General features: G+C 28.7%; 55 protein-coding genes, 3 pseudogenes and 1 riboswitch. Of the genes and pseudogenes, 50 read left to right on the forward strand and 8 right to left on the reverse strand.

The features are described from left to right. The 18 genes and pseudogenes from GXK56_RS18145 to GXK56_RS18230 form a co-directional block, all read left to right on the forward strand. Window positions 1–302 (forward strand): annotated as a pseudogene (locus GXK56_RS18145) (heme ABC transporter ATP-binding protein); the annotation flags it as partial. Continuing rightward, a complete protein-coding gene (locus GXK56_RS18150) occupies window positions 295–1,452 on the forward strand; it encodes an ABC transporter permease (protein WP_160690007.1) in 1,158 nt (385 codons plus the stop codon). The pseudogene GXK56_RS18145 and the gene GXK56_RS18150, both read left to right, overlap by 8 nt. A gap of 1 nt (window position 1,453) precedes the next feature. Beyond that, window positions 1,454–2,410 carry an ABC transporter permease gene (locus GXK56_RS18155; RefSeq protein WP_160690009.1) on the forward strand — a complete coding sequence of 319 codons (957 nt, stop codon included), beginning with the start codon at window positions 1,454–1,456 and terminating at the stop codon, window positions 2,408–2,410. 94 nt (window positions 2,411–2,504) lie between these two features. After that, on the forward strand, window positions 2,505–3,161 hold the full coding sequence (gene fsa / locus GXK56_RS18160; protein WP_160690011.1) for a fructose-6-phosphate aldolase: 657 nt from the start codon (window positions 2,505–2,507) through the stop codon (window positions 3,159–3,161). A 98-nt stretch (window positions 3,162–3,259) separates the two neighbouring features. Continuing rightward, entirely contained in the window at window positions 3,260–3,910 is a 651-nt protein-coding gene (gene deoC, locus GXK56_RS18165; RefSeq protein ID WP_160690013.1) for a deoxyribose-phosphate aldolase, read from the forward strand. A gap of 77 nt (window positions 3,911–3,987) precedes the next feature. Continuing rightward, window positions 3,988–5,979 carry a transketolase gene (gene tkt / locus GXK56_RS18170; RefSeq protein ID WP_160690015.1) on the forward strand — a complete coding sequence of 664 codons (1,992 nt, stop codon included), beginning with the start codon at window positions 3,988–3,990 and terminating at the stop codon, window positions 5,977–5,979. 337 nt (window positions 5,980–6,316) lie between these two features. Beyond that, window positions 6,317–7,102, forward strand: a complete 786-nt coding sequence (gene udp / locus GXK56_RS18175) for a uridine phosphorylase (RefSeq protein ID WP_160690017.1) — start codon at window positions 6,317–6,319, stop codon at window positions 7,100–7,102. Between the two features lie 27 nt (window positions 7,103–7,129). Then, complete coding sequence (locus GXK56_RS18180; protein ID WP_160690019.1) at window positions 7,130–7,810, forward strand: YitT family protein; 681 nt, start codon at window positions 7,130–7,132, stop codon at window positions 7,808–7,810. A gap of 359 nt (window positions 7,811–8,169) precedes the next feature. Next, a complete protein-coding gene (locus GXK56_RS18185) occupies window positions 8,170–8,955 on the forward strand; it encodes a TatD family hydrolase (protein ID WP_160690021.1) in 786 nt (261 codons plus the stop codon). 293 nt (window positions 8,956–9,248) lie between these two features. Beyond that, a complete protein-coding gene (locus GXK56_RS18190) occupies window positions 9,249–10,304 on the forward strand; it encodes a 3D domain-containing protein (RefSeq protein ID WP_160690023.1) in 1,056 nt (351 codons plus the stop codon). 311 nt (window positions 10,305–10,615) lie between these two features. Next, entirely contained in the window at window positions 10,616–11,173 is a 558-nt protein-coding gene (gene rnmV, locus GXK56_RS18195; protein ID WP_160690025.1) for a ribonuclease M5, read from the forward strand. After that, window positions 11,174–12,025, forward strand: coding sequence for a 16S rRNA (adenine(1518)-N(6)/adenine(1519)-N(6))-dimethyltransferase RsmA (gene rsmA, locus GXK56_RS18200; RefSeq protein WP_160690027.1), 852 nt, complete (start codon window positions 11,174–11,176; stop codon window positions 12,023–12,025). It abuts the gene before it with no gap. A gap of 197 nt (window positions 12,026–12,222) precedes the next feature. Next, window positions 12,223–13,989 carry a hypothetical protein gene (locus GXK56_RS18205; protein ID WP_160690029.1) on the forward strand — a complete coding sequence of 589 codons (1,767 nt, stop codon included), beginning with the start codon at window positions 12,223–12,225 and terminating at the stop codon, window positions 13,987–13,989. A 15-nt stretch (window positions 13,990–14,004) separates the two neighbouring features. Further along, entirely contained in the window at window positions 14,005–14,571 is a 567-nt protein-coding gene (locus GXK56_RS18210) for a hypothetical protein (protein WP_160690031.1), read from the forward strand. 146 nt (window positions 14,572–14,717) lie between these two features. After that, window positions 14,718–15,488, forward strand: a complete 771-nt coding sequence (locus tag GXK56_RS18215; protein WP_160690033.1) for a prolipoprotein diacylglyceryl transferase — start codon at window positions 14,718–14,720, stop codon at window positions 15,486–15,488. Next, window positions 15,478–16,314, forward strand: a complete 837-nt coding sequence (locus tag GXK56_RS18220; protein WP_160690035.1) for a hypothetical protein — start codon at window positions 15,478–15,480, stop codon at window positions 16,312–16,314. The genes GXK56_RS18215 and GXK56_RS18220 overlap by 11 nt, the downstream gene beginning before the upstream one ends. Before the next feature lie 21 nt (window positions 16,315–16,335). After that, window positions 16,336–17,172, forward strand: coding sequence for an Mrp/NBP35 family ATP-binding protein (locus tag GXK56_RS18225; protein ID WP_160690037.1), 837 nt, complete (start codon window positions 16,336–16,338; stop codon window positions 17,170–17,172). A 196-nt stretch (window positions 17,173–17,368) separates the two neighbouring features. Continuing rightward, the gene (locus GXK56_RS18230; protein WP_160690039.1) at window positions 17,369–17,560 is read left to right on the forward strand and encodes a ferredoxin; all 192 of its coding nucleotides are present in this window, start codon (window positions 17,369–17,371) and stop codon (window positions 17,558–17,560) included. Window positions 17,561–17,626: 66 nt separating this feature from the next. Here the strand turns inward: GXK56_RS18230 and thiT are convergent, their stop codons facing one another. The 3 genes from thiT to GXK56_RS18245 all read right to left on the reverse strand — a co-directional run bounded on the left by thiT (window position 17,627) and on the right by GXK56_RS18245 (window position 19,686). Continuing rightward, window positions 17,627–18,310 (reverse strand): energy-coupled thiamine transporter ThiT, encoded by a 684-nt coding sequence (thiT, locus tag GXK56_RS18235; RefSeq protein WP_160690041.1) that lies wholly within the window; start codon window positions 18,308–18,310, stop codon window positions 17,627–17,629. A gap of 58 nt (window positions 18,311–18,368) precedes the next feature. Then, window positions 18,369–18,469: riboswitch (TPP riboswitch) on the reverse strand. Between the two features lie 21 nt (window positions 18,470–18,490). Continuing rightward, window positions 18,491–18,694, reverse strand: coding sequence for a hypothetical protein (locus tag GXK56_RS18240; RefSeq protein ID WP_160690043.1), 204 nt, complete (start codon window positions 18,692–18,694; stop codon window positions 18,491–18,493). 143 nt (window positions 18,695–18,837) lie between these two features. After that, window positions 18,838–19,686, reverse strand: coding sequence for a DegV family protein (locus tag GXK56_RS18245; RefSeq protein ID WP_160690045.1), 849 nt, complete (start codon window positions 19,684–19,686; stop codon window positions 18,838–18,840). Window positions 19,687–20,122: 436 nt separating this feature from the next. On the opposite strand from GXK56_RS18245, the gene GXK56_RS18250 reads away from it, so the two are divergent. The 8 genes from GXK56_RS18250 (at window position 20,123) to GXK56_RS18285 (ending at window position 29,179) form a co-directional block, all read left to right on the forward strand. Continuing rightward, complete coding sequence (locus GXK56_RS18250; protein WP_160690047.1) at window positions 20,123–22,231, forward strand: anaerobic ribonucleoside triphosphate reductase; 2,109 nt, start codon at window positions 20,123–20,125, stop codon at window positions 22,229–22,231. A gap of 485 nt (window positions 22,232–22,716) precedes the next feature. Next, window positions 22,717–23,883, forward strand: a complete 1,167-nt coding sequence (gene nifV / locus GXK56_RS18255) for a homocitrate synthase (RefSeq protein WP_160690049.1) — start codon at window positions 22,717–22,719, stop codon at window positions 23,881–23,883. An 18-nt stretch (window positions 23,884–23,901) separates the two neighbouring features. Next, a complete protein-coding gene (locus GXK56_RS18260; protein ID WP_160690051.1) occupies window positions 23,902–25,824 on the forward strand; it encodes an aconitate hydratase in 1,923 nt (640 codons plus the stop codon). 150 nt (window positions 25,825–25,974) lie between these two features. Continuing rightward, complete coding sequence (locus GXK56_RS18265) at window positions 25,975–26,343, forward strand: nucleotidyltransferase domain-containing protein (protein WP_160690053.1); 369 nt, start codon at window positions 25,975–25,977, stop codon at window positions 26,341–26,343. Then, window positions 26,336–26,758 carry a HepT-like ribonuclease domain-containing protein gene (locus GXK56_RS18270; RefSeq protein WP_160690055.1) on the forward strand — a complete coding sequence of 141 codons (423 nt, stop codon included), beginning with the start codon at window positions 26,336–26,338 and terminating at the stop codon, window positions 26,756–26,758. The genes GXK56_RS18265 and GXK56_RS18270 overlap by 8 nt, the downstream gene beginning before the upstream one ends. 50 nt (window positions 26,759–26,808) lie before the next feature. Beyond that, complete coding sequence (gene nrdG, locus GXK56_RS18275; protein ID WP_160690057.1) at window positions 26,809–27,318, forward strand: anaerobic ribonucleoside-triphosphate reductase activating protein; 510 nt, start codon at window positions 26,809–26,811, stop codon at window positions 27,316–27,318. 20 nt (window positions 27,319–27,338) lie between these two features. Then, window positions 27,339–28,214, forward strand: a complete 876-nt coding sequence (locus GXK56_RS18280) for an aldose 1-epimerase family protein (protein ID WP_160690059.1) — start codon at window positions 27,339–27,341, stop codon at window positions 28,212–28,214. A gap of 353 nt (window positions 28,215–28,567) precedes the next feature. Next, on the forward strand, window positions 28,568–29,179 hold the full coding sequence (locus tag GXK56_RS18285) for a DNA-3-methyladenine glycosylase (RefSeq protein ID WP_160690060.1): 612 nt from the start codon (window positions 28,568–28,570) through the stop codon (window positions 29,177–29,179). A 98-nt stretch (window positions 29,180–29,277) separates the two neighbouring features. Here GXK56_RS18285 and GXK56_RS18290 read toward each other — a convergent pair whose 3' ends face one another. Continuing rightward, the gene (locus tag GXK56_RS18290) at window positions 29,278–30,363 is read right to left on the reverse strand and encodes an HD-GYP domain-containing protein (RefSeq protein ID WP_160690062.1); all 1,086 of its coding nucleotides are present in this window, start codon (window positions 30,361–30,363) and stop codon (window positions 29,278–29,280) included. A gap of 374 nt (window positions 30,364–30,737) precedes the next feature. Between GXK56_RS18290 and serC the strand changes: the two genes are divergently transcribed. From serC to GXK56_RS18370, 16 genes are all read left to right on the forward strand, one after another. After that, on the forward strand, window positions 30,738–31,820 hold the full coding sequence (gene serC / locus GXK56_RS18295; protein ID WP_160690064.1) for a 3-phosphoserine/phosphohydroxythreonine transaminase: 1,083 nt from the start codon (window positions 30,738–30,740) through the stop codon (window positions 31,818–31,820). 538 nt (window positions 31,821–32,358) lie between these two features. Beyond that, window positions 32,359–33,549, forward strand: a complete 1,191-nt coding sequence (locus GXK56_RS18300) for an ATP-binding protein (RefSeq protein WP_160690066.1) — start codon at window positions 32,359–32,361, stop codon at window positions 33,547–33,549. 1 nt (window position 33,550) lies between these two features. After that, window positions 33,551–34,357 carry a hypothetical protein gene (locus GXK56_RS18305; protein WP_160690068.1) on the forward strand — a complete coding sequence of 269 codons (807 nt, stop codon included), beginning with the start codon at window positions 33,551–33,553 and terminating at the stop codon, window positions 34,355–34,357. Window positions 34,358–34,388: 31 nt separating this feature from the next. Beyond that, complete coding sequence (locus GXK56_RS18310) at window positions 34,389–35,300, forward strand: hypothetical protein (protein WP_160690070.1); 912 nt, start codon at window positions 34,389–34,391, stop codon at window positions 35,298–35,300. A 147-nt stretch (window positions 35,301–35,447) separates the two neighbouring features. Continuing rightward, window positions 35,448–35,945, forward strand: a complete 498-nt coding sequence (locus tag GXK56_RS18315; RefSeq protein ID WP_160690072.1) for a hypothetical protein — start codon at window positions 35,448–35,450, stop codon at window positions 35,943–35,945. Between the two features lie 327 nt (window positions 35,946–36,272). Then, window positions 36,273–36,830 (forward strand): recombinase family protein, encoded by a 558-nt coding sequence (locus tag GXK56_RS18320; protein ID WP_160690074.1) that lies wholly within the window; start codon window positions 36,273–36,275, stop codon window positions 36,828–36,830. A gap of 208 nt (window positions 36,831–37,038) precedes the next feature. Continuing rightward, entirely contained in the window at window positions 37,039–38,010 is a 972-nt protein-coding gene (locus GXK56_RS18325) for a WYL domain-containing protein (RefSeq protein ID WP_160690076.1), read from the forward strand. Between the two features lie 26 nt (window positions 38,011–38,036). After that, the gene (locus GXK56_RS18330; protein ID WP_160690078.1) at window positions 38,037–39,455 is read left to right on the forward strand and encodes a hypothetical protein; all 1,419 of its coding nucleotides are present in this window, start codon (window positions 38,037–38,039) and stop codon (window positions 39,453–39,455) included. Between the two features lie 23 nt (window positions 39,456–39,478). Further along, window positions 39,479–40,258: a hypothetical protein gene (locus GXK56_RS18335; RefSeq protein WP_160690080.1), complete on the forward strand. Its 780-nt coding sequence runs from the start codon at window positions 39,479–39,481 to the stop codon at window positions 40,256–40,258. Window positions 40,259–40,285: 27 nt separating this feature from the next. Next, window positions 40,286–42,100 (forward strand): ferredoxin, encoded by a 1,815-nt coding sequence (locus GXK56_RS18340; protein WP_160690082.1) that lies wholly within the window; start codon window positions 40,286–40,288, stop codon window positions 42,098–42,100. A 126-nt stretch (window positions 42,101–42,226) separates the two neighbouring features. Beyond that, a complete protein-coding gene (locus GXK56_RS18345) occupies window positions 42,227–43,162 on the forward strand; it encodes a lambda-exonuclease family protein (protein WP_160690084.1) in 936 nt (311 codons plus the stop codon). Window positions 43,163–43,223: 61 nt separating this feature from the next. Continuing rightward, on the forward strand, window positions 43,224–43,535 hold the full coding sequence (locus tag GXK56_RS18350; RefSeq protein WP_160690086.1) for a DUF960 family protein: 312 nt from the start codon (window positions 43,224–43,226) through the stop codon (window positions 43,533–43,535). A 13-nt stretch (window positions 43,536–43,548) separates the two neighbouring features. Then, window positions 43,549–44,139 (forward strand): hypothetical protein, encoded by a 591-nt coding sequence (locus GXK56_RS18355; protein WP_160690088.1) that lies wholly within the window; start codon window positions 43,549–43,551, stop codon window positions 44,137–44,139. A 334-nt stretch (window positions 44,140–44,473) separates the two neighbouring features. Further along, on the forward strand, window positions 44,474–45,349 hold the full coding sequence (locus GXK56_RS18360; protein ID WP_243156178.1) for a hypothetical protein: 876 nt from the start codon (window positions 44,474–44,476) through the stop codon (window positions 45,347–45,349). 161 nt (window positions 45,350–45,510) lie between these two features. Beyond that, a complete protein-coding gene (locus GXK56_RS18365) occupies window positions 45,511–45,963 on the forward strand; it encodes a JAB domain-containing protein (protein WP_160690090.1) in 453 nt (150 codons plus the stop codon). A gap of 102 nt (window positions 45,964–46,065) precedes the next feature. Beyond that, window positions 46,066–46,239, forward strand: coding sequence for a hypothetical protein (locus GXK56_RS18370; protein WP_160690092.1), 174 nt, complete (start codon window positions 46,066–46,068; stop codon window positions 46,237–46,239). On the opposite strand, the gene GXK56_RS18375 is transcribed toward GXK56_RS18370, so the two are convergent. Then, window positions 46,236–46,568, reverse strand: a complete 333-nt coding sequence (locus GXK56_RS18375) for a helix-turn-helix transcriptional regulator (RefSeq protein WP_160690094.1) — start codon at window positions 46,566–46,568, stop codon at window positions 46,236–46,238. The two genes, GXK56_RS18370 and GXK56_RS18375, sit on opposite strands and share 4 nt — an antisense overlap. Before the next feature lie 344 nt (window positions 46,569–46,912). Here GXK56_RS18375 and GXK56_RS18380 point away from each other — a divergent pair, with 344 nt between their 5' ends. The 4 genes from GXK56_RS18380 to GXK56_RS28595 all read left to right on the forward strand — a co-directional run bounded on the left by GXK56_RS18380 (window position 46,913) and on the right by GXK56_RS28595 (window position 50,150). Beyond that, window positions 46,913–48,622 carry a DUF5050 domain-containing protein gene (locus tag GXK56_RS18380; protein ID WP_160690096.1) on the forward strand — a complete coding sequence of 570 codons (1,710 nt, stop codon included), beginning with the start codon at window positions 46,913–46,915 and terminating at the stop codon, window positions 48,620–48,622. Continuing rightward, window positions 48,619–49,044 carry a DUF2085 domain-containing protein gene (locus tag GXK56_RS18385; RefSeq protein WP_160690098.1) on the forward strand — a complete coding sequence of 142 codons (426 nt, stop codon included), beginning with the start codon at window positions 48,619–48,621 and terminating at the stop codon, window positions 49,042–49,044. Before GXK56_RS18380 ends, GXK56_RS18385 begins: the two co-directional genes overlap by 4 nt. A 46-nt stretch (window positions 49,045–49,090) precedes the next feature. Further along, window positions 49,091–49,924 carry a hypothetical protein gene (locus tag GXK56_RS18390; RefSeq protein WP_160690100.1) on the forward strand — a complete coding sequence of 278 codons (834 nt, stop codon included), beginning with the start codon at window positions 49,091–49,093 and terminating at the stop codon, window positions 49,922–49,924. Between the two features lie 100 nt (window positions 49,925–50,024). Beyond that, a complete protein-coding gene (locus tag GXK56_RS28595) occupies window positions 50,025–50,150 on the forward strand; it encodes a hypothetical protein (protein WP_279283139.1) in 126 nt (41 codons plus the stop codon). A gap of 199 nt (window positions 50,151–50,349) precedes the next feature. Here GXK56_RS28595 and GXK56_RS28270 read toward each other — a convergent pair. The 3 genes and pseudogenes from GXK56_RS28270 to GXK56_RS18410 all read right to left on the reverse strand — a co-directional run. Next, window positions 50,350–51,543: pseudogene (locus GXK56_RS28270) on the reverse strand (IS1182 family transposase); the annotation flags it as partial. Window positions 51,544–51,689: 146 nt separating this feature from the next. Next, entirely contained in the window at window positions 51,690–52,958 is a 1,269-nt protein-coding gene (locus GXK56_RS18405) for an IS4 family transposase (protein WP_160690106.1), read from the reverse strand. 125 nt (window positions 52,959–53,083) lie between these two features. Continuing rightward, window positions 53,084–53,227 (reverse strand): annotated as a pseudogene (locus GXK56_RS18410) (IS5/IS1182 family transposase); the annotation flags it as partial. Between the two features lie 173 nt (window positions 53,228–53,400). Here GXK56_RS18410 and GXK56_RS18415 point away from each other — a divergent pair. From GXK56_RS18415 to GXK56_RS18430, 4 genes are all read left to right on the forward strand, one after another. Beyond that, window positions 53,401–54,732: a hypothetical protein gene (locus GXK56_RS18415; protein ID WP_160690110.1), complete on the forward strand. Its 1,332-nt coding sequence runs from the start codon at window positions 53,401–53,403 to the stop codon at window positions 54,730–54,732. A 182-nt stretch (window positions 54,733–54,914) separates the two neighbouring features. After that, window positions 54,915–56,336 carry a phage/plasmid primase, P4 family gene (locus GXK56_RS18420; RefSeq protein ID WP_160690112.1) on the forward strand — a complete coding sequence of 474 codons (1,422 nt, stop codon included), beginning with the start codon at window positions 54,915–54,917 and terminating at the stop codon, window positions 56,334–56,336. A gap of 72 nt (window positions 56,337–56,408) precedes the next feature. Beyond that, window positions 56,409–57,344, forward strand: a complete 936-nt coding sequence (locus GXK56_RS18425; RefSeq protein WP_160690114.1) for a site-specific integrase — start codon at window positions 56,409–56,411, stop codon at window positions 57,342–57,344. 78 nt (window positions 57,345–57,422) lie between these two features. After that, a complete protein-coding gene (locus GXK56_RS18430; protein WP_160690116.1) occupies window positions 57,423–57,614 on the forward strand; it encodes a helix-turn-helix domain-containing protein in 192 nt (63 codons plus the stop codon). The last annotated feature ends 57 nt before the right edge of the window (window positions 57,615–57,671 follow it).

A 57,671-nucleotide genomic window follows, 5' to 3' on the forward strand; every position in this document is an offset into this window, starting at 1 on the left:
AAGCCATAATTGGTCGTGAAGTTGAGCTTAAGCCAGAACTTCTAATTGCAGTTCAGCCAACAAGAGGTCTTGATGTTGGATCAATTGAATATATTCATAAGAGACTTGTAGAACAAAGAGATCAAGGAAAAGCTGTACTACTTGTATCATTAGAACTTAGCGAAGTTATGAATTTATCTGATAGAATTGCAATTATAAATAATGGAGAATTAATTGGAATAGTAAATGCTTCAGAAACAAATGAAAATGAAATCGGCCTTATGATGGCTGGAGTTCAAAAAGGAGGAGAATCGCATGAATAAGAAAGAAGCTTTGAATTCTATACTTGCAGTTGTCCTTGGATTAATTGCAGGAGCGATTTTAATGTTTGCTATAGGCAGTAATGCGGTAGAAGGATATTCTTATCTTTTTAGAGGAGCGCTTGTAAACTTTAAAAGATTTGGAGACACATTAGCAACAGCAACACCTTTAATCCTTACAGGACTATCAGTAGGCTTTGCATTTAAAACAGGATTATTTAATATAGGTACACCAGGACAAATGCTTTTTGGAGGCTTTTGTGCTTCAGTTTTAGGCTTAACATATGCAGATACTATGTCAAGACCTATATTATTAGTAGTTATGATAGTAGCAGGAGGTTTAGCAGGTGCTCTTTGGGCTTTTGTACCAGGATTATTAAAGGCTAAATTTAACGTTAATGAAGTTGTTTCATCTATTATGATGAACTGGATTTGTTACTGGATTGTTTATTATGCAGTTCCAGCATATTTTAAAGGTTCAAGTGAAACTGAATCAAAAAGTATTTCAGCAGCAGCATCACTAAAAACAAAATGGATGACAGATTTATTTAATGGTTCTTACATTAATTTAGGATTGCTTGTAGCAATTGCAGCTGTGATTATTATTTGGTTTATTTTAAACAAAACTGTTTTAGGATATGAATTAAAAGCAGTTGGATTTAATAAAAGCGCTGCAGAATATGCAGGTATGTCAGTAAATAGAAATATAGTTTTTTCAATGATGATAGCAGGATGCCTTTCTGGTCTTGCAGGTGTAGCCCAATATGTAGGTAATGCATCTAACATACAAATAGGTGTAATGCCATCTCAAGGATTTGATGGTATAGCAGTATCTTTACTTGGTGCAAATAATCCAGTTGGAATATTAATATCAGCTTTATTCTTTGGTGTATTATATTCAGGAAAAGGATTTATGAATGCTAACACAAGTATTCCACCAGAAATAGCAGATACAATAATAGCTACTATTATTTATTTTGCAGCAATAAGTGCAGCAGTTCCAATGATAGTAAATGCTGTAAAGCATAAGAAAGCTATGGCAAAAGCTAAAGCAGCTCAAAATTCAGGTACTGATACGGTGCATGAAGTAAAAGCAGAAAATATAGAAAAAGCAAATGATAATACAGATATAAATGACAAGGAGGAGAAATAATATGTGGGATATAGTAGTTCAAATTTTTCCATATGCCGTAGCATATACAATTCCTCTACTTATGACTGCATTAGGAGCACTATATTGTGAACGTAGTGGTGTAATTAACATAGGTCTTGATGGATTTATGATAGTTGGTTCTTTTGCAGGAGCTTTAACAATAACTAAACTACAACAAAGCATGGGGCCTGGAAATAATATGGCTATCTGGATAGGCTTATTAGTAGCTGCAATAGTTGGTGCCGTATTTTCATTATTACATGCGTTTGCAAGTATTAACTTAAAGGCAGATCAAACAATAAGTGGTACTGCAATTAATATGATGGCTGGAGCATTAACAGTGTTTCTAGCAAGAACTATTACAGGTAGTGGACGTATAAGAATTACAAATGGATTTTACCAAATGGATATTCCAGGGCTTTCACAAATCCCTATACTTGGTGATTTACTGTTTAAAAAGACATATATAACTACATGGGTTTCATTAGCAATATTAATATTAAGTTCATTTTTAATCTATAAAACAAGATTTGGATTAAGATTGAGAGCTTGTGGTGAACATCCTCAAGCAGCAGATGCAGCTGGTATTAATGTTTACCGCATGCGTTATATAGGCGTATTATTATCAGGAGCATTATCATCCTTTGCTGGAGCAGTAATACTTGTAACTTTCTCAGGAGAATTTAATGGAAGCGTTGCAGGTCTCGGGTTCTTAGCATTAGCAGGATTGATTTTTGGACAATGGAAACCACTTGGAATTCTAGGAGCTACAGCCTTCTTTGGATTTGCAACAACAATTGCAAATGTATCACAAGTTATTCCACAATTAGGTTCAATTCCATTAGTAGTATTAAAGGTGTTCCCTTATGTAGCTACTTTACTTGCTCTTGTATTCTTCTCTAAATCATCTAGAGCACCAAAGGCTGAAGGTGAACCATTTGATTCTGGAAAGAGATAATTAACTCAATTATGAGTTAAGAGTTAGGGAAAAAACTCTTACAGAGTTTGAAAAATATAATTAATTAGGTTAAAGGGATAGGAGTGTTTATAAAATGAGATTTTTTTTAGATACAGCAAATGTAGATCATATTAGAGAAGCAAATGAAATGGGAGTAATTTGTGGAGTAACAACAAATCCATCATTAGTAGCAAAAGAAGGAAGAGACTTTAATGAAGTAATCAAAGAAATAACTTCAATAGTAGATGGACCAATCAGTGGAGAAGTTGTAGCAGAAGATGCAGCTGGAATGATAAAAGAAGGAAGAGAAATTGCAGCAATTCATAAGAATATGATTGTAAAAATTCCAATGACAGCAGAAGGATTAAAAGCAACAAAGGTTTTATCAAGTGAAGGAATAAAAACAAACGTAACTTTAATATTCTCAGCAACACAAGCATTACTTGCAGCAAATGCAGGAGCAACATATGTAAGCCCATTCTTAGGAAGAGTAGATGATATATCAATGATAGGAATGGATTTAGTTAGAGATATAGCAGAAATATTTGCAGTACATGGAATAGAAACAGAAATAATAGCAGCAAGCGTAAGAAATCCAATTCACGTAATAGAAGCAGCTAAAGCTGGTGCAGATATAGCAACAATACCATATGCTTTAGTAATGCAAATGTTAAAACACCCATTAACTGATCAAGGACTTGAAAAATTCAAGGCAGACTGGGCAGCAGCTTTTGGATCGGTTAACAGTTAAAAATTCATAGTTAAAGAGGAAAAGTCTGCGGGCTTTTCTTAACATTTTATGTAATAATAGTTAACAAAAATGTATCTTAGGAAATAAGGAGAGATAAAATGGATATAGCTAAATATATAGACCATACAATATTGAAGGCTGAAGCTACAGCAGAGGATGTAAAAAAACTTTGCAGTGAGGCTAGAGAATATAAATTTGCTTCTGTTTGTGTAAATGGATGTTATGCAAAATTAGTAAGCACTGAGCTTGCAGGGACTGATGTGAAAACTTGTGTAGTTGTTGGGTTCCCTCTTGGAGCTATGACTAAGGAAGCTAAGGCATTTGAAACAACTCAAGCTATTGAAAATGGTGCAACTGAAATTGATATGGTTATTAATGTTGGTGCATTAAAAGAAAGGAATTATGAACTTCTTAAAGAAGATATAGAGGCAGTAGTAAATGCTGCAAAAGGAAAAGCATTAGTTAAAGTAATTATTGAAGCATGCTTATTAACTGATGAAGAAAAAGTTAAAGCATGTGAAATATCAAAAGAAGCAAAAGCAGATTTTGTTAAGACTTCAACAGGATTTTCTACTGGTGGAGCTACAAAAGAAGATATTGCTCTTATGAGAAAAATTGTAGGACTAGAAATCGGTGTAAAAGCATCAGGTGGAGTTAGAGATTTTAAAACAGCTATGGATATGATAAATGCTGGAGCAAGCAGAATAGGTGCAAGTGCAAGTATCTCAATAGTTAGCGAAAGTAAATAAATTTTTATGTTATAGAGTCGAAATAGTTATAAAAATTAGACTACTATAATTGAAGGAAAATGGAGAGAGGTAAAAAGATGAGTAGAGAATTAGATAAATTATCTATTAATGCAATAAGAGTACTTTCAGCAGATGCTATTGAAAAATCAAAATCTGGACATCCAGGGTTACCTTTAGGGGCAGCTACAATGGCGTTTACATTATGGTCAAAAATGAATCATAATGGAAAAAATCCAGAATGGGATAACAGAGACAGATTTGTTTTATCAGCAGGACATGGTTCAATGCTTGAATATTCATTATTACACTTATTTGGATATGGTGTAACTGTTGAAGATATTAAAAACTTCAGACAAGTAGGAAGTTTAACACCAGGACATCCTGAATATGGCCACACTAAAGGTGTTGAAATAACAACAGGACCACTTGGACAAGGTATTTGTAATGCAGTAGGTTTTGCTATGGCAGAAGCTCACCTTGCTGAAAAATTCAACAAACCAGAATACAGCGTAGTTGACCACTATACATATGCTATAGTTGGAGATGGATGTTTAATGGAAGGAATTTCAGGAGAAGCATCATCACTTGCTGGAACTTTAGGACTTGGAAAATTAGTTGTATTATACGATTCAAATAATATTTCAATTGAAGGACATACTGATATAGCATTTAGAGAAGATGTAGCTAAGAGATACGAAGCTTATGGATGGCAAGTATTAAAGGTTGCAGATGGAAATGATATAGATGGAATCGAAAAAGCAATAGCAGAAGCTAAAGCAGAAACTAAAAAACCATCAATTATAATAGTTAAAAACCAAATTGGATTTGGTTGTCCAGCAAAACAAGGAAAAGCATCAGCTCATGGTGAACCTTTAGGAGCAGACAATGTAACTGCAATGAAGGAAAACTTAGGTTGGAAGACTGAACCTGCTTTCTATGTACCAGATGAAGTTTACACAAACATGAACGAACATATAGCCAAAGGTGAAAAGACTGAAGCTGCTTGGAATGAATTATTCAAAGCATATGCAAAAGCTTACCCAGAATTAGCAGCAGAATACACTAAATGGATGAGCGGTGAATTAGATAAAGAAGCATTATTAAATAATGAAGAACTTTGGAGCTTTGACAAAGAAATGGCTACAAGAGAATCTTCAGGAATAATGATAAACAGATTAGCTAAGCTTATTCCAAACTTTATTGGAGGATCAGCAGATTTAGCTCCATCTAATAAGACTCATATGAATGACAGAGGGGATTTTTCAGCTGAAGATAGAAGTGGATCTAACCTTCACTTTGGAGTTAGAGAACATGCTATGGCAGCTATCGTTAATGGTATGTATGCTCATGGTGGACTAAAAGTATTCTGTGCAACTTTCTTCGTATTCAGTGATTATATGAAGGGTGCAATGAGATTATCAGCTCTTATGAACTTACCAGTAGCTTATGTTTTAACACATGACAGTATTGGAGTAGGAGAAGATGGTCCAACTCACCAACCAATAGAACAATTAGCAGCACTTAGAAGTATGCCAAACATGACAGTATTCAGACCAGCAGATTCAAAAGAAACTGCAGCAGCTTGGTACTATGCTGTAACTAATGGAAAAACTCCAACATCATTAGTATTAACAAGACAAAAGTTACCACTATATGATGGATGTCCTAAGAGAGCTTTAAAGGGTGGATATATCCTTAAAGATTCGAAAAAGGAAACTCCAGATGTACTACTTATGGCATCAGGTTCAGAAGTAGAATTAATCTACAAAGCAGCTGATGAACTTGCAGCAAAAGAAATAGATGCAAGAGTTATAAGTATGCCAGCCTTTGAATTATTTGATGCTCAAGATGAAGCATACAAGGAATCAGTAATGCCAAAAGCAGTTAGAGCAAGAGTTGCAGTAGAAGCATTAACAAGCTTTGGATGGCATAAATATGTAGGACTTGATGGATCAGTTGTATCTTTAGATACTTTTGGAGCGTCAGGAAATGCAGATGCATTATTTAAACAATTTGGATTTACTGTTGAAAATGTTATAAATACAGTTGAAAAGGTACTAGGTAAATAGTTATATAATGTAGTATTACTAATAGAGATAAATCACAAATAAACTTATATTTTAATGTAGATTAACAAACAATAATAAGTATAAAGATAAAACTTGACAGGAAATAATAGACATGATATTCTCTAGGGGTAGACAAGAATACAAGTTAATAGACAAGATGAGAAATCACATTATAAATTTGAGAATACAATCATACATAGTTGTATTCTCAAATTTAATTTATTAATAATTTAATAAACTATTATATTATGAATGATTTGTTGGATTAGATTATAGCGTAAAGATTTTTTGAAAATTAATTATAACTCATTAATATAAAATAAATGGAGGTATTATTATGGTAGATTATACAGAAGGTTCAGGAAAACAATATCACATTAATGTTGGAAAAGGTGAAGTAGGAAAATACGTTATACTTCCAGGAGATCCAAAAAGATGTGAAAAGATAGCAGCACATTTCGAAAATGCTCAATTAATTGCAGATAGCAGAGAATATGTTACTTATACTGGATATTTAGATGGAGTTAAAGTTAGTGTTACTTCCACAGGAATAGGTGGACCATCAGCAGCAATAGCATTAGAAGAATTGGTGAAATGTGGAGCTGATACTTTTGTAAGAGTTGGTACTTGTGGTGGAATGGATCTAAACGTTAAAGGCGGAGATATAGTTGTAGCTACAGGGGCAATCAGAATGGAAGGTACTAGTAAGGAATATGCTCCAATTGAATTTCCAGCAGTTGCAAATCTTGAGGTTGCAAATTCATTAGTGCAATCAGCAAAGGAATTAAATAAAACGTATCATGCAGGAGTTGTTCAGTGTAAAGATTCATTCTATGGGCAACATTCTCCAGAAACAAAGCCAGTTAGTTATGAATTAATGGATAAATGGAATGCATGGATGAGATGCGGATGTCTTGCATCTGAAATGGAATCAGCTGCATTATTTGTAGTAGGAAGTTATTTGAGAGTAAGAGTTGGTTCTGTATTTTTGGTAATTGCTAATCAAGAACGTGAACGTGCAGGAATGGAAAATATACAAGTTCATGATACAGAGTTAGCTATAGAAGTTGCAGTTCAAGCAATTAGAAATTTAATCAAAGATGATAAGGAAAAAAACAAATAATTTTAAAGGTGGTAAAGCATTATAATAATGAATAATACAATAAATAAGGTTAAGAACAAAACATATGAAAATTACTTCACTAGGATATTAGTAGCATTTGCTGGAGTAATTTTAATAGGGATTGGATTAGCATTTAATTCATCAGCAATGTTAGGAAATGATCCTATTGCGGTTTTCTATGATGGAATTCGTAATTTACTTGGATTTCCTAGAGAAAGTCTTGGAATGGTAAATAATATAATAAATTATACTATTGTAGGAATAATGCTTTTATTAGGACGTCAGTATGTAAAGATAGGAACCTTTATATATACCTTACCAATGGGAAGTATTATTACAATGGGGTTTAAAATATATGAACTTCTTGGAATTCCTAATACCTTAAATGGAAGAATACTCACTGCATTTTGTGGTTGTATAATGTTATTTGCAGGAATTGGAATTTTTATATCGGCGAATATCGGAATGGACCCATGCACAGGTATTGTTATGATGGTAAAGGACAAAATAAAACGAGAATATAAAGTATGTAAGATAATTTGTGATATCTGTATGCTTTCATTAGGGTTTGTGTTTGGAGGCAAAATAGGGGCTGTAACAGTTATTTCAGCTTTTGTTGGAGGACCAATGATACAAAAGGTATCAGAAATATTTGAGAAAAGAGTAATTAATAGGATTACGTTAAGGGAATCAGCAGTTGGTAATTAAAAAAGAATAAAATAATATTTTTAGTAAAATGCAGGCTATATAAAAACAGAGTTATTTCTAATTTTATATAGCCTGTTATTAATCTATAAACAATTAATGTTAAAATTCATAAAACGTCCATATCTTTAACAATAAAAAAATAAAATTTCTGATTGTGTAAGTTTGAACTAAATTACATGGAGGTTATATAGTTAGAAGAGATTTTTTAGTATTTTAATGGGAACAGAATGTCAAGGTATTGAAATAATCATAAATATAAATAATAATTATAAGTATATATGCTCAAATAAATTCATGGATAGGTTATAGGCTGCCTTTTTAAACCTAAATATTTATAACGAGATAGGATGGAAATCGAAATGCAGGAAAAATATAAAATAATAGATAGTCATGCTCATTATGATGATGATGCTTTTAATGAAGATAGAGATGCGGTTTTAAATCAAATCAGAGAAAATGGAGTAGTTCAGGTCTTAAACTGTGCAGCATCATATAATAGTTTAAAAACTACAGATAAATTAACAAAAGATTACGATTTTATAGTTGGAGCCTTGGGAATACACCCTGAGAATGCCGATGAAATGAAAGAAGATACAATAGAAGAAATAAAAAATTATATTAATAATAATAACAAGATTGTAGCAATTGGTGAAATTGGTTTAGATTACTACTGGAAGGAGAATCCTCCAAGGGAAATTCAACAGGAAGTGTTTAGAAAGCAAATGAATTTAGCAAAAGAATTGAATTTTCCAGTTATTATTCATGATAGAGAGGCACATCAAGATACCTTGGAAATATTAAAAGAGTTTCCAACTGTAACTGGAGTTGTACATTGTTTTTCAGGAAGCATAGAATTTGCAAAAGAATGTATAAAGTTAGGATATTACATAGGTTTTACAGGTGTTGTAACATTTAAAAATGCTAAGAAACTAGTAGAAGTAGCGAGGGAAATACCACTGGAAAAAATTCTTGTAGAAACAGATTGTCCATACATGGCTCCAGAGCCAAACAGAGGAAAAAGGAATAAATCAGATTATATTGAATATATAATAAACCAAATTGCTCAAATCAGGGAAATTGACCCATATGAAGCGAATTTGGCTTTTAATCAAAATTTTAATAGGTTGATTAAAAAGGAAAAATAAGGTAAAATATAACTTGTACTTGTTTAAACAATAAGCATTATACTTGACTGTAAATACATTAAAACATACACAGTTATTATGAAATTAAATGAAATCTCTAACAATTTAATATCGTTTTATTTCTAACTTTGTAATGAGGCAGGGTTAAAATCGCTATCATTTTTATATTATTATAATTCATGCACAAAGTGCATTATCACTAAGCTTCATTATAATGCAAGAGGTCGCAAATTTGACAAGTCCGAGTTATTAATATATAATCAAGGAACACTCTTGCCAAAGGAGGGAAATTAATGATAGAAAAATTGAAACAACTAGTTAAGGAAAGTTTTTCTAACGGTCCGACGAAGGCAATAATCATCAAAGGAGCAATTACAATGACAGTTGTAGTTGTTACTGCAGTGACAATAATGAGTATGAGGAAAACACTTATAATAAGTATAGACGGTAAAGAAGAGACTTTTGTCACTTACAAGGGGACTGTTAAAGATGTGTTGCAGGAAAAAGGCATAGTATTAGCAGCTAAGGATAAGGTGCAACCATCATTGGAATCCAAAGTATCTGAGAAAGAAACTATTAAATTAAAGACAGCTATTCCAGTAGAAGTTAAAGCAAATGGAATACAAGTACAAGTACTAACAGCAGAGGATACTATTGAAAATATGTTAGATGCAGAAGAAGAAACATTAAAAGAACAAGGAATTGAATTTGACAAAGAAGTGGATGAAGTATCACCTTCATTAGACTCTAGTATAGATGGTGATATAAATGTGCAACTTGTTAAAGTGCAAAGTAAAGACCTTGTTGAGAAACAACCTATTAACTTTGATACAATAGTTGAAAAAAGTGAAGAATTGGACAGCAGTGTTCAAAAGGTAAAGAGTGAAGGCGTTAATGGGGAAAAAGAAATTACTTATCAAGTATTATATAAAGATGGAGTAGAAGTTTCTCGTAATGTAAAAAGCACTAAAACTATTGTAGAACCACAAAATAAAGTTGTGTTAAAAGGAACTGGTCACGTTTACGCAAGTAGAGGTGGAGGAAACATAACGTACAAGAAAAAAATTAGCAGTAGTGCAACAGCTTATACTAGCCATTCGACTACGGCTACAGGCAGAAGACCTGTTAGAAGTGAAGATGGTTTGAGTACGATTGCAGTTGATCCATCTGTAATTCCACTGGGGAGTAAAGTTTATGTGGATGGATATGGCTATGCAGTTGCATCAGACACTGGTGGCGCCATAAAAGGCAACAGGATTGATGTATATTTTAATTCGTCAAGTGAATGCGATAGATGGGGAAGAAGATCAGTTAATGTGTTAGTGGTAGCTTATCCAGGAGAATGGTAGATTATTTTAAGAGATAACAATTGTTATCTCTATTTTTTTCTTTAAATTATAGGAATTTTATCTTATTATTAAAGAAGCTGTTAATTCAGTTATGAGTTAAGAGTTACACATATAAAAAGAGCAGCCATGCACTTCTAAAAGGAGTGGCTATGCCAAAATGCGGAACTTTTCTGCAATACGGAACTTAAAATTAGTTAAGAGTTAATGAAGAAATCCTCAGGATTTATGAAATATTATGAGATATAAAGTATAATATATGTAGAATTAATTTAGATGATTACGAATAGTCATAAATGAAAGGAAGTATAATATTGATAAAAGAAGTTATCGTTGTTGAAGGCAGAGACGATGTGGATGCAGTAAAGAAAGCAGTAGATGCAGAAATAATTGCTGTCGGAGGATTTGGAATAAATGCAAAGGTGATTGCTAGAATACAGGAAGCTCAAAAGAGAAAGGGCGTAATTGTTTTAACTGATCCAGATTTTGCAGGTGAAAAGATAAGAAGAATAATCTCTAAGAGAGTTAAAGGTATAAAGCATGCATATATATCAAAAGAAGATGGGCTTAAAAATGGAGATATAGGAGTTGAAAATGCAACTCCAGAAGTTATTATTAAAGCTCTTGAAATGGCCAAAATAACTCAAGAGGAAAAACAGGAATTTTTCAGTATGCAGGATATGTTTTATTTTAAACTTACAGGAGATAGCACTTCAAAGGTTAGAAGAGGTATGCTTGGGAAAATATTGGGGATTGGATATGGAAATGCAGCTCAGATGGTTTTAAGATTAAATAATTATGGAATAACAAAAGAAGAATTTGCAAGTGCTATTGAAGAAATAGAAAAACAATTGGAAGAGGGTAATAAATAGATGGATTTAAAGGATATAAAAACTCAGGAACTGGTTAGGAAGTATAATTTTAAATTTTCGAAAAGCTTAGGCCAAAACTTTTTAGTTGATGATTCGGTACTTAATGATATTGTTAATGGTGCAGAAGTAAATTCAGAAGATTTTGTTATAGAAATTGGACCTGGGGTAGGTACATTAACTGCGCAGCTTTTAATGAAAGCTAAAAGGGTGACAGCAATTGAATTAGATAATGATTTAATCCCCATTCTTCAAGAGGAATTAGGTTCAAATCAAAATTTTGATTTAATACATAAGGATGCACTTAAAGTAGATTTTAATGAACTTATAGGAGATGAGAAAAGTGTTAAGCTTGTAGCTAATCTGCCTTATTATGTTACAACGCCTATAATTTTAAAATTATTAAAAGATGGGTATAATTTTAAATCATTGACAATTATGATACAAAAGGAAGTTGCAGAAAGAATTGATGCTGAACCTAATTGTAAAGAATATGGTGCTTTATCTGTTTTAGTACAATATTATTGCAATACAAGCATAATCAGAAGAGTACCTCCAACATGTTTTATTCCTAGACCAAAGGTTGATTCAATAGTAATAAAATTAGATAGATTAAAGGAACCAAGAGTTAAGGTTAAGGATGTAAGTCTTATGTTTGAATTAGTTAGGGCTGGTTTTAATATGAGAAGAAAGACTTTATGGAATGCTGCAAAGACTTTAAAAGTAGATAAAACAAAATTAGAAGAAGCTTTTGAAAAGTCAGGAATAGATCCTAAGAGAAGAGCTGAAACCTTAACCTTGGAGGAATTTGGAGTATTATCAGACTGTATTTATGATGTAAGATATGGAAACTGATTATAGCTATAAGATTCATTTTTACACTTACGTTAATAAAAAGAGAATATTTGAGCAATATTAATTTATAAGAAAAGGGTATTTCAAAATATGAAAATAATTTTGAAATACCTTTTTCTTATAAATAATAGAAAATCATAATTAGAAATTGCCAGCATATACTATATGGAATAAATATATGTGGAGGGAATATAGGGGTGGCACATAGTAAATTGTATAGAAATTTTATAATATTACAAGAAGATGAAAGAGGATATTCTCATTCTAGTGATAAAGTATTATCTGGATATGCTAAAGTTGAAGCCAAAGGTGATAAGTGTAAGATTTCATTTTATGCTCAAAACCTTAAACAAGAAGATAATTATTCAATGGTACTTATTTGCTGTAAAAGAGATTTGAAGCAATTGATTGACCTAGGTCCTTTGTCCATAGACGGAGTAGGAAAGGGAGATACCGGAAAAGAATACTATGTTAACAACATAGCTGGACTTGGTATATCCTATGACAAAATATCTGGTGCAGCTATCTGCAAAGCAGGTGATAATGGACCTGAGTTTGTAATGCATGGATTTATGAATGGAGAAGATTCTACTGATAACTGGAGAAAATATAAGATGGTTAAAGTAGATTCAAAAAAATACATTAATAAATCAGAGGTGGAATCTAAGAAAAAAGAAATTTATAGTTCTGATGAGGGCAAGAGAGATGTAATTTCAAATGACAACAGTTTAAAATCTAAAATAACGGAAACACCTAAGTCAGAAATTATAGCAGATGGAAGTAAAAAAGAGGTAAGCAACCTAGAATCTAAAGAGAACATAGCTGTAGAGGGTTCTGATGGGGATAGTTTTAATTTAGAACATAAACAGCAAAATAGGGTTCCAGAAGAGCAAGAAAACACATCTGAAGTTATAAATGTTTCTGATGATAGACACAAGTGTAAGGAAGATAAAAAATGTGATAAGCATCATGAATGTGAAGAAGACAAGCATGATAAGTGCGAAAAAGCAGAAAGTATAGAGGAGTCTATAATTAAATTAGGCAAGAAATTAGATTCTTATCATGGAGTCATTGATTTTAAAATTAATAATATACATGAAGATGTAACAATTTATGGATTTATAAAAGATAAAAATGATTGTGACTGCAAGTGGAAAAAATTTAAGGTAGAAACAATTAAGTGTAGATTTGAAGAAGAAAGAGAAAATGATGATTTCAATTATGTCCCATTTAATTCAAGAAAAATAGAAGAAAATTTTAAACTTGATGGGTTAAATAGAATGGATAGATTAGATATTATTGATTTTGATGAATATGAAAATGAAATTAAACAAATGGGAAAAGTCAATGGACCACAAGCAGGAAATGGAATGATGAATGAGGCAAAAGAAACTCCAAATCAAATGAATATGGCAAAAGGTAATCAAATGAACAATGAAACTATTATGCCGACAACAACAGAGAATATGGTGCAGCCTAAAAAAACTCCGATTGAGCAAACTACTCAAAATCAAGTTGAGCAGCCTACTGCTCCAACACAACAGTTTAACATATCTGGAGAAATAGGCTTATATTTTGAGAAGATTGCAGAAGATTTTGAACCATATGAGAGTTGTTTATCAGACATAAATTATTGCAAGTTATATAAGATTAATGTATATAGCATAGACCAATTATCCGATGATTCTAACTATAACAAATACACTTTGGCATATTATCCAATGCTTAATTATTATCCTTATATTAGCAAAGAAGGACATTATTTGTTAGGCTACAAATGCAATAAAAATGGTGAATTGAAGTATATCGTTTATGCAATACCAGGTGATAAAGAAAAAAGCTGTCAGCCATATGGAGGAAGAACCGGATTTGTAACTTGGACTACTGACAAGAAAAATGGTAAGGGATATTGGCTAATGTTCTATGATTTTAAAAATTCATCAATTGTAATACCAACAAAATAGGACAATAAAATTATTATGAATAAAAAACAATTAATAGTTACATCAATATTATTATCACTAATGTTAATATTAGCCATAACACAAAGATTTTTTAAACAGGAATTTGAACAAGTGGTACTTATGGATCAAGGAATTAGTGATTTTAAAGAATATAAGTTTGAAGAAGGAAAGTATACCATATCCTTACCGAGTGCATGGATTATAGACGAAAAGAAAAGTGAAGGACAGTATGTAAGTTATAAATTAAATTTTAAAGATAAGAATAATAAACTTAGTGGCTTTATGGAATTAATAAATACTAAAACAGAATTAGGAGTGTTTGCAGAGACAGATTTAAATAATCAGTACTTGGAATATTATAATTCTCAAATAATGCCTTTTAAGAATCCGAATAATTCAGGGATACTAGTGCAATATGATACATCAATAAAAAACGGATATAATTATAAAAATGAGTGCTATTACTTAAATTTAGAAGAAGGAAAAACTATAAAGGTATTATTTAATATTAAGGAGAATTCTTATAAGGAAAATATGAAGAGTATATTTAACACTATTATATCTAGTATTAAGATTTCCTAGGAACATAAAATATTAAATAAGCAGGTGTTAAAGGCAGAATAAATAAGATTTGCTAATAATAAGGATAAGTATTATAATTTTAAGTGTCAAGGAGAAGCGAGACATTAGCTTCTCCTTGATACTTATTTGGCGTTTGGAGGAAATTTATGAAGATTATTTTATTTGAGATATTTGGAATTCAAGTAAAGAGTTATGGACTGATGATTGCAATTGGTATAATTGTTGCTGCTGCATTATTTATAAATAAAGGAAAAAAGAAGGGCTTTGATGAGGACTCGTTATTGAATTTGATTATTTTTGCAGTAATAGGAGGCGTTCTTGGAGGAAAGGGATTATTTATAATAACTGAATTTAAGGATATCTTAAAGGATCCAAGTATATTGACTAATTTTGGATATGGCTTTGTTGTTTATGGTGCTATAGGCGGTGGAGCATTAGCTATGTATTTATATTGTAGAAGAAAAAAGTGGAGTTTAATTGAAATGGTAGATATGACAGTGCCAGGACTTGCTATAGCCCAAGGGTTTGGAAGAATTGGATGTTTTTTGGCAGGCTGTTGTTATGGAGCAGAAACTTCTTTGCCTTTTGGAGTTGAATTCCCTGAAAATTCCCTTGCACCATCAGGAGTACATTTACATCCAACACAAATATATTCTTCTATATTTGATTTTTCACTAGGGTTTATCCTATTATATTATAGTAAGAAGGAAAGAAAAAATGGTCAAGTTGTGGGATTGTATTTGATTATATATAGTATCGGAAGATTTTTGGTTGAATTTTTAAGAAATGATCCTAGAGGAAATGTTGGATTTCTTTCCACTTCACAATTTATAGCAATATTTACTTTGGTGTTTGGAATTATTATTTTTAATAATCAAAAGATTTTTAAAGGAGCGAAGAAAAGCATTGAGGAATAGCAAATTTTCAATTATAGTTTTAGCTTTATTAATAACTACAAGTACTATGCTTTCAGGCTGCAATTTTATTGATAATATACAAGTCAAAATGAAGTTGAAAAATGAACAATTTGAATATATCAAGCAAAACAGGGTAGATAAAATCATAATACAAAATGTAAGAGATAGTGGCTTTAGATTTGTAGTTACTGATGCTCAAGCAATAAATGATATTTATAAGATATTGGCTGATGGTAAAGAGGTTACTAAGAGAAGTTCTCTTAATCCAGACTATGTATTTGATGTATATATAGGAGAAGAAGTAAAGAAATATCAATATGTGGTTGGAGACAATGAACGTGATACAGGTAATTTCTATGATGATGATAAAGCATTTTCGGTACCAAAGAATTTAGAAAATACTATAATGCAAAATCTTTCATTTATTAGAAAACCAAGAAATTTTGAGTATATATATTATCAATCCATATTAAAAGTTATTCAAAACAAAAAGGATGCTTTATCTAAGTTGAATAAAGTTGGTATAGATATAAATAGTGATACTGATTGTTTAAAATATGTATTTTCAGTTGATTTAGAACAATTTAAAAAGAATTTAGGTGATACCTTGCCTAATTCAGCTTTAGTAAATAATAATTCTGGAGATTTTGATGCAGTGATTAAAGTTAAAAATAGAGGGTATAACAGTACTATATTTAAAACATTAATAACTATAGAAAATAAAAATGATAAGTCTTCTGATCGTTATTATATAACGGCAGAATATAATTATAAGGATTGGGACATTAAGATAAGTGAACCTAATAAGATGCCACAAGGTTGGTAAGACATAAGGAGGATTGTAAAAATGAGTTGTGAAGATTGTAAAAGTAAAGATACATGTCAAACTAAAGGACAGGGATGTGGAGAAAGTCCTAAATTAGAACCTAGATATGGAAAGATTAAAAATGTTATAGGAGTTATCAGTGGAAAAGGTGGTGTTGGTAAATCAACTATTACTGGAATTATGACAACTACTTTAGCTAAGAAAGGTTATAAGGTAGGAGTTTTAGATGCAGATATTACAGGACCATCAATGCCAAGATTTTTTGGGATTAATGATAAAAGAGCTATGATTGTTCCCCTTGGGAATGATATGGTTAAATTTGAACCTGTGGAAACAGAGAGTAAAATTAAAGTGATTTCTATGAATCTTTTAACTGCAGTAGAAGATGATCCAGTTATTTGGAGAGGTCCTGTTATTACAGGTGTATTAAAACAAATGTTTATGGAGACTAATTGGGGAGAACTCGATTATCTTCTTATAGATATGCCACCAGGCACTGGAGATATAGCATTAACTGTAATGCAGGAATTCCCTATTGATGAAATTGTAATTGTTTCTACACCACAAGATATGGTATCGATGATTGTTAAAAAAGTTGTTATAATGGCTCAAAAAATAGGTGTGAAAATTAAAGGTGTAGTTGAAAATATGGCATATATAAATTGCCCAGACTGTGATAAAAAAATAAGAGTATTCAGTAGAAAGTCTTCGGAAGAGAATGCTGAATATTTAGGGATACCTTTATTAGGAGAACTACCTATTAACATTGAACTTACTGAAGCCATAGAAGAAGGAAAAGTTGAAGAATATGTTAGGGAAAATTCATTGTATTCATTAATATTTGATGGATTATACTAAAATATATTTATTGGTGTTTTTAGTATTAATACTAAACTAATTTTTGATAAATTATTTTTATTAATATGTTTAATTGATCTCTGAATATTTGCTTAGTTAAAATAATGTATAGTTAAATTATTTTGTTACATATACATACTTATTATTTCTTGGGAAATAATAAGTATGTAATTTATTTAGAGAGGATTGATTTACTATGAAACCAATTGTAGATAAGGATACTTGTATAGCATGTGGATTATGCCCATCAATATGTCCTGAATGTTTTGACATGCAGGATGATGGTAAAGCTGGAGCAATAGTTGATGAAGTTCCAGATGAAGCTGTAGATTCAGCAAAAGAAGCAGAAGAAAGCTGTCCAGTAGATGCAATAACTATAGAAGAATAAAGTTAATAAAAATAGGCTTGATATTTGCATTAATGCATTTACCAAGCCTATTTTTATTTGATTTATTTAAGAATTAGCAGATGCAACATCTGTTGAAGAAGCATAAATTATTCTATCAACAGGAAGTGCAGCTAAAATTACTAAACATATAATACCTTCGATTCCAACCATAGGTCCGTTAACAATTAATGAATAGACCACAGGAGACATACCTTCAGGAGCATATGAACCAAAGAAGACAACGCCTGAAATAAAGTGGCACAAAAATCTTGCCAATACAGCTATTGCTGTACCGAGCATTCTTTTATCCTTAAACATACCAGCAAGTCCAAGAGCCATAAAAGGTAAAGGGTAATCGAATAGTACTTGAACTGGATGTAATATATATGGATCCATAATAAGTGTTATTATACCATAAAGAAATCCAGTTAAATAACCAACCTGGGACCCATACATAAATGCTATGAGTAATATAGGTATCATACTACCTAAAGTTATACTTCCGCCTTGAGGGAAATGATATAGTCTAAGCATTTTTAGTATTGTAGCGAGTGCTAATGCTATACCGATTCTGGCCATTAATTGAGGTGTAAAACTGATTTTTTTAATCTTAATTAAGACTATAAGAAGTAATACACAGCCTATTAAAGTGATGATAGACATTGGATTTGCAATTATATCCTGAATGTTTTTCGGAAATTTTTGAAATAACTCAGAAAATTGTGTTGCCCAATCATTAAAAATTGACATGAAAAAAACCTCCTTCTAATTGTGCTCGGAGATTATCAACCAAATAAATAGTAGAAAAATTTTTACAAGGTTGCATTCCCTACGCTAGAATTATCTAGATCAGGTTTAAAGGGTTTATGAATATCAAATCTCAGCCTATTGGCTCCCCTAGCACTTTATTAGTATATTTTATACTTATTGTTATAAATAGTCAATTATGTTATAGGCATTAAATTTATTATTTTTATTATTTGAGCAATAACCTTGATTAGTTTCATTTAAATTAATTGTATGATGAGTTTGAGGATTATAAGGAAGTTTATTTGATGAGGTTATAAAAACATCATCATTACTATTAACGATAACAGCATCTTTATAAGTTGAATCTAAAATAAAATCTTTCATAATTTAAAATCATTCCTTTCAAATAATAAAGATTTGTTTAGTTAATAGTATTTACTTATAATAAATTAAGTATGCATATGAAAATATTAAAAAAGCGAGTATATTTTAGCTCGCTTTTTTAATTAAATTTATTTATTTTAATATTAGTCTAATTTTTGAACTATAAATCCAACAAGTCCAGGACCAGTATGAACTCCTAGTGTGGGTCCAATTGACCCACCTAAATAGCATTCAATTAGATTAGGAAGATCTCTTATGGCATCATATAGCATTTTAGCTTTATCTGGAGCATCTCCATCCATGATCCAAACTTTACATCTGCTATTTTCTAAATAAGGCTTTAATAAAGTCACTAATCGAGATATAGATTGCTTCATGCCTCTTATTTTACATACTGTATGATATACTCCATCATCACCTACAGTTATGATTGGCTTAAGATTTAGAGTATCTGCTATTGTTCCAGCAACCTTGCCTATTCTGCCGCCTTTAATAAGATATTCAAGGGTATCTAAAGTGAAGAATACATCAATTTTATTTCTATATGAAGGTAAGATTTCTAATATTTCTTGAAAAGATTTTCCTTCATCAATTAATTTTTTGGTTTCAATAACCATTGCACCTTCAGACATTGTTAAAGTCATAGAATCAAAAACAAAGGTTTTAATTCCCAATGTATTTTCTGCTGCTACTCTTGCTGAATTATAACTTCCTGAAATTCCACTTGATATAGTAATTATTATTGCATGTGTATATCCTTCACTTATAGCTTCTTCTAGAGCAGAAGTAAACTTTTCTACACTAGGGAGTGAAGTTGTAGGAATTTCTATTGGTAATGCATCATAAAGCATTTTTGGAGTTATGTCTATTCCATCATCATAATCTCTATCTGAAAATATAATTTTAAATGGCAACATCTTAATATTATTTTTTTTTGTAAAATCAATACTTAAATCGCAAGCACTGTCAGTTATTAATGCTATTCTTTCCATATGTGGCCTCCTAAATTTGAGTAGTATTAAATTAATTATATCATTTTTATACAATTTAGATTATATATATTGTGTAAAAATAATTAAAAAAATACAAATTAAGTAACTAAAGTTTGTTTTTTGAATATAAAATTATTTAATATATTTAACCAATATATTAAGAAGAAATATGTATAAATAAGAAAGTTTTAATAAAAAACAATAAGAAAAATATAATAAATATAGAAAGATAGGGCTTTTGATAAAGTTTATAATAAGTCAAATATATAGAAATCTAGAAAATCAATCAAATTTAAAGATAATGAGACCAAAATCATGATAATTAAAATCTATAGTTATAAAAATAAAAAATTAGAACTATTGCTAAGGAATACCTTATACAGTATAATAAGACGGTATTAATTATACTATATATTGTGCCACGGAGGGAATATAAATGCTATATGTTGTGAAAAGAGATGGTCGAGAGGTTGAATTTAACTCAGATAAGATAGCTCAAGCTATTAAAGGATCAGCTAGTGAAATCGGTTTAAATTTAAGAGAAAGTCAAGTATTAGATACTGTACAAAAGGTAATTACATATATCGAAGAGGAATATAAGAAAACAATAACTGTAGAACAAATACAGAATTTTGTAGAAAAAGCATTAAAAGATGAGGGTCACAAAGATATAGCAATAGCTTATTCAGGATATAGACAAGAAAGAACTAAAGTCAGAGAAATAAAATCAGATTTAATGAAAGCTATAAGACAAATTGGAGTTGAGACTGATAGAGATAATGCAAATGTAGGAAATAATTTCAGTTCTAAGCTATTAAGAATAGCTTCTGAATCAAATAAATGGAATACACTAGCTATAATGCCGAAGGGGTTAGCTAAGGCACATGAAACAGGAGATTTATATTATCATGATTTAGATAGTTATAATTTAACTGTAAATTGTCTTCATATTCCAACTAGAGAAATATTAGGAAATGGATTTAATACAGGATATGGAACAATTAATGCTCCTAGAAGAATAGAAACAGCTGCTGAGTTATCATGTATTTTATTACAATCAACTCAAAATGATATGTTTGGAGGGCAATCACATCCAGACTTTGATAATGATATGGCTATATTCGTAAATCCAACTAGAGAAGAAATAAAAAGAGAATTAGAAGAATTAGAAATATCTCAAGAAAAAATCGAAGCCTTGGCTGAAAAGAAAGTAAGAAAAAAAGTGCAACAAGCGATGCAAGGAGTTGTTTACAATCTTAATACAATGCACTCAAGAGCGGGATCTCAAGTTCCATTTAGCTCAATTAACATCGGATTACCTGAAAATGAAGATGCTGCATTAGTATGTGAAGTTTTTCTTTTAGAATATGAAAAAGGATTAGGTAAGGGAGAACAGCCTATATTCCCAAACATAATTTTTAGAGTTAAATCAGGTGTTAATAGAGAAGAAAGTGATCCTTATTTTTACTTATATAAATTAGCTTGCAGAGTTGCTGCAAAAAGAATGAATCCAACATTTATGAATATTGATTCTGATTTTAATAAAGAATATTATGATCAAGGATATGTTCCAGCAACTATGGGATGTAGAACGTATCTTATGAAGAATGTAAATGGTGAGCCAGGCTGCAAAGGAAGAGGAAATATAGCACCTACTACTCTTAATTTACCAAGAATAGGCTTACAAGCTAAAGGTGATTTAGATAAATTCTTTGAAATATTAGATTCAAGATTAGAATTAGCAAAGGAGTCTTTATTGCATAGATATGGTGTATTAAAGAATTTAAGAGTTAAGGATTTACCTTTTGTTGCAGGTCAGAAGCTTATGAAAGGTGCTGAAAACTTAGGACCTGATGACTCTATAGAACCAATCTTAAAGCAAGGTACATGGGGAATCGGATTTATAGGGCTTGCTGAAACGTTAGTAGCTTTAGTTGGTAAACATCATGGTGAGGATCCAGAAACTAGAGAATTAGGTGTAAAGATTGTTGAATATATAAGAGCATACACAGATAGACTTACAGAAGAACATAAATTAAATTGGAGTTGTTATGCAACACCAGCAGAAGGTCTTTCAGGTAAATTTATAAAACAAGATCAAAAAATATTTGGAGAAATAAAAGGAGTAACTGATAAAGAATACTATACAAATAGTTTTCATGTTCCAGTTGCCTATCCAATATCTATAAAGGATAAAATAGATATTGAAGCTCCATACCATAAACTTTGTAATGGTGGTCATATAAGCTATATTGAGGTAGATGATTCACCAAGTGAAGAAACAGTGATGGATATAATAAATTATGCATACAAGAATACAAACATAAGTTATATGGGTATTAATTTCCACATAAGATATTGTAGGGATTGTGGAACTTATCTTCATGAAAATCAATCTAAATGTCCAAAGTGTGGAAGTCAAGATATACAAGGAATATCAAGAGTTACAGGATATTTAAGCTTAGATGAAAGATTTGGTGCTGGAAAGTACCATGAAAGAGAAGATAGAATATCTCACACAGGAAATCATGAAAATCATTATTAAAATCTTTTATATTCATATATAGTTAATAAAAATATAAATAATAAATAGGTTATCTTAGAAATAATTAAGGAATTATTTTAATTCAAATGGTTATTTTTAAGGTAACCTTTTAATGTAATTTGGTATAAAAATTCACTTTTTTGATTATAATGTATAATTACTCATTTTACTGCCAGAAAATAATATGTTCTAATTAGATAAAGAATTAAACAGATGTAAGATGGAACTCTAAAATTTAATTCATCAGGATATTGCAATGTTAGGAAAAAAACTTGCAGGAATAGCATTTATTTAATGGCAAATGACCAGTTTTTATGAAATATGTGAAGGAGAAGTGCTTATTTGTTGCAAAAAAATAGTAATAATACTTGTCTACACTTAAGCTAATGTGATATTATTAAAGAAGGCTTATAATAATGAAATTTTATTATTAAAACTATTATTTAATATGCAATAAGTTAATAAAAATAAATGGAGGGATTTTCATGGCACTTAGTAATTTAAAAAATGATAAAAAAGTTACTATTGTAGATACCACTCTTAGAGATGGGGAGCAAACAGCTGGGGTGGTTTTTGCTAATGCAGAAAAAATAGTAATAGCAGAAATGCTTAGTGAGTTAGGTGTTGACCAATTAGAAGTAGGGATTCCTACGATGGGTGGAGACGAAAAGAAGGCTATAAAGGAAATAGTAAAAAGAAATTTAAAATCTAGTATAATGGCATGGAATAGGGCTGTAGTAAGCGATATAGAACAATCTATAGATTGTGGAGTTGATGCTGTTGCTATATCAATATCTGTATCAGACATACACATTCAGCATAAACTTAAGACTTCTAGAGAATGGGTACTAGAAAGCATGGTTAAGTCTGTAGAATATGCTAAGAAAAACGGTCTTTATGTATCTGTTAATGGGGAAGATGCATCGAGAGCAGATAAGGATTTCTTAGTTGAATTTATAACTGCAGCTAAACAGGCTGGTGCAAATAGATTTAGATATTGTGATACAGTTGGAATTAAAGAACCATTTGGAATTAGAGATGATATTAAATATATATATGATAAAACAGGATTTGATATAGAAATGCATACACACAATGACTTTGGAATGGCAACAGCTAATGCAGTTGCAGGGATAAAGGGTGGAGCTACTCATGTTGGAGTAACAGTGAACGGTCTAGGAGAAAGAGCAGGTAATGCAGCTTTAGAAGAAGTTATCATGGCATTAATGCTTGTTTATGGATATAAAGGCGAAGAAATAAATACTAAAATGTTCAGAGAAGTTTCTGAATATGTATCAAGAGCATCAGGAAGAGAGCTTCCTATATGGAAAGCAATAGTTGGAACAAATATGTTTGCACATGAATCAGGAATTCATGCTGATGGAGCTATAAAGGATCCTAAAAATTATGAAGCATTTGATCCAGCAATAGTTGGGCTTGAAAGACAAATCGTTATTGGAAAGCATTCTGGAAGAGCAGCGGTAGTTAATAAGTTTATGGAATATAACATGGAGCTTACTGATGAGGAAGCTTCAGGAATATTAGAGCTTGTAAGATCTACTTCCGTTAGATTAAAAAGATCTTTATTTGATAAGGAAATAGTTCAACTATACAAAGAATATCATAGACAGTTAGATGAAAAAAATGCTTAATAATAGGGGGATAAAAAAGTGGGCGATAATTTAGTTTATAAGATCTTAAAGAGTCATATTGTTGAAGGAGAATTAAAGGCAGGAGAGCCAATTGCGTTAAAGATTGATCAAACTCTAACTCAAGATTCAACAGGAACAATGGCATATCTTCAATTAGAAGCTATGGGAATTGATAGAGTTAAGACAAAGAGATCAGTTGCTTTTATAGATCATAATATGTTACAACAAGGTTTTGAAAATGCTGATGACCATAAATTTATTCAAACAGTTGCATCTAAATATGGAGTATATTTCTCAAAGCCAGGTAACGGAATATGTCATCAAATCTTTTTAGAAAGATTTGCTACTCCAGGAGATACTTTAATAGGTTCTGACAGCCATACTCCAACAGCAGGTGGTGTTGGAATGTTAGCTATGGGAGCAGGTGGTTTAGACGTTGCTTTAGCTATGGGGGGCGGAGCTTACAACATTAATACTCCGAAAGTAGTTAAGATTGAACTTACTGGAAAGCTAAATAAAATGGTAGCTGCTAAAGATGTTATCTTAGAAGTTTTAAGAATATTAACTGTTAAAGGTGGAGTAGGAAAAGTATTTGAATATGCTGGCGAAGGTGTTAAAACACTTTCAGTTCCAGAAAGAGCTACTATAACTAATATGGGAGCAGAACTTGGAGCTACAACTTCAATCTTCCCAAGTGATGAAAGAACTTTAGAATTCTTTAAAGCACAAGGAAGAGAAGAAAATTGGATAGAATTTAAACCAGATGCAGATGCTGTATATGATGAAGTAGTAACTATTAATTTGAGTGAATTAACTCCACTTACAGCTAAGCCACACAGTCCAGATAATGTAGCTAAGGTTAGTGAAGTTGGTAAGATTAAAGTTGACCAAGTAGTTATAGGAAGTTGTACTAACTCTTCTTATGAAGACTTAATGAAAGTTGCAAAGATATTAAAAGGTAAAAAAGTACATCCGGATGTCAGCTTAGTAATAGGTCCTGGATCAAGACAAGTTATGGAAATGATAGCTAGAAACGGCGCTTTAGGAGATATAATCAGCTCAGGAGCAAGAATACTTGAAAATGGCTGCGGACCTTGTATAGGAATGGGACAATCACCAGGAACTGATGCCGTTTCACTTAGAACTGTAAATAGAAATTTCTATGGTAGAAGTGGAACTCTATCAGCACAAGTATATATAGTAAGTCCTGAAACTGCTGCAGTTTCAGCTATAAATGGAGTTTTAACTGATCCAACAGAAGTGGATATAGATTTAACAATAGATATGCCTAAGGAATTCTTAATAGATGATTCTATGATTTTAGCACCAGCACCAACAAATGCTGAGGTTGAAGTTGTTAGAGGACCAAATATTAAACCATTCCCAGTAAGTAAGCCATTAGCTCAAGAATTAAATGGTAAGGTGTTAATAAAGGTTGAAGATAACATTACAACTGACCATATTATGCCTTCAAATTCGAAGTTATTACCATTTAGATCGAATATTCCTTATCTAGCTGAATACTGTTTTAACACAGTAGATACAGAGTTCCCTAAGAGAGCTAAGGAATTCAACGGTGGATTTATAATTGCTGGAGGAAATTACGGTCAAGGTTCAAGTAGAGAACATGCAGCGCTTGCACCATTATACTTAGGTGTTAAGGCTGTTATAGCTAAGTCATTTGCAAGAATTCATAAGGCTAACTTAATTAACAATGGAATAGTTCCAATGGAATTTAAGAATGAAGCTGATTATGATAGCATAGATTTAGTAGATGATTTAAAGATGGAAGATATTAAGGCAGCTTTAGAAACAGGCGTAGTTAAAGTTAAGAACTTAACCAAGGGAACTGAATTTGAAGCAACAGTTGATTTAACAGAAAAAGAAATCGCAGTTATTAAAGAAGGCGGAAGACTTAATTACGTTAAAGCAAATGCTTAGCAGTTAGTGTTACAAAGTCATATTTAAGCACAGGAGTTCATGTAAATTTGAATTCCTGTGTTTTTTTATTTTAATTTAGGTTAATATTACTAATAGTCATATGGTAAAATATTATTATCAAATGAATCTTTTAAATGGGGGGATTACAATATGAACCTAAGTGAAATAATAGAAGATATAGCTAAGAAATATGAATTACATTCTATTGGCATATTTGGTAGTCGTGCAAGAGGAGATTACAGGGAGGATTCAGATTTAGATATCTTTATAATAGGAAATTTAACTTTGGATGATGAGCTATCACTAGAAGCCGAACTAGAAGAAATATTGAAAATCAATGTTGATATTGTAAAGATAAGTGAAGATAGTGATAAGATATTGTTAAAGAATATTATAAATGATGCTTCCATTATCTATAGTAAAAGTAATTCCTTTGAAAATTTATATAAGTTTGTAGAACGTTTTTTTATAGAAAATAGTGATTTTATTCATATAAGAAAGGTTGATTTGCTTGATTAATAGAGATAGAGTTTTAAAATTACTTAGAGATTTAAAAGAGTGGCAAAGTGATTTTATGGAATGTACAAAATCAGTTGAAAATTGCAATAATGATATAAAAAAGATTTTATACCATAGTATAAGAGCATATTTTTTAGATTTTCATATATTATGTGAGGATTATATTTCAATAAGTTTAAAAGATTTAAATAAATATAAGATAGATATATCAGCAATAGAGGGAATGGAAATAATCAAAGATTCCAATAAAATAAGTGATGAATTTTTTGAATTTTACAGTAAATCTAGAAGGTTAAGAAACAGGCTTGCCCATAGATATAAAATGCCAAGTGACGAAGAACTTCTTGTAAATTTAAAGAATAATTTTGAAGGTATAAGTGAATTGGAGCGATCAATTAAAGAACTAGTAAGGTAGTTGTTTTAAAGGTTAAAAGTTTTACGAAGTATTAGAAAGAGGTCAATATAATGGAAAGAACAATAAGATTGTCTGGAATAGCATATGAAAGCTTGGTCAACGGACCAGGAATGAGAAGAGTATTTTTTTCTCAGGGGTGTAAGCATAAGTGTAAAGGCTGTTTTAATCCAGATACCCATGAATTTAATGGGGGAGAAGAAAGAGACATGGATGAATTAATAAAGGATACCTTAAGTAATCCAATATTAAGAGGGATCACATTTAGTGGAGGAGACCCATGGGAACAAGCTGATAAATTTGCTTATATGGCAAAAGCCTTTAAGGAGAATGGACTAGATATTTGGAGCTATACAGGGTATACCTTTGAATATATTATAGAAAATAAGGCTGAAAGGTTAGGTTGGAATGACTTATTAAATAATATAGATGTTCTAGTGGATGGGAAATTTGAAGAAGATAAAATGCAGGATGGACTTAAATTTAAGGGATCAACTAATCAAAGAATAATAGATGTAAAAGAGAGCTTAAGACTAAATAAAATTATTATAATGGATTTATAAATATGAGAGGGGAAAATAGTATGATATATTCTTTAGAAAATTCAAGTATCAAAATTACAGCAAGTACACATGGGGGCGAAATACATTCTATAACAAGTAAAACTAATGAAACTGAATATTTATGGGATGGCAATCCAGAGTACTGGAAGTATCACGCACCAATATTATTTCCTATAGTAGGTAAGGTTATAGATTCAAAATATAGAGTTAATGGGAAAAACTATGAGCTTCCACAACATGGTTTAGCAAGAACTTCAGAATTTTCGCTAGTTGAAAATAAGAATGATGAAATTACATTTGAATTAAGATATTCAGAGGATACACTAAAGGTATATCCATATAAGTTTTTATTAAAATCAAATTATAAATTAGAAGAAAACAGCGTAATTGTAGCATATACAGTAGAAAATATTGATGAGATGCCAATACATTTTTCAATTGGTTCCCATCCAGCTTTTTTATGTCCTATAGATAAAAGTGAAACTTTAAATGATTGTTATATTGAATTTAGTGAAGCTGAGAATAGCAAAAGAATTACACTTACTAAAGAGGGATATTTATCAAGAGATAAAGAAAATTGTTTGGAGAATACAAATATACTTAATTTAAATAAAGAATTATTCAAGGATGATGCATTGGTATTTAATGATTTGAAGTCAAAAAAAATGACAATTAAATCAAAGAACTCAAATAAAGCTTTAGAAGTAGATTTTACTGGATTTCCTTATATGGGAATATGGGCACCAAAAGATGGAGCGCCATTTGTATGCATAGAACCATGGCATGGGCATGCTGATTATTATGATTTTAGTGGAGAGTTTTCAGATAAAGAAGGCGTAATTAAATTAGAATTAAATGAAAAGTTTAGTTGTACTTTCAAAGTAACTATTAAATAGAGACAAAAAATTAGTTATTTGTAAAAGAAATAAAATATAATTCTACAATGAATATGTATGGCAATATGTAATTTAGCTATACATATTTATTATTATGAAGATATTTTTATCATATTTGTTGATAATTTAGAAACAGCCATTATTAATTCTGTTAATTTAAAATATATAGAAAGTTTATTGAGTGAGGGAAATAAATTCACAGATTTGAGTGTATTAAAAAAAATTATTCACATAATAGTATGTATAACATAAAAAAATGTGGATAGATGCAATTGGATTGTGGATATTTTTTATCATTATAGAGAAAAAATATAAATGATAAGGATTTATATTGAAGGTTAGGTGAATAAATTTTGATTATAAATAAGGAATTCTATAAACAAGGTGCATTAACATTAGCAAAAGAACTTCTTGGAAAAGTTGTTGTAAGGACTGTTGATAATGTAATTTTAAAAGCTAAGATTGTTGAAACGGAAGCTTATATTGGGGATATAGATAAAGCTTCCCATGCTTATAATGGAAGAAGGACTGAAAGAACAGAACCTTTATTTAGAGAAGGTGGTATTGCTTATGTGTATTTTATTTATGGAAAATACTATTGTTTCAATGTTATAAGCGGCGTTGAAAATAAAGGAGAGGGAGTTTTAATAAGAGCTTTAGAGCCATTAAATGAATTTGATTATCTTGCTCAAAAAAGATTTAATGAAGATTATGATAATTTAACAGAGGCAAAGAAAAAGTCATTAACAAATGGGCCTTCAAAATTATGTATTGCATATTCAATAGATAAATCTGAAAATTATATGAAATTATATGAAAACGGAGATTTTTATATAGAAGATGGGAAGAAGGAAGGCTTTGAAATAGTTGAAACGACTAGGATAGGGATTGATTATGCAGAAGAAGCAATATATTTTCCTTGGAGATTTTATATAAAAGGAAATAAGTATATTTCTAAAAAATAGAGGTTTTAAGTCATAAATAACTGCCTAAAAATGCTGAGTTTATACACATTTTTAGGCAGTTTATAATATATAATACATATAATCTTATTTAAATATTTTTATATTTCGTATCTTATGTTTTTTATGGTTATTGAAATCTCATCTATTAAATTAATTTCTTGATTAATAGAATTTGGATTAGAGCTTTTAATAATTTTTACAATTGGTCTTAAAGGAAAGCTTGGCAAAGTCTCTTGTATAACACCAATATCACCATTGCTTAAGTCAACCAAAGTACCTTTAGAAAATGGAATAACTACTTTACAAAAAGTATTAACAATATCATAATCAAACATTGTACCTGCATTAGCTATTAAGTATTCTAAAACATCACTTGGGAACAAGGGTTTTTGGTTTGGTCTTCCAGCAGACAAAACATCGTATGCGTCAGCAATACTTACAATTTTGCTTAAAAGACTTATTTCTTCATTGACCAATTTATTAGGATATCCTAAACCATCAGGGCGTTCGTGATGTTGTAAGACTACCATTTTAGTGTGAGCACTTAAATTATATGTGTCAGATAAATATTTATAACCGAGAGCTGAATGCTTTTCAAGCATTGAAATTTCTTCTGGTGTAAAAGCATCAGTTTTCATTAGTATCTCTTTTGGAACAAAGACCTTTCCTACATCATGAAGTAAGGCACCAGTGCAAAGATATTGTAATTGCCTTTTTGGAAGTTTTAAAGCAATACCAAGAACAAGTGAGGTTACAGCAACGTTTACTGAGTGAGAATAAAGATAGTTATTCATTGTTCTTATATCTACTAATGAAAGTAATACACTTTTATTACTCAATACATTTTCAATTAAGTTATTAGCCATATTTTCTATATTATTAAAATACACAGATTCCTTTTTTGAAAATTTATCTGCTACAGTGATTCTGTTTAAGTTTGAGAATGCTTCTTTTATTGTGGATATTGCTTTTTGTCTTAATTCAGGTTTGATGGTATCCTCAATTTCTTCTGAACTATATTCATCAATTATATATATTGATGAAATGTGCATATTTTTAATTTTTTGAATAATTCCTTTAGTTAAAGTCAATCCAGATCTTACTAAGACTCTTTCATCAGTATCGTAGAGTGTTTTGCCAATAACTGAATTTGGTTTCACACATTCAATTGGAACTAATCTCATAAATATCTTCTCCCTAAACATTTGTTATTTTAAATTTAGTCTGTAACATTTTTTTTATTAAATATAATATTAGTATATCAATAAATATGGAGTTTTTGTAGTATTATAGGGAAAAAATATAACATTAGCAGTATTCGAATTACAAAAGTAGAACTAAAATGTTATATAATGGAGAATAATTAAACAATATAGTTTTGTCTATGGTAGTAGTAACTTAAATGAACGTTTGGAATTTAAATATAAGATGATTTTATTAAAAATTTATATATTATTTTTAACTTTTTACATTTATATGATGATAATTTTATTACTTCGCAATTAAAGTGTGGTATAATGGTAGGGATTAAAAAAATTATTAAAGGGGGCTTTTTTTAATGTCAAGAGTTTATAATTTTTCTGCAGGACCAGCTGTATTACCAGAGGAGGTTCTTAAAGAAGCAGCAGAAGAAATGTTAGATTACCAAGGTACTGGAATGTCAGTTATGGAGATGAGTCATCGTTCGAAAGCGTTCGAAGGAATTATCCAAGGGGCTGAAAAAACATTAAGAGAATTAATGAACATTCCAGATAACTACAAAGTGTTATTCCTTCAAGGTGGGGCGTCACAACAATTTGCAATGATTCCAATGAATTTAATGAAAAATAAGGTTGCTGATCATATTGTTACAGGGCAATGGGCTAAAAAAGCAGCTTCAGAAGCAAAAATATTTGGTAAAGTTAATATTTTAGCTTCATCAGAAGATAAAACTTTTTCATATATTCCAGATATGAAAAATATTAAGGTTAGTGATGATGCTGACTATGTGTACATATGTCACAACAACACAATCTATGGAACTAGATTTACTGAGTTACCAGAAACAGGGGACAAGATATTAGTTGCTGATATGTCATCAGATTTCTTATCAGAACCAGTAGATGTAACTAAATATGGATTAATTTTTGCTGGAGTTCAAAAGAATGCAGGACCAGCAGGTGTTGTAGTAGTAATAATTCGTGAAGATTTAATAACAGATGAAGTATTGCCGGGTACTCCAACTATGTTAAAATATAAAATTCATGCAGATAATGATTCATTATATAATACACCACCAGCGTATGGAATTTATATCTGTGGAAAAGTATTTGATTGGATTAAAAATAAAGGTGGCTTAGAAGCTATGAAGAAGCTTAATGAAGAAAAGGCTGCTATATTATATGATTACTTAGATTCAAGTAGCATGTTCAAGGGAACAGTTGTAAAGAAAGATCGTTCATTAATGAATGTACCTTTTGTAACTGGTAATGATGAATTAGATGCTAAGTTCGTAAAAGAAGCTAAAGTAGCTGGTTTTGAAAATATCAAGGGACATAGATCTGTTGGTGGTATGAGAGCTAGTATCTACAATGCTATGCCAATGGACGGTGTTAAAGCTTTAGTTGAATTTATGAAGAAATTTGAAGAAGAAAATAAATAATAAGGATTTATTCTATTAAGCGGACAAGGATAGAAAGTATTTGAAACTTTCTATCCTTATTTTTGTAAGTAATAAGAGCCGTAAACTTATTAATTAGTAAGTTTACGGCTCTTTTATGTTCAATAATATTAAAATTCTGATGTTCCAGGAGTTCTTGGACTTGAATTTTAGTGTATTTTATAGCCTCTTCGGAGGCTTTATTTTATGCGGTTTTAAGATTTGTTGATTTTATTTCATAATGTAATATCATAAAAAAAATTAACTGTGTTGTGTTATGGTTGTGTTATTTTTATAAGGTATGTATTTGCGGAATGTTAGATTAAGTTAATTTTTTATATAGTATATATTAGATAATAAGTAATTTCAAGAAAATTATTTATTAAGCATTTTATATGGATAAAACTAATGTGTAGATATAAAAATATACTTAAATATACTTTAAGGTGTTAAAATGTGTTAAAATATATTAATAAGGATAAAAAGGTTTAAAAACATGTAATATTGATAATAATTATATAGTAAGGAAGTGATTGATAAGATGAGTAAGTTGTTAGCAGAGCAGATATTTAAGCCAGGTTCTTTTCCAGAATATACTTATGTATCAAGGGAATCTTTAGATATAGGAATTAATTATGAAGTAAGACTAAAGCAGGCTTTAAAAATATCAGGATGTCTGACTTCAATAATTGGCCCATCAAAGATGGGGAAAACTGTATTGTGTGAAAAAGTAATTGATTTAGATAATTTAGTTGAAGTGTCTGGAGTTGACTTTAAGTTAAATAACGATTTTTGGACATTTATAGGTACTAAAGCAGGTTTACCAATGAGTGGAGAATTTATTGAAGGAAAAACAGTTAAAGATAATATAAGTGATGATCTACATTATAAGAAAGATAAATTTGTATTAACTAAAGATAGAGTTATAGATTATTTTAAAGAAAATGGAAAAGTATTAGTGCTTGATGATTTTCATTATGCACCAGAAGATATTCAATTGCATATTGCTCAACAATTAAAAGATGCGATAAGAAAAGAATTTAAAGCAATAGTTGTATCGCTGCCACACAGAGCAGATGATGCAATAAGGAAAAATGCTGATTTAACAGGTAGATTAAGTTTGATTAATATAGAAAATTGGAAAAATGATGAGTTGGAGCAAATTGCTAAAAAGGGATTTGAAAAACTTGATATTAAAATAGATGACGAGTTGGTAAAAAATATAGCAATAGAAAGTTTAACATCGCCACAATTAATGCAATATATATGCTTAAGTATTTGTACACTATTAGATACTGATAATTCAAAAATAACTCAAATACCTAAAGAAGTTTTAGAAAGAGCGTATAAATTTACTACAGTAAACTTCGAGTATTCAGATGTTTTAAAGACTTTACTGTTAGGGCCTAATCCTAGAGGAAACAAAAGGAAAATTTATAAAACTGAATCAGGTAAGGAATTAGACATATATGGATTGATTGTTGAAGCTGTTTCAATTAATCCACCGTCGATGGGCTTAGATATAGATGAAATGAAATACAGAATAGATAAATTAATTATAAATGAAGATAAAAAGCCAGATAAGCAGCAAATTAGAGATTCATTAAACAAGCTACAATCAATTATTGATGAAAAAGAAAATATATATAAGGTTTTTGAGTGGAAAGATAGCATGTTGTATATATTAGATCCATTATTCTTATTCTATTTAAGATGGGGGAATCACAAATAAGATGCAAGGTAATTATAGTTTAAAAGCTGACAAAGTAACATGTGAAAGAATAATAAAAGAGCAAATATATATATTAAATAACTTACAGGATATAAATGAAATTAAAAATGCTTTTAAGCAAATTAATGTAAATATGCGAGAAGTGTTAGATTCAAATGAAGTATTAGCAAAAATAAAATCGAAAGAGATATATGTAGAAAATGAGTATTCTAAGATTAAAACTAAGGAAAGTATAATTAAGGCAAAGGAAAAATTAATAGAATACTTGGAAGAGCTTATAGTGGAAATAAATAATATTTCAAGTACCTTAAATGATGAAATTTCACAAGAAGTTGCAATTATTATAATAAAGAGAATATTAAATAACTTTTATGCCCATATTGAAACTATGTATGAGCAGCAACCGCATGGAAAGGCTGGTATAACTAAAGAAAAGTTAGATAATATAAAAATAATTAATGAGTATGATGTGCAGAGAATATTATATTCTCTAATAAAACCTGTTTTTCCAGAAGCAAGAGTTGAAGTGTCAAATGATACAGGATTTTCAACAGTGAGATATGATATTTTTATTGAAAAATATTCTATAATTATTGAGGTGAAATGCACAAGAGCAAGTATGACAGAGCGAAGTTTAACAGAGGAAATTGGGTCGGACATATATCATTATAAGTATAACAATATATTTTTCTTTATATATGATAAAGAAAAAATTATTAAAAATAAAACGGCGTTTGGGAATGCTTATAACAAGAAGTTTGAAGAAAAAAATGTAAATACAATTATTATTCAGACAGTTAATTTATAATTTATTAGTTTAATAGGAGTGATATTGATATATGGATTATGGCAAATATAGTATAATGCATGAAGATATAGAAATATTTGCAAAAAATTTACTTAGTGGTAGAAAGTATAGACATAATATTGAAACTTACAGAAGAGAAATAATTGAAATGGCAATTTCAAAATTTCCAAGAAAAAGTGAACAAATTGATTATATAATTAGAAAAACTACCGATGAAATTTCAACTAAACTACAAAAATATAACAGAAAGTTCTTAATACTATCAATTATGATGGTTAAGGAACTAGCATACAATTATGAAAAAGATTTAACGTGTAGGCATGAAATACAAAGTTTAACAAATTTTTTGCTAATAGTTATTTCAAACAATTATGATGAATTTTTTGAAGAATTTGTACATATTGAATTTGATGAAGATGTGTCAAAAAATATAGGCGAAATTATAGAACTAGCTTATTTAGTAATTTATTCAGCTGTTAATAAAGATCATTTATTTGATTGCATTGATAACTATACTATTTTGGAAATTACAAAAAATACATTATATCCAATTAGCTGGGAAGAGTTTTTTGATAATGATTATGAAAAAATGAATGGAAAGAAAAAGCCAGAAGAATATGTAATAAAAAATATAGCTTTACACAAATATATAGATGATAAAAGGATATCCATGAATTATATAAAAAATGAGTTAAACAGTATGTTTAAGCAAGAATATGGTTTTAATATTACATCTATAGAAAGTTTACAGAGGTATCAAAACAGAAAAAGAGACTATCCATTAATTGTAATAAATAATAAAAGAAATGATTTACGGAAATATTTTAATATAGATTATGGTGAAAAAATTTTTGAAATTTTAAATTGTAATATAAAGGGGAAAAATGCATATCAAAAAAATATATTAAATTATATGGAGTTAAAGCCTGTTTTTATAGATTAGGGGGAAATTATTTGTAGTATATCGCATTTAAAAGAGAGTTTAACAATAATCTTAAATTTACTTTATTCAGGAGATACACAATTTGAGAAATATTACAATTTTCCTAAAGGTGAATTTCAGAAAATAGAAGGGCATATAAATACATATATGGAGAGTCGTGCTTTAGGTATTTTGATTGAAGTATTGTATGAAAAGAATTATGCTGTTCCTAAAATAATCTATAATAATGAAATTATTCCTGTTGCAGATGTTAAAAAAATTGAACAGTTTGGACTTTATAATAGTAATTTTGATAGTGATTTATTTTTCGCAGATATAAAAAGAAAAATTATTTATAATATAGATTTTAAATATTCAAACTCGCCGACGAGTTTGAAATCAATGTGGGAAAAAAGTAAAAACAAAATTCCTGGTTATATTGAAAAGTTAAGAGAGCGTCAAAAAGTTATAGAAAATAATCCTCAAAAAGTAAAAGAGATTTTAGAGATTAATGATTTATCAGGATTTTCTTATAAAAGTGGATTATGTACAGTTAGACCGGACTATTATTGTTATGTAAAAAGTAATGAATGGAAGGATGTTTATTATACAAATTGGTTTCGTTTTATGGAGAACCTAAATAAAGGAAATGAGCTTTTGAGTTAATATAAATAATTATATTAAGAGCCAATTGGAATTGGGATCAGATAAATATATCGTAACAGATAATATATATATAAACCAAAAGAAAATGTTTCTAAGGAATCTCTTTTTTCAACTATCATATTAAATAAATAATCTGAAGGTAAGAAAGATAACGTTATATGATTAAAGCTATATTTATTTAAAGTACACTCTAAAAGGATAATTTAGTTAGGAATAAAAGTGTTTGTTTAAAGTAGAATTTTAAATTTATAAATAAGTGTTTGCGATAGCCTAGAGTATGAAAAATACTCTAGGCTATTTTGAGTTTAAAGAAAGGATTGATAAATTATGAATATTGCTTATATAAGAGTAAGTACAGTTGAACAAAATGAAAGCAGACAATTAGAAGGATTAGAAAAGTATAATATAGATAAAATATTTCAAGAGAAAGTATCAGCAAAAGATTCTAATAGACCTCAGCTTAATGCTATGTTAGATTTTGCCAGAGAGGGAGATATAATTTATGTTTGGGATTTTAGTAGATTAGCAAGAAGCACTAAAGATTTATTAAATATAGCAGAGCAGTTAGAAAATAAAAAAATTAATTTAATTAGTATAAAAGAAAAGTTAGATACTGGTACAGCTACAGGAAAACTAATGTTAACAATGATAGGAGCTATTAATGAATTTGAAAGAGCAAATCTTTTAGAAAGGCAAAGAGAAGGAATTGCAATTGCAAAGAGAGAAGGCAAATTTAAAGGAAGAAAAGCTATTGAATATCCTGATAAATGGGCAGAAGTATATCTGGAGTGGAAGGAGAGAAGAATAACAGGGATTAAAGCAATGGAAAAGCTAAACCTAAAAAGAAATACATTTTATAAATTGGTAAGAGAATATAAGAAGTAACTTAATAACACTATTAGCATTTAATAAAAAGCTAGCAGTATATACATGGCGAATATATGATACTATAATTTATACAGGAATAAAAAAGGAATAAAAAAATTTTAAATATGTATGTAAAAATAATCAAAAATATGAATAAAGTTATATATGTACAATATATGTCCATGTTAATTGGTATAATAAATGTATATATATGGTGGTGAAGTTTATGGAAGAAAAAGACTGTAAGGTAAGTAGAGTTTTGCACATTTTTGAAAAATTAATTTCTGGAGATATAGTCAATAAAAGGGAATTAGCAGATATATTTAAAGTTAATGATAAGACAATCCAAAGAGATATTGATGAAATTAGAAATTATTTAATAGATAAAAGAAATGATTATAACGTAAAAATTAGATATTCTCGAAAAAATAGAGGATATTTAATGGAAGAAAGCTCAAATAAAAAGCTTAATTGTGAAGAGCTTTTAGCAATAACGAAGATAATATTGGAAAGTAGAGCTTTTAATAAAGAAGAAATGAATCATTTGATTAATATATTATTAAATGAAGTTAATTTTGAAAAAAGAAAGCATATTAAAGAGCTTATACGAAATGAATTATTTAATTTTGTACCATTACAGCATAATAAAAAAATTTTAAAACTACTGTGGGAATTAAGTGAAATTATTAGACATAAGGAAATTACTGAAATTTCATATATTAAAGTAACTAATGAAAATGTAACTAGAATAATAAAGCCAGTTGCAATAATATTTTCAGAATATTATTTTTATCTCATAGCGTATTCAGCTGATGTTGAATACGATGATCCAACAATATTTAGAATAGATAGAATTCTAGATTATAAAAAAATAGGGCAAAGGTTTTATATTAATGATTGTAAGAGATTTGAAGATGGAGAGTTTAGAAAAAGAATACAATTTATGTACCAAGGGAAGTTGTCTAAAGTTAAGTTTGAATATTGTGGAGTATCAATAGAGCATATTTTAGATAGATTACCAACAGCTGAAATTAAGCAAGTCACTGAAAACAAGTATTTAGTTGAAACGGAAGTTTATGGACAAGGAATAATTATGTGGATACTAAGTCAAGGTAAAAATATTAAATTAATTGAACCAGTAGAGATGATATTAAGAGTAAAAGAAGAACTAATTAAAATATTAGAAAATTATAATTAAGGGATTAATTTAGTGGAGGAATAAGAATGGATGATGGTGTATTACAGAATAGTTCGCTTGTGAAAAATCTTAATGATATGGCAAAAGAATATGAAGGGTATAGTGTGACGAAAGAATACAATAGAGGATTATATCAAGATGATAAAGCAATGGAAAAATGTATTGACGAAGCTTTTGATGGTAGAAAAACTATCATTAGTGATCTTACTGGTAAAACATTGCATAGAGATAATAAAGCAGCGGATCGTAAATATGGAGAAAAAGCAGCTACTAGTCATAGAGCTGAACCTGACCATGATGATCCTTTAGCTAAAATACATGGTAGAAATAAAAACAAAAAATACATAAATGATGTAGACCTAAAAGATGTAGGTAATAGAAAAGATAATTTGAAAGCAAAGCCAATGAATGTTAATAGATCAAAAAGAGAAGCATCGAATATAGAAGCCCTAAAAAAGAAAAAATATTCACAAGAGATAACAACTACAGGGAAAGTAAAGGAAGTTATTAGAGGAAAAAAGAATGAATTAGAATCAGATTTTTTATTAAATAAAAGAGTTGTTGAAAGAGGTACCGTTGTTAATGCTAATAAAATAGTTTCTACTGTTGCAAAAAGTGGAGATACAGTTATTAATACATCAGTTATTGTTGGGGAAAGTTTTCAAAAAGGTGCTAAGCAATCAGTAGCAGCAGCGGCTATTCCGCTTACTGTTGAAGCAATAAGACGATTATATAATGTTGCAGAAGGGGAGGAAAAATTATCAGAGGTAGTAAAAGATATTGGAAAGAATGCAGGACAAATTGTAATTATTGGTGGAGCAAAAAATATAATGCTTAATGGTGTTAGTTTTGTTTTTAAAAAAAATGGAAAAGAAAATTTATTAAGAATTCTTAATAGTAATGAAGTAGCACAAATTATAGCTGTAGCAATGATTGTTAAAGATTCAGCCTTTAAATATATAAATTGTGAAATAGATGGAGAACAATTTTTAGAAGAAGTTCAGGAACAAGGTATTGTAATGACATCAGGTTTAATAGGAGCAATTGCAGGTAGTATATTAATTCCTATACCTGTAGTTGGGCAAATGGTTGGTTCTTTTATTGCATCTACAGTTTGTGCTGGCATATTTAGAGAATATCATAATATTAATGTATATAAAATTAAAGAAAACGAAATCAGTAAAATATGTTCAGATGCATTAGATGAAATAAAGAAGCAACAAGATATATTGAAAGACATTATAAATAAAGAATTTACAGAATGGGATGATAAATTTAAGCTAGGGCTAAAAAATATTTATGATGCAACTATTGCCAATGATGTAGAAGGAATTGCTAAAGGCTTAGATAAAATACTGAATACTTTTAAGGAAAATATAAAGTTTGAGACATATAAAGAATTTGATGAATTTTTTATGGATGAAAGTAATGTATTAAGATTATAAATTTATATTAGCAGGTGGATATAATGAGTTTTATTTTTAATATGATAAAAGCAGATAAAAATAATGAAAAAGCAGACAAGATAAATATAAAGGCATTTGAAAAAATAGAAGAAGCAAAAATAAATCAAAAAAAATATCAAGAAAATATGGATATGTCATTAGAGAAATTAATTAATAGAAAAAAGGGTATATTATCTACTTCCATAAGAGAGTTTTTAGAGATTTATGAAAAAATAATGAAAATAGATTTTGAAGAAGGAGATGGTATAAAAGAATTATCGATGAATATGTTTGCACCAGAGGTTGTAAATGAATTGAAGAATACAGTAACTACAGCAGTAGGTAATCAACTAACAACTAAGCAAGCTATTATTACATATCTATTTGGCGGTATTTCAGGAATTATTGCTAAAGAAGCTGAAATGAATTTAGGGGTAGCCAATATTAGAAAAAGACAGGCAAATGTAATAGAGGCCCATTCAGAAACAATATGTATTGCTCTAAATGCAATTATTCAGAGATGTGATAGAATATCCGAAATATTAGCAAAACTAAATTTATTATTTATGAAGAGTATTAAAACAACTGGTGAAATAATAAGTCAAAAGGGAATGAATAGATTAAATTATACTAAATCTGATAAAGAAGCAATAATGACTTGCATTAATATTGCTTCAACTATAAAAAAAATATTGGATACTAAATTATTTGATGAAAAGGGTGAAATAACAAAACAATCAATTGAAGCAATTCAAATTGGGGATCAATATTTAAATGAAATTAATAATACTATTAATAAATAGAAGAAGAAATTTATTGGAGGTTGTGAAATGAAAAAAGTTATTATATCAGAGAAATGTGTATCATGTGGAGCATGTGCATTAGAATGTGATGTTTTTGAAGAATCACCTAATGGAAAAGCTGCAATTAATAATAAAATTGAATTAGATGATAATATTACAAAAAAAATATTAAAAATAGCTAACGAGTGTCCAGTTAAGGCAATAGAAATAATTGAGGATAAAATAGTAAAATCACAAGGAAAAGAAGGGTTAAAGGAAGTAAGTAATTTATTAAAAAAAGAATTAATAGATTCACAAATTGCAAAACCACAGATTGATGATTATAAATTTAATAAAGAAGAGTATAGAATTCCAGTTTCAGCAGGTTATGGTGAATATAGATATGATTATAAGTCAGATGATAAAGCTGTACAAGCAGGATTAAAAGAGTTTGATAGAGTAATGTATTCTCAAAGGAAGGCATTAATACAACAGGTTTTAGTAGAATACAAATTTAAAAGTTTAAAAAAATATTCAGAATACGAAATGAAAGATGGAAATTATTATTATGATTTAAAGAAGAAAATTGAGCAAATATTAATAAAAGTGGAGAGAGAAGCCAAATCAATTAGTAATAATAAAATTTCATTACCAAATAATTTTAGCATATTTGAAGTAAAACCTGATTTTGGACATGATGACATGATAGTATATCAACTTAGACACTTTGAAGAATTATGGTTTACTAATGACATTATGAATGAATTAGAATCGTTGCATTGGTATGATACTTATGTTGATACAGACGATATGGAAGATAGCAGGGGAAAAGATGTATATTGTTATAAAAATATATATAAGGTAAGTGAATTATTTGGAAAGCATATATTAGATGAAGTAGTATATGTATTAAGTGGGGCAGATGGGGCTCAAAAAATAGTTAATGAGGCACTAAATAAGTATATAGATTTAGCGAATAAAGAAATAAATAAAAAAGTAGAAATATTTTATAATGCTATAAAGAATAGTGGTTTAATAAATGAAAATTATAAAGTAAATAAAGAAAAAAATTATAGTGATGAAAAAAAGATAACAGTGGCAGCAAGGGAAAAAGATGAAGTAGATGTAAATCCTAAATTAGATAAAAGAGAAGAATTTACATGGACTACAAATTTAAATGTATGTCCCAAAACAGCAATGGATTATGCATGTTTAGTAAGTGCAGCTAATTCTACAATAATAAAAGAGGTTGCATTACCAATGAGTTCAGATTTTGAAGAATGCGACAAATGGTTAAGGGATAATGTTGCGAATAGTATTATTTTATCAATGATAGCGTTATATAGAGATTTAAAGAAAGAATTAGAACATAGGGAAATTGGCTTATCAGATGATTATATTCAAAATTGGATTAGAGAGAATGCTAATTCAATTAAACTTGCAAGTGATTATAGAAGAGATTTAGAGTCGGTAATTAGAGAACTTATTAAATTAGGAGATGTCATGACAGTGGAAACAAGAGAAGAATTTACAGGGACTACAAATTTAGATGTAAATCCCAAAACATTAATGGATTATGCATGTTTAGTAAGTGCTGCAAATTATACCTCAATTATTGAAAAGGAACTCCCAGATGATAATATAGAAAGTTATAAGAAATGGTTAAAAGATAATGTAGGAAACAGTATTATATTATCAATGATGGAATTATATAAAGAAATTAATAAAGAATTAGATAATAGAAAAATTAGAATATCTGATAGCATTATTCAAGATTGGATAAAAGAAAATGCTAATTCAATTAAACTTGCAACTAACTATAGAGGGAATTTAGATCTAGTAATTAAAGAGATTACCAAATAGGTTGGATGGTAAAGAAAAAATGATGTTAAGATAGTTTTTTCTTATGGATGGTATTAGTTAAAAATTTTAAATATATATTATATCTATGAATAAAAGATAAATGTATATTTGAAAGGAGATTTTATTATGGTAGATATAGTAACTAATACTAAAAATATGACAAGAGAAGAATGGTTACAGTGGAGAAAAGAAGGTATAGGTGGCTCTGATGTTTCAATTATATGTGGTATTAATAAATATAAATCAGCATTAGAACTTTGGATGGAAAAGAGAGGTTATAAAGAAAGTGAAGAAGCTGGAGAAAGTGCTTATTGGGGAAGTACATTAGAACCAATTATAAGAGAAGAATTTACTAAAAGAACAAATTTAGAAGTTGATACTATTAGTTTGATGCTTAAGCATCCAGAATTTGATTTTATGTTGGCTAATGTAGATGGTATTGTTAATGATAATGAAGGTAAGAAGTGTATATTTGAAGCTAAGACAGCATCAGCTTATAAATTAGACCAATGGAAGGATGATGAGATTCCAGAAGAATATATGCTTCAAATACAACACTATATGGCTGTATTAAATTATGAAAGAACATATATAGCAGTTTTAATAGGTGGCAATACATTTAAGTATAAAGTAGTTTATAGAGATGAAGAATTAATTGACATGATTATAGAAATTGAAAAGAATTTCTGGAATTGCGTACTTAATGATATACCACCAAATATTGATGGTTCTGAAAGCTGTACCAATTTATTAAATAACTTATATCCTAAAGCTAAGAAGAATTGCTCAATTATATTACCAAGTGAAGCAGAAGAGATTATTAATGAATATAATATAAATAAAGAAAAAGAGAAATTTTATTCAGATAAGAAAGATGAATGTATTAATAAAATAAAAGCAATGATGGAAGATAATGAAGCAGGAGCAATTAATAATTCAATTGTTACTTGGAAAAATACTTCAACTGAAAGACTTGATAGTAAGAAGCTAAAAGAAGAGCAATCAGAAATTTATGAAAAATATATAAAGAAAACTACAACAAGGAGATTTTTAATTAAATGATCCTAGTACTAGAAATGGTACTAGGATTTTTTACGCTTAAATTCAGAAAGGAAGATGTTTTATGTTTAAGAAGGAAAAGAGATATATTACTAATGGAGTAAATTCAGATGTAGATATTAGATTGCAAATTTTAATGTGGGGTTTAATAGATAAATTGAAAGAAAATAATAGTTTTCAATTAGATTATTTGCAGGTATTTAATATTTGTAAGAATGATTATAGGATTCTGCTAGAGCATACTCAGGCAGTACCAGAATATAAGAAGTTATATGAAATAAAGAATATGGGAGACATAGAGCTTGAGGAAAAATTAAAGTTATTTGTTATAGATGATGTAGAACATTCAACAATGTTATTAGCACAAGAATATTAAGGAGGGAATAAAGGTGATAGGAAATTCGCATATAATAAATAAATTTTTTACGAATGAATTAAGCAGGTTAACTGAAAAATATAATAATTTAGATGTTAATAAGATAAGTGGAATTGAAGAATTAATGAATAAGATAACAGATGAAGAACTTAAAGAAGAACTCTATTTAGATTTTAATAAGGTATTGGAGCTTGTTAAAAAGCTTGGAGATGATTTTGAAGAAGCTATATTAAATATTTATGTGTTTATAAATAAAAATGATGAATTTATAGACATTGAAAAGGCAAAGCAAATATATGAGGAAGTGAGTTATAAAGGATATTATACAGATCAGGATATAATAATTTATTCAAGGTTAGAAGACATTAGAGATTATATAAAAGATAACATAAGTGATATTATGGGCAACTCTTATGAAGTAGATAGGTTATTTGATAAAGATACACTAATTGATTATCTAATAGATGGTAAAAGCATTGAAGATATAGGAAAAGAACTTGTTGGCAATGAATCAGAATATGAAGAGATTTTAGATATAAAACCAGAGCTTATATGCACTAATAAAAATAATGAAAGATATTATTATGCAAAATTAAATGTCTAAAGGAAGGTGATAGTGTGAAAGATAGGTTTTTGGTGTTGATAACACGACAAAAAGCCCTAAACAGGGCAAAATTTAAAAATATTCGATTGGTAAAGGATTAATGATCCGAAAGCTATGGTATTGCACCTTGTTGCCATAACACCTGCATATTTACAATAATCTGACCATAGCTCCAGATTTGTAAATACCGGGAGAGCAACATATAAAAACACTGAAAAGGTGTAATTATAATACATCAATTTTACAATAAATACAAGTATTGTAAAGTTAAATGGGCTAAATCGGCACTTTTTCATTACTATTTGTGCCGGCGATAGCCGGAATGGAGGTTTATATGTCAAATTTAAAAGCTAAACTGGTACACAAGATTGAAAGTACAACAGATAATACAGTAAATATCAGTGGAAATGATATGATAGCAGAAAATAATACTAAAGAAGATAATTTAATATTACTTAAACCTAATGAGGTAAGTAACGAATTTTCCTATGTTCCTGACCTTCAAATAACTTTAAATGAAGCTAGAGAAAGAATAGAGTTACTTCAAAGCTTTGTTAAAGAAATGATGATACCTAAAGTAGATTATGGTTTTATACCTAATTGTGATAAACCAGCATTATTTAAGCCAGGAGCAGAAAAGCTTTGTGATATATTTGGATTCTCTAAGCAATTAGAAATATTAAATAGAGTTGAAGATTGGAAGGATGGTTTATTTCATTATGAAGTAAAAGTAATATTAATAAATAAACGTTCTGGAGTTATTGAAGCAGAAGGAATTGGTAGTTGCAATACAAAGGAAAGAAAGTATATTAAGCAAGACAGCTACAGCTTAATTAATACTATTTTAAAGATGGCAAAGAAAAGAGCTTTTGTAGATGCAGTATTATCAGCTACAAGATCATCAGGTATATTTACTCAGGATGTTGAAGAATTAGATGATAATGAATTATCAAGACCAACAGAGAAAAGAAATAAAAATTCAAAGAATACAGTTGATAATAATAAAAAGCCTACAGAAGCAGTTAAAGAAATTCCAATAACAAAGGAACAACAAACTCAAATAGTATTAACCATAAATAAAAATAAGATACCTATAGAATATGCTAAAGGACTTATGCAAGAGAAGTACAAAGTTAGCGAGAGTAAATTGCTTACAGCTGATCAAGCAGGAGAATTCATTGATTTATTAAAGTGTTCTACTATAATATAAATTCAAATTAGAATATGGAGATAAGCTATAAAATTTGTTTGCAACTTTATTTGTCACACAATACTATTTGTTGTGTGACATTTTTGAGGTGCGAACAAAATTTAAAGGTTATTTTTATTCTAATTTTGTTAATAAAAATTAAGAAAAAGGAATGATAAAAAATGAGTATAAATCATGCAAAAAGAGTGGATATTGTATCAATAAAGATGATTAAGGAAAGTAGTATATTATATGCAAATAGAAAAATAATGACACCCAAGGATTGTTTAGAAATAGTAAAGCCTTTATTAGAGGAGTGCGACAGAGAAAGATTAGTAGTTTGCTGCTTAAATGCAAAAAACGAACCAACTAATATAAGTATTGTATCAATTGGTTCATTAAGCACATCAATAGTACACCCAAGAGAAGTTTTTAAGACAGCTGTAATTAGTAATTCTGCATCAATTATAATAGCTCATAATCATCCATCTGGAGATCCAATTCCTTCAAAAGAAGATATAAGTATTACGGAGAGATTAAAAGAATCAGGAAAAATAATTGGAATTAATTTAATAGATCATTTAATAATAGGAGATAGTAAATACCTAAGTTTAAAGGAAGAAGGATATTTATAAAATTTATTGATATATTTGGTGTTTAAATATACTAAGGTACATTATATGTCCTTTATAATCACTATAATAAAATTGTAAATTAAATTAGGAGATGATTGTTATATGAGTGATATAAATACAAAAATAATTTTAAATATTGAAATAAACGATTCAATTTTATTAAATAAAGTAACTAATTTAGTTGATGAGTTGTCTTTATCTATGGATGAATTTGTTTTATATTCAACAAATAAATTAATATATGATATTGAATGCACACGAAAACTAAGAGGCTAATTAGAGTTACTTAAATGAGAAAACATAGTACGTATTACATCAAGAGCCATTTGTTTATTAGCTAAACTCTTACCATCTAAAAGCTGCTGAAATTGATTTAATATAGCATCGCTTTTTAAGCTTTCATAATCATTCAATATATAATCAACAGATACATTTAATTTGTAGGTGATTCTAAGAAGAGTATCTAAAGTAACATTTCTTTCCCCACGCTCGATTTGCCCCATATAAGAGGTAGATATATTAACAGCTTCGGCAAGCTGCTCTTGAGTTAAATTTAATTTTAGACGTTCTTCTTTGATTCGCTTTCCCAACATAATATAATCCATAAAATCATCCTTTCTATGAATAGATTAAGTTAAAATTACAAATAGTTTAACAGACCAACAGCTGTATTTAGATTTACTAATAGAGTAATAAAAGTATTGTGTTCTATTGCAGGAGTTAATATACAAAAATATAAATATATATTATATAAATGGTATCTAGTCGATAGGTAACTGCTTATAAGACGGATCGTAAGAAAGAATAGTTATATAATTTTAGCAGCTAATAGCTGTATAATTATTGACTGATAGTAAAAGTTAATATATCATTTTAGATGGAAATGTATTCCTAAAAAAAGAATATTGGTGTAATAGAAAAGAATTATATGAGTTAGGAGAGATAAATTATGAAGTGCCCCAAATGCGGAAAAGAAAACTGTATAGTAATGTCTGAAACAGATTCACAAGGTTACGATTTTATTAATGGATGTTGTTGTTATATTTTATTAGGCCCTTTAGGATTATTATGTGGTGCTTGTGGAATGGGAAATTCTACAACAACCTATTGGGTTTGTAATGATTGCGGAAATAAATTTCAATTAAGTAACAAGCAAATTGAAAAGAATGCAGAAGAGATTGGTATTCAGCAAGAAATTGAAAGCTATGCATTAAATTTAACATTTGGAAATGACATGAATTTAGAAAATTTAGAATTAGACGAGCAAATAGTAAAAAGCTTTATCAATAATTGGAATAATGTTTATGGAGAATTTACTGAAACATTGCAAAAAAGAATTATAGACAAGTTGTCCAATGATCAGAGTAAAGACTCATTAAGAATAAAAAAGATAATTTATGATTCTATAGGAGAAAATAAAAATTTCATAGAAAATAAAGAAACTATTTTATTTATATTTGATAATAGTGAAAATTTAGATGGGAAATCAGGATTTATAATAACATCAAAAAATATATATTCTAAGGATAGGTTTTTTCAGAGAAAGACTAGAAGAATCACATCTGATATTATAATAGAAAAAAACTTGTATAATAATTTAATGATTGATGGTATTACAATTAGATTGAATTCAATATTAAACACTGAATTAGAAATATTAATGAGATTAATTAAAGATAGCTTAAAAATTGAAAATGCTAATGGAAATAAATTTGACTTAAAAATAGGAGTACAGGGTTCTAATGGAACAATAAAAAGTCATGTTCTCAAATATAAAGAAGATATATATTATTGTGAAAAAGAAGGTAGAAATAAGCCAACAATATATAAGACTAATGATAAAAATAGCCCAATAAAAATTTATGAAGGGTCTGGGAATATTAGTAATTTAAATGTTATAGAAAGTGAATTGTATTTTATTGAAGAAAAAATGCTACAAGGGGCAGATGTTTTATTGGTAAATCTGTTAAACAATAAAAAAGTAATTATTAAAAATAAAATTGAAAAATCAGCAAAACTAGTTAATGGAAAACTATATTATAGTAAAAAAAGCAATGAAATAATTTGCATGGATTTAAAAACAAAAAATGAAACTATATTAACCAAGGATTTAAAGTCGGGATTTAGTATTTGGAATGGGTATATATATTATATAAATAGAAATGATGCGTGTTTATATAAAATTAGACTTGATGGATCAGAAGAAGGTAAAATTTATTCTGGGAATATAGGTAATGTTGATGATTTAGTAGTAGATAATGAGATTGTATATTATAAAAAAAATGATAGCTTATATAAAATAGATAATGATAATACAAAAGAGATATTAAAATGTCAAAAGCTTGAACAAGCAGTTGTTTGTAATGATAACATTATTTTCATTGCTAAAAAACCAGAGTATATAGTTAATAATAATGAAGTTAATTTTCTAAATAGCGAAGAAACTGCATTATACATATTCAATATTAAAGCAGGAAAGATTAAAATTTTGACATATGAAGAATGCAATAATATTTATATATTAAATAATAAAATATGTTTTAAAGCACAAAATACTCAGGATTTAGTTTGGAATTCAACCTATGGAGTGAACTGTATGATAGATCCTAATACAGGAATAAAATTATATTTTAAGGATGGAGAATTTGATTCAATATGAACAAGAAGCAGATACTATGGTTAAAATTAATGAATATAGGACATATTTGTGGATGCCATCAGTTACCTAATAGAAGCTTTTTTTATAAAGGATATCAATTTCCAATTTGTGCACGATGTATAGGAGTTATGATTGGATACTTTATATCATTCATATATAGGCAAAATAGTATAACAGTTAATTTGATTCTCATGTTAACTATGCTAATTGATTGGAGTTTACAATTTGCAAAAATAAAAAGTTCAACCAATTTAAAGCGCTTAATTACAGGAACTATGGGTGGATATGGACTTATGAATATTTACATAATAATCATAAGCGGAATATATTTATTACTTGGAAAATATAGCATTTATGTATTTATTGGAACCTTTGCAGTTTTATTTATTACATATTACTTATTACAAAAAATTAGAGTTTAAATAATTTAAAGAAGGAAGATTAAAAATAGAGGGGAGATTGATAGTTATGGAATTTGTTAAAAAAAATAGAAAGAAAATATTAATAGGTATAATAATTATTGCTTTTTTAACGTTAGTAGGTGCAGTACAAGTTATAAGAGTTGTTGGTGGAAATATATTAAAAGCAGTAAATGGTGAAACAGAAGTAGAATCAAATGGGGATATTACTTCATTAAGTTCAAGTGATGCTAAAAAGATTGTAGACAATGCTGAAAAGGAACTTAAGGCTAAAGAAGAAGCAGACAAGAAACTTCAAGATAGTGAAAAGAAAATATTTGAGGCTAAAGTAAATGCAGCAAAAGCTAATGAAAGTAAATTAGTTCAATTACCATCTTCTGATATAGTACCTAATACAAATTTTGATAGACATGGAACTTTAGGAGTTGCTAAAATCGATGATAATTATTATGTTGGATATTATTGTGGATTAGAACAAGTATGGGATGCTACTATAAAAGCAAATAATAGAGCTCTTGTAATGAAAATTTTAAAAGATAGAGGAGAGATGAACAATGAAGAATATCAACAAGCCGCAGCTGAATTAAAAGGTTATTCTCCATATATAAAAAAGATTCAAGATATGGATATGAAAACAGCAGATCCTAAAGAACTTCAAAAAATAGTTTATGAATATGCATTAGATACTATACGTATGAATATGAGATATGCTGATAGTAATATAGTTGGTCAATTAACGAATGGTGTATTTGCTAAAAATGATGCATATTTAACAGATGCTATATATCTTGGTAAAAGAACAACTACAGGAAAAGAGTCTGAAGAATATTTATATAAATTAGATGATAATAAATATCCAGCATTAAATAAGAATATGTCATAAAAAATATAAACAGTGTATAACTCCATTTATGGATCAACGTATTAATTAACTATATATACTAACACCATTACCGAAATACACCAATGCACATTATAAAGCATTGGATATAAATCCAAGAGAGAGTGGAGAGATTATAGATGATACTTATTATTCAAAGATAGCAGAGTTCAATCTAAGAACGGCTAAAGATTTATTTACTATACCATTAATGATGATAATAAATTAGGTAATGATAAATAGCTATTATTGAATTAAAATATTTTAGAATAAAAATTATGAGGTGTGTTATGCACCTCATTCAGATTGTAGACAAAAAGCATTTTCTTCTCGCTAAGAAAATGCTTTTTGTTGATTTTATGACATTGTTTATTTAAAATTTTTCTTATTAGAATGTAAAAAGTGCTATCGACGCGATAGCCACCGATCCTTTTCCATAAGTGATTTGCCATCTTTTTTAAATTCATGCATGCAAAAGTAAGCGTAACCTCAATTTTGATTTTGGCTAAGCCTCTTAGGTGTGTATATCTCATACTATGCTTTTCCTTAGCATCAGCAAAAACTCTTTCTGTTGTTTCTTTTCTGCATTTATAAACAGAGTTTACATACCTATCATGTCTAAGATGATTTGCTTCTTCAAGATAATCTTCCCAAACATGCCTGGTTACAAGCTTTTGATAATTCTTGCTGTTTGTACACTTATTTATGTGTGGACATTTTTTGCATTCACATGGATTAGATTTATATTCTCTATAGCCATCCCTATTGGTTGTACTGTATTTCAATATTTTGTCATTTGGACAAATATAAATATCATTATACTAATCATAAACATACTCATACTTTTTGAAAAAACCATCCTTCGTCATCGGTCTTTTATATGGAAGTGTAGGTAAAATATTATCATCAAATAGTGTTTTGCATATGTACGGTGTTATATATCCCGCATCCATAGCTATTGCTAGGATGTTATTAATGCAATACTTTTCTTTCAAACTTTTGTATAAATCAATAAATCCAACACTATCATGTACATTTCCGGATGTAACATGAAAATCTAATATATAGTTATTGTTATCACAGGCAGTATGAGCTAAGTATGCAAAACATTTTTCTTTCTCATTCTTATAAAACATACCACTATCTTTATCAGTAGTACTTTCCACAACTACCTTCGTGTCGGTTGATTTTTCAGTTTTTTTTAAAGGTTTTTTATCATGTTTTTCTCTATCTTCATCTATTTCTTTTTCTAATTGATCTTGATACTTTTTAGCTTCTGTTTCAATTTCCTTTTTAGTATATTTTCGTTTATTAGCACTAGCTTTTATATGAGTTGAATCTATGTATATTTCCGATAGATTTATAAATCCATGTTCATCAGCTTTCTCTAATATTTTAATGAAAATTATATTAAATAAATCAGTATCTTTAAATCTTCTTTCATAGTTTTTATTGAAAGTTGAAAAATGAGGTATTTTCTCATTAAACGAGTATCCAATAAACCATCTATATGCTATGTTTACTTCAATTTCTCTTATCGTTTGCCTCATTGATGGAATACCAAACAAATATTGAATCATAATAATTTTTATTAGTACTACTGGATCAATGCTTGGCGCGCCGAACGCACAATGTCGTCAACTTAGCAAAACAGTAATGAATAATTTACTCAAATTTCGAATCGCGTATGCTATATACCTTAAAAAATGGTATAATTAATAAACCTACTGGTAAAAGTAGATTTTTGGAAATATTTAGTTTTTATAACTTATATGCAAGATTTCCTTTGAGAATGATGCTTTTTCCTTGGGTGTTTGTTTTTTTGCTCATAATTACGGTTGGGACGTATTTGTGAGCGTATTTTTTTAGCTCTTTCTAATATATTTTCTAATATTCTTTTTCCTGAAATAGGCTTTACCATCATACCTATAATCTTTTGTAAAACTTCACTTAATATAAAATTTCTATTTGCTTGATATTCTGATTTTAAGTGTTTATTATCATTATCATTTGCTATCGCAGCATCGGCATCTTTCTTAATAAGTGATGCAACCATAGATATATAAATAGAAGCATAAAAATCTTGTTCAATTGCAATTGGCTTAGTTCCTGAAAATTCTTCTATTTCAATACTACTCTTAAGTTCTTTATATTTACATTCAACTCCCCATCTAAGAAAATATAATTCTTTAAATTGATGATGCGTAATAATTTTATCAAAGATATTGGTTACTAATATTTCGGTGGTATCATCAGAAAGTTTTATTTTTATAACTCTTAATTTTTTCAATTCTCCTTTTGACTTATATTCAAAAGCACAATCTTCAGAAGAAATAGCTTGTATCATTTTAAATGAAGATGAAACTCTCATTAAGAAAAATAGTCCTTTTTCGTTTAAATAATCAAACATGTCATAAGACGGATATCCCCTATCAAAAATTACAATACTATTATTTATAAAATTTTTATTATTAAGTTCATTTATATGTTGTTTGGCCATTTCTCTTTCATTGGTTCTAAATTTTGTTATAGATGCATCAATTATTAGATCATTTAGTACATCATATAAGGCTGACGCCGACGCAATAGCGGTTTGTATTTTATTTTGATTTTTACTTAATCCAAAATATTCTCCACATTCAATTGTATCAGGAACTTGTAATGATGTTCCATCAACAGCAAGAACATTAAATCCATTCCACTTTTTTAAAGTGTTTTTTGAGCCATAAAAAGAATCAACAAAGAATCTACACAATTCTTTAAATGCTTCAGGAGAAATATTTTGTCTTGCTTTATAAAATGCTTGTTTTGATATATCAGGAAAATCTAAATATGCATATTCTTCAATAAAATTACTTATTTCTGTAGCCATAGACTTTCGTAATGCGGAGCAAATAAAATGTACTGCATTAGAAAAAGATAATTTTCTTTTTCTTGAAAATGAATTACCTAAGCTATATGCTTCTTTAAACTCATTGGAAATAATTAATTTATTTGTTTTCTTTAAAATATGGGATAATAATTTAATATTTTTCATAAAATCAAACCTCGCTATAAATTTAATATCTATAGCGAGGCTTCATTTTTTCTAATTATTGTCAAGTGTTTTTTTATTGATTTTATTTATATTTCCTTAAGTTGACGACATTGGCCGAACGCAGAGTACAACTCTGCAACTTCATCATATATAAAGTTAAAATCTATCGCTTTATCAATTTTCCTAACCAAATGATTTTTAGGAACTAATGCATCTACACTATTAAATTCTATTTGAAATCTATTATCTACATCTTTTCTTGTCATCATTTTTATCACCCAATATAATTTTAATTGAAAAATTAAAAGCTGTCGACTTTGTCGACAGCCTGTATGAGATGTGTTATGCACCTCATTTATTTTTTCGTCAGGAATATATATTTATTAATATAAAAAGATAAAATATAATATATGTAGAATAATCATATACTTGGAGGTGTTTTGTGGCTAGAATTGTTAAAAAAGATAGAAAAATTAATTATACTAAAAAGGAGTTTCTAAGAGAATATAATATATCAGAAAATAATTTTAAAGATAACATAGATAAAGTATTAAAATCATTTGACATTGAAAAAGCTAAATTAAAACGAGATGATAGTGAAGATGATGAGAAAACAGTATATGAAATAAGATATGAAATAGCAGGATTATTATCAGTTATGTTTAAAAATTATAAGAGAAATCCATTCTATGATAATAGGAGCAACACTAAGAAGAAAAGTTTTGAAGATATCATAGAATATAATAATAATATAATAAATGATGTTGAAAAGATGCCTAACTATATAAAATATTTAATAAAAAAGCAATCTTGTTATAGAATGAATTTTGAACTAACTAAGTTGATGAGCATGATATTAAAAAAATTATCAGTACTATTTTATTTAATATTAACAGTAGAGAAGAGAAATATTGGAGAAACACTTGGAGGATTTGTTCAAGATATAGATATACTTATATCAAAATATTCTAGAGAGAAGTTAATTCAAGAATGGAAGAATGAGAATTTATTTCCTGAGGATAAAAAAAATCATTACAGTTATAGAATAAATGATTCCATAAAATTTTGTTTTGAAAAAGTTTTAGATGAAAGTAAAATTACTAAAGGTGTAATAGATAAAATATCAACTCAAGGAAACAAATTGCATGCTTCAGAAGAAGAAACAAATAAATTGCGTGAGTTTTATTTGGATGAATTAAATAAAATTTATTTGGATAAAGATAAATGGAATGAAATAGAGGAGGAATATAAAACTGTAACGAATAACCTTGAAGAGATTGAAAATTTTGAATTAAATTATATAAAAGAGATTAGAAAGAGTGGTCAAAAAGGAAAGGTAACTTTAAAAGAAAAATTATTAAATAAATTTCTTAGATATATGAGATTAGATAATTTTACTTATGGAGATTATTATAATGGAATAGATTTGTCTATATTTGCATTTAAGCTTAAAGAAGAAGTTCAAAATTATGATAAAAATATTATATGTAAAGATTGCTGTTTTCTTAAAAATAAAATAGATGATGATATAGAACGCTTTAAAAGGTGGGAGAAATGTAAAAGGGAAACTACTAAATGTGGGAAGTTGAAAAAATTAGCGGATACATTGGAGGTTTTAGAAAAAGAAATAATTGAATTAGATGAAAAATCATATGATAATATAAGAAATGAATTTAATCAAAAAGAAAACGAAGTTGCAAAAGTAATAAAAGATAGCTTAAGTTTATCTTTAGGACAAATAATAGTAGAATCTATGGAACATAAAAAAATATAGAAAATACTTATCATGGAATAAACTTTTAAATTCCATGATAAGTATTTTTTATTTGTAGAAGAAATAAAATCTATCTTCTACATTTAAACATAAATTCTTTAAAGAATTTATAATAGATTATAGAACAACGTTGTAAATTAATTGTTTAAGGATATCCTTTAATTTAAAAGGAGAATATATTTATGAATAATTTTGATGAAAAACAAAATAATTTTGCAGTTCAACTAAAAAGAGGAGATGAGGTGGTCTTTAATTCTAATCTTAAACAACAAGAGAAAGAAGATATTGGAAGCATAACTCAAGGCAAAGTATGCAGTGAATTAACTGACTATTACTTGAATTTAGGAATATTTAAAGTGATTAATGATAGTTTATATATGTATAATCACAGCTTAGGGTATTTAATAAAATTAAAAGAAGGAAGAGAAGCAGTTAAGCTAATAAACCTTATTAAAGACAAAAGAAGGAAAAATAGAATTGCTTCAAAGACCATTGAAGAGGTCATAAAGAGACTTAAAAACATTGAAGAGATTAATTTAGAATATGAAGAGGTTAATGCAAATCCACAATATATTAATTGTAAGAATGGCGTTGTGGATATATTATCAGGTGAGTTAATGACACATGATATAAAACATAAATTTACTTATTGTATAAATGCTGAATATATAAGTTCTAAAGAAATAAGATGGAATGAAACTGAAAAATTTTTTAATACATCTCTTGAAGCTAATCAGACAAAAGTTCAATTACTGATGGAAGTTATTGGATATCTCATAAGTGATTATAATAATGCTAAAAAAGCTTTTATATTCTTGGGAAAGCCTCACAGTGGAAAATCTCTGTTAACTAAAATAATTAGTAAATTAGTGGGATGCGAAAATATTAGTAATATTCCGTTTCACAAGTTAGGAGATCGTTTTTCTAATGCAGAATTAAGCATAAATAAGCTTAATATAAATGCAGAACTAGATTCAACACCTATTAGAAAAATTAGCAATTTTAAAGCCATAGTAGGAAATGATTACTTATCTGCAGAATTTAAAGGAAAACCATTATTTTCATTTAAGTCGAAGACTAAGTTGCTTTTTTGTGGAAACTATATGCCTGAAATAAAGGATATAGAATCAACTGAAGCATTTTTAGACAGACTTGTATTCTTAATGTTTAATAGAAGTACTCCTAAAGAAGAAATGGATTATTGTCTCGAAGAAAAATTGATGAAAGAGATAGACCTAATATTTACAGTTGCAATTTGGAGACTTAAAACGTTAGTATTAAATAATTTTCAATTTACAATGCCAAAAGATTCAAAGGAATTTTTAAATGAATATTCAAATAGACAAAATCATATTCAAGAATTTATAAGCGAAGCTTGTATTTTAGAAAGCAATGCTAAAATTCATACTAAAGATTTATATAATATATACTTGAAGTTTTGTAATGAAAATTGTATTAGTCCATATAATCTTATTAAATTTAATGAGTATATAGCTACTATAGATGGAGTAGATAGAAGTAGGTTTAGGATTAACGGAAAAAACTTAAGAGGATTTATGGGCGTTTCTATAAAGAATTTTATGGTGGATGGAACGGAACAATAATTAAAAAAGTGGGATGTATTCAGTAGTTTAGCTAAGATGTATGTTCCAGTTAGAAAGTGAAGGTGTTTTAAAATGAATATGCAACAGTGGTTTAGAAAATGGATTGACACATATTGTAAGGATAGATTAAGAACGTCTACAGTAAACATATACCAAGGATATTTCAAAAATTATATTAATCCTAAACTTGGACAATTAGAAGTTAGTGAAATATCTATATTAGAATTACAATGCTTTTACAATGAAATAGTAGAAGAACAAAAGATTTCAATCAAGACAATAAATAACCTGCATTCAGTTATTCGGAGATTACTAAAAGAAGCCGTTAAGTCAGGTTTAATAAATTTTAATCCATCTGACTATATAGAATTGCCTAGAGCAGAAAAATCAGAAGTTCAAATATTAGAAGAGTATGAAATAATTAAATTAAAAGAGGTAATAAAAGATGAAAATCTAGGTATAAGTATACTTTTGGCCTTATTTGCAGGTTTGAGATTAGGAGAAATATTGGGATTAAAATGGAGCAAAGTAGATTTTAGTAAAGGGGTATTAGAAGTCACACATTCTGTTAGCAGACAGGTTGTTAATAGTAGCAATTCAGCAAAAAGAACTCAATTGGTATTACACGAACCTAAAACAGAAAATAGTAAAAGAATTGTTCCATTAAAAGATGAATTGTTTTATGAATTAATGAAACTTAAACAACAAAAGAAACGAAGATATTCTAAAGAATGCATTGAAGATGATTTTGTATTATCTAATGCACATATAAAGCCAATAGATCCAAGAACCATTCAAGAATTTTTTAAAAGAGTTCAGATAAAGGCAGAAATAGGGATATATAAGTTTCATGCACTAAGGCATACATTTGCATCAAGAGCTATAAGAGCAGGAGCATCGGATAAAGTTGTAAGTCAAATATTAGGTCATGCTAATTCATCAACGACATCAAATATTTATGTGCATGTAGCAGGGGATATGATAAAAGATTTTTTTGATAAAATGTAAAAAAATGAAAATGTAATTATATATTATATATTTGAAATAGCTTAGCAAGAAAAACTATTAAAGAAGAGAGGATTGACTATGAAGTTTAGTAATGATAGTAAAACAATGTCGGTAAAAGAATTTTGTTCGGAATATAAAGTTGGAATTAATAAAGGTTATGAAATTATAAATAGAAAAGATTTTCCCATGTTACGATTAGGAAGAAAAATTTTAATAATACGTTCTAAAGTAGATGAATGGATGGAAAATCAAATAGGTAGAACGTTTTAGATCAAAGGATATGGCAGCCTATAAATAAGGCTGCTACAAAATATAATTTAGGAGGAG

The organism is Clostridium sp. C2-6-12, assembly GCF_009928485.1.
Taxonomy (GTDB): Bacteria; Bacillota; Clostridia; order Clostridiales; family Clostridiaceae; genus Clostridium.

Excerpts from the sequence above, each read along its gene's own strand:
- GXK56_RS18150 (WP_160690007.1), top strand. The coding sequence starts at position 295 with ATGAATAAGAAAGAAGCTTTGAATTCTATACTTGCAGTTGTCCTTGGA.
- GXK56_RS18155 (WP_160690009.1), top strand. The coding sequence starts at position 1,454 with ATGTGGGATATAGTAGTTCAAATTTTTCCATATGCCGTAGCATATACA.
- fsa (WP_160690011.1), top strand. The coding sequence starts at position 2,505 with ATGAGATTTTTTTTAGATACAGCAAATGTAGATCATATTAGAGAAGCA.
- deoC (WP_160690013.1), top strand. The coding sequence starts at position 3,260 with ATGGATATAGCTAAATATATAGACCATACAATATTGAAGGCTGAAGCT.
- tkt (WP_160690015.1), top strand. The coding sequence starts at position 3,988 with ATGAGTAGAGAATTAGATAAATTATCTATTAATGCAATAAGAGTACTT.
- udp (WP_160690017.1), top strand. The coding sequence starts at position 6,317 with ATGGTAGATTATACAGAAGGTTCAGGAAAACAATATCACATTAATGTT.
- GXK56_RS18180 (WP_160690019.1), top strand. The coding sequence starts at position 7,130 with ATGAATAATACAATAAATAAGGTTAAGAACAAAACATATGAAAATTAC.
- GXK56_RS18185 (WP_160690021.1), top strand. The coding sequence starts at position 8,170 with ATGCAGGAAAAATATAAAATAATAGATAGTCATGCTCATTATGATGAT.
- GXK56_RS18190 (WP_160690023.1), top strand. The coding sequence starts at position 9,249 with ATGATAGAAAAATTGAAACAACTAGTTAAGGAAAGTTTTTCTAACGGT.
- rsmA (WP_160690027.1), top strand. The coding sequence starts at position 11,174 with ATGGATTTAAAGGATATAAAAACTCAGGAACTGGTTAGGAAGTATAAT.
- GXK56_RS18210 (WP_160690031.1), top strand. The coding sequence starts at position 14,005 with ATGAATAAAAAACAATTAATAGTTACATCAATATTATTATCACTAATG.
- GXK56_RS18215 (WP_160690033.1), top strand. The coding sequence starts at position 14,718 with ATGAAGATTATTTTATTTGAGATATTTGGAATTCAAGTAAAGAGTTAT.
- GXK56_RS18225 (WP_160690037.1), top strand. The coding sequence starts at position 16,336 with ATGAGTTGTGAAGATTGTAAAAGTAAAGATACATGTCAAACTAAAGGA.
- GXK56_RS18230 (WP_160690039.1), top strand. The coding sequence starts at position 17,369 with ATGAAACCAATTGTAGATAAGGATACTTGTATAGCATGTGGATTATGC.
- thiT (WP_160690041.1), bottom strand. The coding sequence starts at position 18,310 with ATGTCAATTTTTAATGATTGGGCAACACAATTTTCTGAGTTATTTCAA.
- GXK56_RS18240 (WP_160690043.1), bottom strand. The coding sequence starts at position 18,694 with ATGAAAGATTTTATTTTAGATTCAACTTATAAAGATGCTGTTATCGTT.
- GXK56_RS18245 (WP_160690045.1), bottom strand. The coding sequence starts at position 19,686 with ATGGAAAGAATAGCATTAATAACTGACAGTGCTTGCGATTTAAGTATT.
- GXK56_RS18250 (WP_160690047.1), top strand. The coding sequence starts at position 20,123 with ATGCTATATGTTGTGAAAAGAGATGGTCGAGAGGTTGAATTTAACTCA.
- nifV (WP_160690049.1), top strand. The coding sequence starts at position 22,717 with ATGGCACTTAGTAATTTAAAAAATGATAAAAAAGTTACTATTGTAGAT.
- GXK56_RS18265 (WP_160690053.1), top strand. The coding sequence starts at position 25,975 with ATGAACCTAAGTGAAATAATAGAAGATATAGCTAAGAAATATGAATTA.
- nrdG (WP_160690057.1), top strand. The coding sequence starts at position 26,809 with ATGGAAAGAACAATAAGATTGTCTGGAATAGCATATGAAAGCTTGGTC.
- GXK56_RS18280 (WP_160690059.1), top strand. The coding sequence starts at position 27,339 with ATGATATATTCTTTAGAAAATTCAAGTATCAAAATTACAGCAAGTACA.
- GXK56_RS18290 (WP_160690062.1), bottom strand. The coding sequence starts at position 30,363 with ATGAGATTAGTTCCAATTGAATGTGTGAAACCAAATTCAGTTATTGGC.
- serC (WP_160690064.1), top strand. The coding sequence starts at position 30,738 with ATGTCAAGAGTTTATAATTTTTCTGCAGGACCAGCTGTATTACCAGAG.
- GXK56_RS18300 (WP_160690066.1), top strand. The coding sequence starts at position 32,359 with ATGAGTAAGTTGTTAGCAGAGCAGATATTTAAGCCAGGTTCTTTTCCA.
- GXK56_RS18305 (WP_160690068.1), top strand. The coding sequence starts at position 33,551 with ATGCAAGGTAATTATAGTTTAAAAGCTGACAAAGTAACATGTGAAAGA.
- GXK56_RS18310 (WP_160690070.1), top strand. The coding sequence starts at position 34,389 with ATGGATTATGGCAAATATAGTATAATGCATGAAGATATAGAAATATTT.
- GXK56_RS18315 (WP_160690072.1), top strand. The coding sequence starts at position 35,448 with ATGGAGAGTCGTGCTTTAGGTATTTTGATTGAAGTATTGTATGAAAAG.
- GXK56_RS18320 (WP_160690074.1), top strand. The coding sequence starts at position 36,273 with ATGAATATTGCTTATATAAGAGTAAGTACAGTTGAACAAAATGAAAGC.
- GXK56_RS18325 (WP_160690076.1), top strand. The coding sequence starts at position 37,039 with ATGGAAGAAAAAGACTGTAAGGTAAGTAGAGTTTTGCACATTTTTGAA.
- GXK56_RS18330 (WP_160690078.1), top strand. The coding sequence starts at position 38,037 with ATGGATGATGGTGTATTACAGAATAGTTCGCTTGTGAAAAATCTTAAT.
- GXK56_RS18335 (WP_160690080.1), top strand. The coding sequence starts at position 39,479 with ATGAGTTTTATTTTTAATATGATAAAAGCAGATAAAAATAATGAAAAA.
- GXK56_RS18340 (WP_160690082.1), top strand. The coding sequence starts at position 40,286 with ATGAAAAAAGTTATTATATCAGAGAAATGTGTATCATGTGGAGCATGT.
- GXK56_RS18345 (WP_160690084.1), top strand. The coding sequence starts at position 42,227 with ATGGTAGATATAGTAACTAATACTAAAAATATGACAAGAGAAGAATGG.
- GXK56_RS18350 (WP_160690086.1), top strand. The coding sequence starts at position 43,224 with ATGTTTAAGAAGGAAAAGAGATATATTACTAATGGAGTAAATTCAGAT.
- GXK56_RS18360 (WP_243156178.1), top strand. The coding sequence starts at position 44,474 with ATGTCAAATTTAAAAGCTAAACTGGTACACAAGATTGAAAGTACAACA.
- GXK56_RS18365 (WP_160690090.1), top strand. The coding sequence starts at position 45,511 with ATGAGTATAAATCATGCAAAAAGAGTGGATATTGTATCAATAAAGATG.
- GXK56_RS18370 (WP_160690092.1), top strand. The coding sequence starts at position 46,066 with ATGAGTGATATAAATACAAAAATAATTTTAAATATTGAAATAAACGAT.
- GXK56_RS18375 (WP_160690094.1), bottom strand. The coding sequence starts at position 46,568 with ATGGATTATATTATGTTGGGAAAGCGAATCAAAGAAGAACGTCTAAAA.
- GXK56_RS18380 (WP_160690096.1), top strand. The coding sequence starts at position 46,913 with ATGAAGTGCCCCAAATGCGGAAAAGAAAACTGTATAGTAATGTCTGAA.
- GXK56_RS18385 (WP_160690098.1), top strand. The coding sequence starts at position 48,619 with ATGAACAAGAAGCAGATACTATGGTTAAAATTAATGAATATAGGACAT.
- GXK56_RS18390 (WP_160690100.1), top strand. The coding sequence starts at position 49,091 with ATGGAATTTGTTAAAAAAAATAGAAAGAAAATATTAATAGGTATAATA.
- GXK56_RS18405 (WP_160690106.1), bottom strand. The coding sequence starts at position 52,958 with ATGAAAAATATTAAATTATTATCCCATATTTTAAAGAAAACAAATAAA.
- GXK56_RS18420 (WP_160690112.1), top strand. The coding sequence starts at position 54,915 with ATGAATAATTTTGATGAAAAACAAAATAATTTTGCAGTTCAACTAAAA.
- GXK56_RS18425 (WP_160690114.1), top strand. The coding sequence starts at position 56,409 with ATGAATATGCAACAGTGGTTTAGAAAATGGATTGACACATATTGTAAG.
- GXK56_RS18430 (WP_160690116.1), top strand. The coding sequence starts at position 57,423 with ATGAAGTTTAGTAATGATAGTAAAACAATGTCGGTAAAAGAATTTTGT.